Here is a 57,671-nt window from a genome sequence, read left to right on the forward strand (position 1 = left end):
CCCGTCGCCCGCCCCCACCGCACATCCTTTGCCGGGTTGAAGCCGCGCGAGGGCGGGCACCCGCCTAAGCCCGCGTCACGATCGCCGCCAGCCAACGTCCGCCAATGCCGCGTCTGCGCGCAGACTTGCGGGATCGCGATCCTGAATCCCATCGTCCGTCACGGGGGCAGTGTCCGCGTGCTGTCCTTTCGCGCTGAATCAGCATCTATTTGGGTCGCTTAATCGTGGGACCGCGCGATCCACGACCTCGGCCGCATCGAACAATTGGTCGCCGGTCCGGGGCTGGGAACCGCGGTAGTTGACGATCTCGGCGCGCGCTTCTTAGCGTTCGATGCGCTGCGTGTCGAAAAAGGGAGCGGCGCCCGGATACCAGGATCGCCAGCCATGGGGCCGGCCGTAATAATGCCAGGAGGGACGCCAACGGGGATAGTTCCACCACGGATCATAACCGGGATCCGGAACGATCGTTTCGCCGATCTCATATTCGAGGTCATGGCGCGCGATTTCGAACCAACTGCCACCTTACTCAAGGGTCAGTTCGGCGGCCCGGTAAAGGAGATAATCTTCGACCGTCTCGCGCGACGTCAGGGAGTTTCCCGAAAATGTCACCTGCCAGCGATCGGGCACCGTTTGGACGCTCGTATAGCCGCCTTCAGCGCGAGACGCCGAGGCGATCGGCTGAATGGCGTCGCGGTTGCGCAGGCGGAAAGCGCGAAGGCGCCAAACGAGCATGTCAGCATGACGCCGGGCGCGAGGGCGGAAGAACTGCGAACCATTGTTGTTTCCTTCAAGAACGCCTCGGGGCTACGCAACTTGTTCGCGGCGAACTCTGACTTCGTGAACCCGCAAATTCTCTTAGTCCGCTCGTTCCGGGCAGGTCGCGGCAACCTCGGGTCTCAGGGTGCACCGCTGCTCGCGTGTTCGAGCAGCGCGCGGACTTCAGCATCTTCGATCTGGCTGAAATCGCGATAGTGGGCACCGACCGCGAAAAAGGGTTCGGGCACGGCGATACAGACGATCCGGTCGCACATCTTGCGCAGTTCGGATAATATCGCGGCGGGCGCGACGGGCACCGCGAGCGTGACGGAGCGGGCGCCCGCAGACGCAAGCGCCTTGAGTGCCACCCGCACCGTCCCCCCGGTGGCGATCCCGTCATCAACCAGGATGAGGTTGCGGCCCGCGAGCCGCACTGGTTCACCGACATGATAGGCGGAACGCCGGCGTTCGATCTCGGCGAGCTGGCGGCCCACTTCGCGCTCGACATAGGCCCGATCGGCGCCCGAGGCCCGGGCGGCCTGCTCGTCAAGGACCAGTTGCGGCGCCGCACCATCGACGACCGCACCGATACCATATTCCTCATGCCCGGGCGCGCCGATCTTGCGGGCGATCAGTATATCGAGCGGCGCGTGCAGCCGGCGGGCGATTTCGTAAGCCACGGGGACGCCGCCACGCGGGAGCGCGAGGATGACGGGATCGGCGAGCGCCAGTCCCGCGACCGCCGCCGCAAGGCGGCGTCCCGCGTCGCGCCGGTTCGCAAAAGGAAGTTTGGTGTCGATCATTTGGCCGCTCCCGGAATAAAGCGGCCCAGCCAGCCGACAGCGAGCGCGACGACCCCGTCGAGCGTTCCAGCCTCTTCGAACAGATGGCCCGCGCCAGGGACGATCGCCAGTTCGCGCTGGCAGCGCATTGCGGCGAGCGCCACGCGATTGAGATCGATTACGGGCTCGTCGCGGCCCCCGACGATCAGCAGCGTCGGCGCCACGACTTGCGCCAGCGCAGTGGCCCCGGCGAGGTCCGGGCGTCCGCCGCGCGAGACGATCGCGGCGATCCGCGGGTCGTTTGCTGCGGCACGCAACGCGGCACCGGCCCCAGTGCTCGCACCGAAATAGGCGGGTCGCAGCGCGGTCGTGGCGGGATATTCTGCGCACCAGTCGCGCGCCATCCGAAGGCGCCCCGCCAAGAGCGCGATATCGAACACGTTACGCCGGTCACGTTCTTCACCGGCCGTAAGCAGATCCAGCAAAAGCGTTGCGAAACCCGCGTCGCGCATTTTCCCAGCAACATGATTGTTACGCGGGCTGAACCTTCCGCTGCCGCTGCCGTGGGCGAAAATCACGATGCCACGGGCGTCGGGCGGCACGTCGAGGATCGCGTCGAGCCCCAAACTGCCCACTTTCAGCTCGCGCCTGCCCGCGATGAGGGGGGCGGCAGTCACAGGCCGAACGGCCAGGTTTCCGGCGCGCCTTGCGGACGCTCGGCGCCGATCGGCGTGACCGCGGATGTTTCCTCGAACCAGACATAGGCGTCGAACTGATCGGCGAGCACCGCCTCGAAATAATGGCTCGCAAGCTCGCTTTGCGGGCGATAGACGACGCCAATCGCCCGTTCGAGGCGCGGTTGCGATAAGACGGATAGCAAATCCCGTTTCGCTCGTATCCGCCAATCGAGGAGACCCCGGGCGACGCCGGTGCCGCGAAAGGCGGCTTCCCAGCTGTCATCTCGCGCCGGACGCACCTGCATGACCTGCATGGCCGCTCCCCAGTCGGGCGCGGCCGCCACCGTACCTCGATCGGTCCCGAAGCCGATGAGCACGCAGCGATCACCATATGCCTTGCGGACAAGTTCGCCGATGTTGAATTCGCCCCCCCAACCCATCGCCGTGGCGGCGGCGTTGCCGACGTGGCTATTATGTGCCCAGATCACCGCGCGGGCTTCCTTGCGATGCGCCATCAGGGCCTGCAGCGTGTCGAACATGTGACGATCGCGCAGATTCCAGCTTTCCGCGGCGCCGCGGTACATCGCGCGATAATAGAGCTCCGCCGCGCGCACGATCCGCGCGTTCTGCTCGGCACCGAAATAGGCCTCACCATCTCCGCCACTAGTGCCGCCCACCAGAGCCATGCGGCGTTGTAACAGATCGCCAAGCTGCGTCACCACGGCAGTTTCGCACGGCGCGAGGACGCCTTGCGTCACCGCGCGTCCATAAACTTGCGGCTCGTCCTGCCAGGGCGTGAGGCAACCATAGCGTCGCCGCGCTTCGGCCGCGGCTGCGGGAGCATGCGCGTCGAGATAGTCGACGACCGCATCGATCGATTCGCCGAGGCTGTAGATGTCGAGCCCGTGCATCGCGGTCCGCTCGGCTTGGGGAAGTGCTGCATTGTGATGCCGCAACCAGTCAGCGAACATGCGCACGTCTTCATTGCGCCACATCCAAGTCGGAAAACGAACGCGCGTGTCGCCGCTTTTGGGGCGCGGCGCGCCATGGCGGACATAATCGTCGAAGCGGGCAATGTCGGGCCAGTCGCCTTCGACAGCAACCACGTTGAAACCGTGGTGTTCGATCAGCCGCCGCGTGATCTGCGCGCGCGCCGCATAGAATTCGTGCGTACCGTGTGTCGCTTCGCCGAGGAGCACGATGCGGGCATCGCCGAAGCGGTCGAACGTATCGCCAAAGCCGGGCGCGTCGGCGCCGGGCAGGTCTTCCATGTTCATGCGCAACGTCTGGATGCCTGCGCGCGAGTGAGCGGTAATGGCGGAATGGATTGACATGATGGCATCCTATTCCTCGCCCGAAGACGCGGCCATACGTAGTTCGACGGTTGGGACGAGCCGCAATGTGCATCGGCATGCTTTCGTCGAGATAGGTGTGAGGGCGGGGCATGGTGCCGTACAGGCGCCGACGTTGTCAGCCGCGCCGCGAGCAGTCGGGTCGCAATCGGCCAGAAGGCGATAGGACGCTCGAGTGAAGTTGATCGCCCCTTGACCGAGAAAAACGGCCAAAGGCACTGAGCGACACCTACGGGCCATTGCGTATTCAGTCGGGGCAAAGCCCCTGCTAGATCGTGGATGTCGCCGGGGTTTCGGCCAAGGCGGCAAAAGGGCCGGGAGCGATGGAGACATCGCTCCCGGTGCCACATTTTGGCAATGCGCTCCTGTTGCAAACCATTTTTGGGAAGGGCGACGCATGTGCTTTTCGGCCACGGCAAGCTTCGTCGCCTCTGGGGTAATAGGGGCGATCGGGCTGGCAACGCTGAGCCATGTGCGGGAACCGCGGGCGCTGCTTTTTGCCGCGGTGCCAATATTGTTTTCTGTGCATCAGTTCGCAGAAGGCTTGGTCTGGCTCGGCCTGACGGGCCGGATTGGGCAGGTTGCCCTCGATCATGCGACCTTTCTGTTCATGCTTTATGCGCAGGGTGTCCTGCCGTTGCTGATGCCGCTCGCGGTTCTCCTGATGGAGCCGCCGGGGCGCCGCCGCAGTGCGATCGTCGTGTTGACCTGTATCGGCGCACTCGTATGCGCCTGGATGATCTATGGGCTCATTTTCTTTGAGAGCCATTGTTTCATCGAACAGAATTCGATCGCTTATCGCAATGCTCTGACAGGAAATTTCGCGGTATCACTGCTCTATATTCTTGCGGTTTGCGGCACCCTGCTGATTTCCAGTCACCATGTCATCCGGTGGTATGGAATGTTGAACGTGATCGGGCTGACGATTGCGCAGATCGTCAAGGAAGCCGCATTCGCATCGGTTTGGTGCTTCTACGCAGCTGTGCTGAGCATTTTGATCTACCGCCAGTTCCGTTACGGCGCGATCGATGTCACGACTCCCAACGGCAGGTCAGCGCACCGACGGCCGTTTCTTCTGTCCTTTCTGCGAAACCCTGATTCGTAGAGCCCGTTTACTGGCGGCTCTCATCCTCCGTCCGGCGCTCCTTACGGTCAACTGCGCAAAGCCCCGATTGACCCGATCGGTCAGACTGTCACCACTTGGTCGAAGTTTCCGTGATCGGTCTGGAAATTTGTCAGCCTCGGGCCGGAGGGACTGCACCGGCGCCAAGGTGGTGCAGAATTTCCGCAGGGTCATCGCGATAGTTTCGGCTGGCGTTGTCTTTGAATGCGGTCCCGATTTCATCCGGAAGCAGATGCGATCGTCGCGTTCAGGGATGCGGAGCCGCGGGGAGGCGATGGCGACCCACTTCCTCGCGGCACTGCTGGAAGGCCGGCGCCTGTTCGGCGCTTTTCTCCGGATAGCTTAGAGACGAAACATGAAAAAGACAGATAGCCAACGCTTCACTTTGCGAACTTCCAGCCAGTCGTCTTTTTCAGCATGTAGTTTCGCCTGAAGCGAACCTCGTAAGCTTCCTTGACGACGCTAAACCTTAGCAGATCATCTGCAAGAAGGCGTTCGAGACCGCGTCAGGGTCGGCCCGCCATTTTGTAATTTCAGAACGATCCCGTTGTGAGAAAAGGACAGGAGGGCAGTGCAGACAGGGCGCGCGAGCGAGATTTTGGACAATTTTAGCTGCGAGAGTATCGCCCCTCAAAAGCGGGAAGCCCCGGGGTAGGTCAGGAGCATGCCACTCGCTCCCAAGTCGGTTCGATGCTCGGCTGTTTGCGCGTGGCGCCGCGGCGCGCGCGCCCGGCGACGGAGAGACGCTGTTGCGCTTCTACAGCGCCGCGTTGCTGCGCTGCGCCGCGATGCGACGCTCGACGCTATCACTATCGAGGCCCGTGTCGGTAAGCACGACCGATGCCAGCCGGAGGCTGGCTTCGATTGTCTCGGGGACGCTCGAGGCGGCCCCCAGCTCGCGAAGGCGTCGAGAATGTTCGGGATCGCGCGCGCGCGCATGGATGACGGCATTCGGCCAGCGGCGATGGATCTCGCCCACGATGCGGCTTACGGCCGGCGCGTCGTTCATCGTGACCGCCACCACGGCAGCCTTCGCTACCCCGGCCTTTTCAAGCACCTCTGTTCGCGAAGCATCACCAAAGTGGATCGGTTCGCCGCTTCTTCGCTGGATGTCCACCAGCGACGCATCGGTATCGGTCGCGACATAATCGATCCCTTCTGCGCGGAGCGCAGCGGCGAGGGTCTGTCCGACGCGGCCGAAGCCAGCGATGACCACATGCCCCGCTTTTTCGTGAACGTCGTCTTCCTGGCGTTCTGCCAACATTTCGGCATGCCTGTTTCCCAAGGCGTTACCGATGCCTTGCGCCAGCTTGGCCATGCCCGGGGTGAGCAACATGCCGAGACTTGCGACGATCAATATGGTCTGTTCGACGTCGCCGGTAACGACGCCAAGCGCGGCGGCGCTCGCGAGGATCACGAAGGCGAATTCACCGCTTTGGCCGAGCAGCAGACCCGTTTCGACCGCGACTGCGCGCGGTCGTCCGAAGAGGAGAGCCAGGCCCGAAATGATCAGGCTTTTCATCAGCCAAAGCCCTGCGACGATTGCCGCGATGCCGAACGGTGCTGCGGCCACCTGGCGCCAGTCGATCCCCATCCCGACAGACATGAAGAACAGGCCGAGGAGCAATCCCTTGAACGGCGCGATATCGACCTCGATCTGATGACGATATTCGGTTTCGGCGAGGAGCAATCCGGCGAGAAGGGCGCCGAGCGCCATGGACAGCCCAAAGCTCTCGGTCAGCGCTGCCACGCCCACCGCAGCCAGGAGCACCGCCGCGGTGAACATCTCCGAATTTTTTGCCTGCGCGATCTCGCGCAGCACCGGCCGGAGCAGCAGCCGACCGGCGCCATAGATGACGACTATCGCGAGCGCGGCCTTGGCGAGGGCGAGAGCGAGCCCGGTGGCCAGGCTTTGCCCGGCTGGCGCGGCTAGCACCGTGACGATGAAAAGCAGGGGAACGACGGCCAGATCCTGCATCAGCAGGATCGAGAAAGCTGTGCGGCCGACCGGCTCGCGCTGACGGCGCCCATCAATGAGAAGCTGCATGACAATCGCGGTCGAGGAGAGCGCCAGTGCGGCGCCGACGACCAGCGCCATCGGCAGCGGGAGGCCGAGCAGATGCGCCGACAGCGATACCGCGGCCGCTGTCACGACAATCTGGGCCAGCCCAAGTCCGAAGACGAGCCGCCGCGCATTCCACAACCGCTCGAGCGACAGCTCGAGCCCGATCACGAACATCAGGAAGACGACCCCGATCTCGGCGAAAGCCTGAACGCCGCCCAGGTCGAGGATCACGAGCGGGGAGAGCGAAGGCACGCTTTCGGCCAGCAGCCCGAGCCCATAGGGACCGATAACACTCCCTATGAGCAAATAGCCGATGATCGGGTTCACCCGGAGGCGGCTTAGCAGGGGAACCGCTATGCCAGCCGCCGCCAGAAAGATCAGGGCTTCGCGCAGATAAGGGATGGCGGCGTGTTCCATTCAATGGGCTCTATCGTCATTTGGGGTTCGGGGGGACTGAATTCGGATCGCAGCGACCGGTGGAAGGCCGACTGCACCAATCGCTCGGGCCACGCCACTAGGGATAATTACGAAGGGCCAATCGGGCCGTGAACCGTCAGAATATGCACAAAGGAGAAGGCAAGGTGCTCAAAGATATTCTGGCTGTTGTTGAGGAGGCCGATGCTGCGGCTGGCTTTCTGCAGATGATAGGCGATCTCGCAAAGGCGCATGGCGCTCATCTGGAAGTCGCAGCCCTGACGCCGGCACCGATGGTCTCATCGGCGCTCGCCCCGTTCGGTTCGCTCTACGTTCCGGAGTCGGTGCTGCGGGACAGCGATAATCAGAATATCGAGAAAGTTCGCGCGCTTCTGGAAAAGACCGGTTGCCAGCATGATGTGCTCGGCTTTCACGATGACGTCGCCTGGCTCGCCGGAGATCTTCGGCGAAGCGGGCAAGTGGCAGACATCATCATCATCGGTCCCGAAGAAAGTTGGCCAACACGCTGGCTGCGAACGCGCGTGCTCGAAAATCTTGTCGGTTCGGCGGGGACGCCAATCCTCATTCTTCCTGCCGGGAAGACATTTCCGACGATCCGGCGCGCCGTGCTCGGGTGGAAGCCATCCCCCGAGGCCAATCGCGCCGTTCATGATCTGGTCCGCTTTGCGGAACCGGGAGCGTTGATCGACGTGGTCACTGTCGGTATCACCCTTCCCGAATGCGAAAAGGAGCAGGACAGTCAGGCCGAAGTGAAGCGTCATTTGACGCGGCACGGTTTTGCCGCCAAGGGGCGACGGCTTGCGATTGGCGATCAGATCGAGGCTGAGGCATTGACCCGCCATGCTCTGGACATGAACGCGGACATCCTCGTCGTCGGCGGATTTGCCCGTTCGAGAATCAGGGAGATCATTCTTGGCGGCGTCACGCGCGATCTCGTTTGCCGCGCCGACCTGCCGGTGCTGATCGCGGGATAACGCCTCAGTGAATGGCCTTGTCAGCCGCACCTGACCCATCCGTGAGTTGGTAGTAATACTGATATTTCGTCGCAGACAGGCTGTGTTAGCACGCCGGGTATGAAAACGATCGCGACCCTCACCATGAATCCTGCGATTGATGTCGCTTATGAAGCGGATCGCGTTTTTCACACGCGAAAGATCCGCGCGCGACAGGAGCATTATGATCCCGGCGGCGGCGGGATCAATGTGTCGCGGGTGATCGCCAGGTTGGGCGGTACGGCACGCGCCTATTATCTCTCGGGCGGAGCTACGGGCGTCACGCTCGACCGACTGCTCGATATTCACCAGATGGTGCGTTCGCGCATCCTGATCGCCGGCGATACGCGTATCTCGACATCGGTATTCGAGCGGGAAACGGCCAAGGAGTACCGCTTTGTCCCGCGAGGCCCCACGGTTTCGCCGTCCGAGTGGCAGGCCTGTCTCGACCATCTCGAGGACATAAAATGTGACATCCTGGTCGCCAGCGGCTCCCTGCCGGAAGGTGTGCCAGACGACTTCTATTGTCGCGTGCAAGCCATCGCATCACGCCAGAATTTCCAGCTCATCCTCGACAGTTCCGGTCCCGCGCTTCGGGCGGGCGTGGCATCGGGGGGACTGTACCTGATTAAACCCAGTCTGGGCGAGCTGGAGCAGCTCGCCGGGCATCCACTTGAAGACCGCGCCGCAATAGCCTCCGCCGCAGCTGCGATCGTGAGGCAGGGGCAGGCCCGATATGTTGCGGTGACGCTTGGGCGCGACGGCGCGATGCTCGCGCAGGATTCCGGCGTCCTCTACTTGCCTGCGATAGCAGTCGAAACGAACAGCGCCGTCGGCGCGGGCGACGGTTTTCTCGCTGCGATGACCTTTGCCCTCGCTGGCGATCAGGCTGTGCTTGCAGCCTTTCGTTATGGCATCGCGGCGGGCGCTGCGACGATCCTGACCCCCGGGACCGGCCTATGCCACCGCGACGATGTGGAGCGTCTTTATCGGCTTAAGCCCCAGGTCGCCGAACCTGTGCCGACCGATCCTGGCTGAAACCACAGCCCCATTTACCGGCCGCAGACGCAAAATTGATACGGATATTTTGGAGATACAAGATGAAAGCCAGCGACATCATGACATTCGGGGTCGCAACTACGTCGCCGGAAGCGTCGCTGACCGATGCGATACGGACGATGCGGCGCCACCGCATTAGCGGCCTGCCGGTGGTCGATCCCGAGGGCAGGCTGCTGGGAATCATTTCAGAGGGCGATTATTTCCGGAAATCGTCAGGCTATGATCCGGATGTGCTGAGCGGCGGTGCCGCAGTGAACTGCCGGGCGACACTCGACGAACGAAAAGTCGCGGACATTATGTCGCGAACCCCTGTCGCGATTGACATCGACACGCTGGTCGAGGAGGCGTCCGCCCTCATGGTGCGCCAGGGACTGAAACGCCTGCCGATCATCAAGGATGATTGCGTCGTGGGGATGCTCAGCCGCGCCGATATCCTGCACGCGATCGTCGATTGAAGTAGCTGCGTGCGGCAGTAGGCTGGCTTGGTTTCTTCATTACCGCCGGCTGCGGCTGCGCCTCACAATAAGTGGAAGCTCCTGACGCGTCGGACAGCCAGGTCGGGCTGTGCCTCGTCCGCCGAAGATCGCGTTCGTGGTTCATCAGGTTCCTGATGATCCCGATGAGCGTTACGGAGCACCCGGTGCTGTCGGTGTCGTCACAACGGCGGCATCGGATGTTTCCGCTGCAGGCGGAACCCATCGGCACAAGACTTCGTGAACCTTGCCATCGGTTGGGAAGAGCAAACCTTGTTCAGGCCATTCTCCTCCCTCAAATTGAAGCGTGGCGCTCTCGGCCGACAAGCCGCCTGGATTTTCAACCCTGATCCGCATGCTGCCGGTGTCCCGCGTGATGCTCGCTTCGAAATATTTCCATGACGCCGGGACGCACGGCGACAGGTGCAGCCGGCCGTCGATAAGCCGCAAACCAAGTATTTCCTCGACGGCGAGGCGCCAAGTCCAGGCGGCCGCACCCGTGTACCAGCTCCACCCGCCCCGTCCTACATGCGGCTGCACGCCCGCCACATCCGCCGCCAGGACAAAGGGCTCGGTTCGGTAGCGGGCGACGCCCTCGTGGCATCGGGTGCGATTGATGGGGTTGATCCGGTTGAATATTTCCATTGCACCCTCGCTGTCGCCCAGCCGGGCACAGGCGATGCCGAGCCAGGCGGCCGCATGCGTATATTGTCCGCCATTCTCGCGAATGCCTGGCGGATAGGCTTTGATGTAACCCGGTTCGCGCGGGGTCGCATCGAAGGCAGGCGAAAGCAGCCGGACGAGCTTGTCATCTGCAAGGACGAGATGATCCCGAGCGGCGGCCATGGCCCGTGCGGCGCGATCAGGGTCAGCGCGCCCGGATAATATAGCCCAGGACTGTGCAATTGAATCGATCTGGCATTCGGCGTCGCGGGCCGTCCCCAAGGCGACACCGTCGTCATCGAAGGCCCGCAGATACCACTCGCCGTCCCAGGCCGACCTATCGATCGCGGCAGCAAGTGCGGCGGAACAGGGCTCCCATCGCGTGACCAGATCGGTGCGGTCCATATGTCCGCACAGCGTAACAAAATCATCAATTGTCGCGATAAGGAACCACGCGAGCCAGACACTCTCGCCCCGACCCTCGATGCCGACCCGGCTCATTCCGTCGTTCCAGTCGCCACTTCCCATCAACGGCAGACCGTGCGCACCGAGGCGATGGCCATATTGAAGCGCGCGTTCGCAATGCTCGAAAAGAGACCTTGGATCGTTCGAAATCGAGTATTGAGCATAGTGATCGGTTTCGGTGTCGCCTAGATCGGGTCCCTGCAGAAAGGGCAATGTTTCCGAAAGAATGCCGGTATCGCCGGTCGCCTTGACATAGGCTGCCGTGACGTAAGGCAACCAGAGCATGTCGTCCGAACAACGGGTCCGCACGCCGCGATCGCCCGGCGGATGCCACCAGTGCAGGACGTCGCCCTTGTCGAACTGATGCGCCGCCGCCGAAAGAATATGACGCCGCGCCAGCTCGGGGTCGGTGTAGAGCAGCGCGAGCACATCTTGCAGCTGGTCTCGAAATCCAAAAGCCCCGCCCGCCTGATAGAAACCGGCGCGGGCGCGGAGCCGTGCGCTGATTGTCTGGTAGTGCAGCCAGTGATTGACGAGGATATTGAACGCTTCGTCGGGCGTAGACACCTGGACCGCGCTTAGCTGCTTGTCCCATTGCGCCCGGCAAAGTTCGAGTGCTGGCGCGGCGGCATTGGAATTCTGCCATCGCCTGGCGAGCGAGGCGGCATCGGAACGCGTCGCACCTTGGCCGAGGGCAAATATGACCTCGCCAGTTTTTCCCGGCGCGATGTCCAGATGGACCTGGAGCGCGCTGCAGCAATCGGCGCCCCGTGATGTCTGGCGATTTCCCAGATCCCAGTTGAGAAGAGCCTGCGGGCAACGGCGATCGGGCCGCCTTCCCCAAAAGTCCTGCTTGGACGCGGTCAGGCTGTGCGGGTGAACGCTGGAGGTCAGAAAAGCGGTCCGCTCCCCAAAATCTTCGGTCCAGGGATTCTCGGCATAAAAACTATGAGCGTCGGCATCATAGACCGTGCTGCGCAGCGGGGCCGGAAGATCAGACACGGCACCCAGGAGCCATTCCACATAATAGGTGGCCGTAATGCGCCGTGATTGCGATGACCGGTTGTGCAGGCGGACACGGACGATCTTGACGGGATCATCCACCGGCACGAACGCCACAAGCTCCTGCTTGAGCCCCTCGCAGTCGGTTTCCCAGCTCGTATATCCTTTGCCGTGCCGGACCGTGAAGCCATGGTTCGCGCCAGCGGGCTGCGGGGTCGGCGTCCATACGCGCGCGGTTTCTTCGTCGCGCAGGTACAGAATCTCGGCCTGGGTATCGCAAACAGCGTCATTGCTCCACGGCGTCAGCCGATTTTCGCCGCTGTTGCCCGCCCAGGTAAAGCCCAGCCCGGCTTCGGTCACGATCGTGCCAAAATCATCATTGGCGAGGATATTGGCCCAGGGGGCTGGCGTTTTTTGCCTTTGACCGAGGCTCATTTCGTAAGCGCGTCCGCCGTCCACGAACCCCCCCATCCCATTTTCGTACAGGCGGGCCGCAGCCGTCGGGCGCGAAACCGCTGCAGGTGCGGGCTCGGATCCACCAAACGGCTCAAACAGGGGCCGGGCGGACCGGGGTTCCCCAGCGTTAGAAAGTTGCTGCGCGACGGATCCCGCCGCCGCGTCGAGGGTGATGTGGGCAGCGCGCTGCAGCAGCACCGACCGGTCGGACTCCGTCGGACCGATTCCTACCAGATGGAAGCCGCCATTCTGGCCCAGCAGCTCGATCACGCCGGCGTCGCGAAGCGCGTCCAGGAGACGTTCGCGAACCGGTTCCACATAGCCGGGCGCGCCCTCATGGGTCACAACCAGATCGAAGGCGATACCGCGCCGACGCCACAGTTGATGGGCGCAGATCAGGAAACCCAGCAGGTCACCATGCTCACCGTCGCGCAATACGACAAGCGGGTGATCTCCCGATATTCCCATCGCCCATAAGCCGTTCCGCGCGAAGCCCGCAGGAACATCCGCGATCGCAAGCTGCGGTGGAGGCACCGGATGGAGTAGCGCGGACAGCAGCAACTGCGCGCCGACAAGCGAATCGGTCTCAAGGCCGAGGCGATGTATCTCGCGATCCGCTTCGCTCGATGCGTCGCTTATCGCCCAGTCGAGAGCAGAAAGGGCGGCATAGCGTTCGGAAATCTCCAACGCGCTTTCGCGAGACCCTGCCGCGATGCTGAGGAACGCCAGCTCCCGCCTCGCATGCGGCGGAATGGTCAGTCGCGCACGGATCGCCATTACGGGATCGAGCGTCCAGCCGCACCCTCCTTCCAGCTCGTCCAGGTGCGTCGCAGCGGCGTCGCCGCCGCTCCCATGTCGGCCAAAGAACGCAGCCCGATCGGTCTCGAAGCTCGTAGATACAAAACCCTCATCATCGGCGAGCACTCGGTGGAGAAGGACGGGCGGGCGATCGCCTGAATCCCTGGCCCGGCGGCTGAAAAACAGTCCGTCGATCCCCGGGATTATGTCACTGTGCACGAAGAGTCTGCTGAACGCAGGATGCCGCGCTGCTTCGGCTGGCGGTGCCAGCACAACTTCGGCAAAACTGGTGAAATCCAGTGTACGAGGTCGATCGCTCTCGTTGACAATCGAAATCCGGCGAATCTCGATGTCATCCGCGTGCGAAACGGCGACCGTCATGTCGAGGGCGATATCATGATCGCGGCGATGATATTCAACCTGGTGGGCCTGAAAGGTCACACGCGCGTCGGCGCTGTCAGTTCGCGTCGGCTCGCAGCCTACCGACCATGTCGCGCCGCTATCGCGGTCGCGGACGTAGACCCAGATGCCCGGGGCATCGCCCCCGCCGGGCGGCCGCGTGAGAGCATAGCGCTGCCACATCAAGCCTCCGCTTCCCTCCCGCTCAAGCAGACTCGTGAGCCGACCGTTGCCGATGGCATGCCACGCCTTTGCCCCGGCTGGCGAAGCAGGCTGCCATGATGAGAGATGCGGAACGGGCTCCCCCGAGATTGACGGCGTTTCGCGCTGCTCGATCCGCTCAAGTTCGGGCGGAAGCTCCCACGGGATGCGTTCGTTGAGAAGCAGATCGATCGTACCGATATGCGGGTCGCCATGAAACCAGCGAACAAAAACGTCTTCGCAAAGGGCATTGCCCAGCGCAGCCATGCTCATGCCGTGATGATGCGCCATATAGCAGCGCACGACCGCGCACTCCTCGCCGGCGGGCACGCGCGCGGGCGTAAAATCGGCAGCCTCGTAAAAACCGTACCGTCCCACCATCCCCAGCTTGGCAAGCGCCCTTAAATTGCGAACCGCCAACTGCGGCCGGGCTGCAAGTGCAAGTGCGGTTGCATAAGGGGCGACAACAAGGTCGCGCGCGAGTCCGCGGCGGAGACCAAGACCCGGCACTCCAAATGCTCGGTAGCGATATACCTGGTCAGGACCCATCGCGGCGAAAGCCGATTCCGATATACCCCAGGGGATAGCGTTCTTCTCGCCGTAGCTGCGCTGGAGATCGACCGCCGTTCGGTCGCTTTTACCCAGGAGCGTTTCGGGATCGCTGCGCAGAAACAGATTGGGCATGAGATATTCGAACATCGACCCGTTCCACGACACGAGCGAAAGTCCTGATGCTTTGCGGGTCACCGGCCGGCCAAGGAAAAACCAATGTTCGGGTGGAACATCGCCCTTGGCGATCGCGAAGAAACTTGCCAGTCGCGCTTCACTTGCCAGCAAGTCGTAATGGTGCTGATCGTGCCGATCGTTGGTGACGTTATAGCCGATATGAAAGAGGCGGCTGCTCAAATCATATAACATGGAAAAATCCATGCCATGGGCGCGGACATGCGCGCGTTGGCCAAGGCGTTCCAGTCGGTCGCGCAGGTCAAGATGCACCGCTTCGCCATTCGCGAGCGCTCCATCGAACGCCTTTACCCACTCGCGCGCATCAACCGACGCGAGCGCGTCCGAAAACTCCGCGAGCATTGCCCGGGCGCGCAGGTGCGCCGCACCAGGCGCTGCGTCGGCGCCAATGACCAAAGCCAGCTCAGCGGCAATGGCGCTGCACTCCGGCGGCACCTGGCCCAGCAAGGGCAGCCACGGGAGCAAGGATCGCACGTCGCGGCGCATGCTGATGAGATGATGATCGACGCGCTCAAGCCATGTCAGGATGGCCCGGCCACTGGTTTGCGGCGGCGTCTCTTCCGCCGTCATGAAGAGATGCAGTCGGTCGCGAAGCTGCGGGAATAGGGCGTCGCAAATTTCGTCGAGGCAAGCACTGGGCGTCAGGCGACCCTCCTGCACCGCCGCGCCTCGGGCGCGCACCATGGTCACAATCTCGCGCGCGCCATCCGCTTGGCCCGAGGGCGCGCTGGCGAGGGCATCGGCCAGAAGCGCCAACGTATCCTCCAGCCCGGCCCAGAGCTTTGCGAGCGAAATGGGATGATCCATCGCTTCGCGGCACGCCTCGTTCATGACCACGAGGCTCACCGCAAGATTGCCGCTGTCGACGGTCGAAACATAGCGCGGTTCGAGCGGTCGCAAGGTCTGGGTGTCGTACCAGTTCAGCATGTGACCTCGGTATCCGTCCAGCCGGTCCAGCGCGTCCATCATATTGCGCATGCGTATTTCCATGTCGGCCGTACCGATGTGACCAAGCTTCCACGCCGTCAGCGTGGACAGCACCAACATGCCAACGTTGGTGGGAGACGTGCGATGAGCGATCTGCTCGTTGGGTGGCTCCTGATAATTGTCGGGAGGAAGCCAATTGTCTTCCGGTCGAACAAAGGTTTCGAAGAACAGCCATGTGCGCCTGGCCATGGTTCTCAGGAAGCGCTGGTCGTCGGCGCTGAACTCCTCGACGATCGATCGGCGCGCACGGCCAATGCGGAACGCGATTTCCGGGGTAAAGACCCACAGCAAGAGGAGCGGCGCCGCAATGGAAAGCGCGGCCGGTCGGCTCAGTGCTAATGCTGCGCCCGCCGCCAATGCAAAAACGGGCGAGGTCCACAGCTCCCGCCAGGCAGCGCGCCGCGGCGCGATCGCCGCGAAATGCGCTGTGACATGCGCGGCCGACGTCCATTCGAGCAGGCGCCGCCGCGCGACAAGACGCCAGAGCGTGATCGCGATCGCATGCGACGCCGCGGCGGCATCGCTGATGAGGAATGTAATCGACAGCGCCCAGCGGCTGGCCGCGTCACCGGTTCGAGTAAGGAGACCTTGCAGAACGCCGCGGCGGCGGCCGCGGGCGAGCCCTGTGACGAGATCGGTGAAAAGATAGGCGGCTGGCGCGAGAAGAGCCAATAATGTCCACACCCACGGATTGCCCTCAAGCAAAAACCATCCGCCCAGGAGCAGGCCGACCAGGCTTGGCGGGACAAGACTGCGGCGCAGATTGTCGAAGATCTTGAGCCGGTCGAACCAGCTCAGCCGATTGGCTATTCGCCTCCCGCCGCGCGCAGGGACGCGAGGAAACAGCCATGGCAAGAGCTGCCAGTCGCCGCGAACCCAGCGATGCCATCGCCGGCGATAATCAAGATAACCCGACGGGAATCCTTCGTAGACAATGATGTCGCTGACGAGGCCTGCACGGCCATGCAAGCCTTCGAACAGATCGTGGCTGAGCAGGCTGTTTTCAGGAATTCTTCCCTCGACGCTGCGTTCGAACGGCGCGACCTCGTAGATGCCCTTGCCGACGAAAATACCCGATCCGGCGACATCCTGGTACACATCGGACACGGCTCGCGAATAAATGTCGATCGCCGTGTCGCCACCGAAGATCCGCGCGAAGATCGAATGGCTCTCGGCTTCAGGGGCAATTTCAACGCGCGGCTGGAGGATCGTATAGCCGCTGGTCACGCGGCCCGAACGGGGATCGAAATGAGCGCGATTGAGAGGATGGGCTAAAGTCGCAACAAGACGGTTGACCACCCCAGTGGGAAGACGCGTGTCGGCGTCTGCCGTGACCACGAAGCGAAGATCGCGCAACTTCTCGATCTGGCCCTCGGCCAGGCTATAGGGCGAGCGATCGCCATGCAGGACATAGTGATTGAACTGCTCGAGCTTTCCGCGCTTGCGCTCCCACCCCATCCAGCTTCCCTGCGCCTCGTTGTACAGCCTGGGCCGGTGCAGGAGATGAAATGACCCGAGCTCGTCGGTCCCATGGAATTTATTGAGATGCGCGACACCCTCGCGGAGCGCCTCGTCGATCGTGGCATCCGCCGGCATGACCGCTTTGTCGGCGTCGGTATAGTCGCTCAAAAGGACGAACTCGAAGCGCGGATCGGGATTGGAGAGAAAGTGCGCTTCCAGCTTTTTGAGAAGCGGCGCGACATCGCGCACGTCACCGACAAGCACGGGAACGACGATCGCGGTTCGGCAATCGTCAGCCACCCGTTGGCAAAAGTCGAGTTTAGGCAGAATCCGCGGCGGCACGAGGAGGGTCGCGATCCAGTTGACGACGGTGACGCTGAGAATGCTTGCGGGGAGGAGCGACAAGGCAATGCCCAGAATCCATCCTGACATTGTCGCCCCGACATACGACAGGTAAAGTGCGGGCAGGAGGAAGCCGATGAGACCCGAGGTCATGAGCGCGAAGGCATAAAGCCCCGCCTTATGGCGCCCGATCCACCGCTTCACCCGGTCGACGCCGCGGGGCCGCAATTCCAGCGATGCCTCAAAGGCTGCGAGACCCGGGCCGATCAGCCAATATCCGACATGATTGTGCGGCGAGGCTCTTTCGGGGCGACAATGCGCTACCAGCCGTTCGGCGACCTCCTGTTCGAGATGGCCGCTTCTGTCGGACAGTTGCTCGATTGCGTGACGGTAATGGTCGCGCGTCTCGAAATCCATGCGCGGATAAACTGCGGCGGGATCGCAGCGTAATACGGATTCGACCAGGCTTGTCCGGTCAAAAAAATCTTTCCAGGGAATGGCCGAGATAACTGCCAGATTGGCGATGGCGCGCGAAACGCATTCAGTGTCGTCGGTACCACGGTGGGGCGCTGTTTCATCGCCAAGGTCGAAGGGTGAGGGGCTCTCCGGGAACAGACGCGCGAAACTGCTTACCAAAATCTCCAGGCATGCCAGGCGCAGCATCGTCGGCAGCGCCCAGATCTCGGCGATGCTGAGCGGCTGCTCTTCCTGATATGCGCAAACGAAATCGACGGTGGCGGTCAGGGATATCTGCAGATGCGATGCGTGAAGCAGGACGTGTGCCAGGGAATGGATGCGCGGGGCCCCCCGTCCGTCCGCTCTCGCTGCCGCGGGCAGCCGACGATAAAATTCCTCCGGCATGCCCTCTTTGATCTGAAGGACCGCCCGCTGGACCTGATAGTCATTGTCGAGCAGCCACTCGGCTGCAGTATTGCCCATGGGCTCCGCCGAACTCGCTGCCTTTCGTGCCCGGTTCAGCCAGGCGCTCATCGCTCGAAGCTGCGTCCAGGCGGGCAACGGTGCGGCTTCCCGGGTTAATCCTACCACCGCATGTCGGCGCGCGAGATCGTGGGCTGCAGCAATTAATGGGGCCGCCTCTTCCCTCGCGGCAGCCGTCACGATCAAACGACGGCGACTGGAAGACGCACAGCCTCCATCACCTGGTACGCGGGTGGATCCGGGACGTGGCTGGGCCGCACCATTAAAACAGGAACCGGCGAATGCGTCATCAAATAGGCAGCGACGCTACCATATGGCAAATCGGCGTTATGGCGGCCGCCATTACCCCGCGCGGAAAGTATGACGAGGTCGGCGCTTTCGGCGGCAATCATTGCCGTCAGCTGCGTGCGGGCATCGTCGCTTCGCACCAGAAGCGTGCGGACCGCTATGCCGGAGGCGGCAACGCAGCCCTGCATGCGCTCAAGATAGCTTCGGGCGAATAATTCGTTTCTCTTGACGACAGTATCCCGAAGCTCGCGGTCGCTCGCGCCGAGAGGGCTGGGTTCCATGAATTCAGGGGTGGGAACGACATGCGTCAGTATGAGCTCCGCTTTAGCTGACTTCGCCAGTCGCACGGCCAAAGGCAGGACACTTTCAGCCCATTTTGACCCATCGAGCGGAACCAGGATTCTACGGTAGCGCTGATCCGGCATAACCGATGCTGATCCCGGGACGAGGAGGATCGACGCCGGTGCCTGCTCGAGAACGCTGCGGGCGGTGCCGCCAAGCGCCCCTGGTGAAGCGCTGCCGCCATTGGCACCTATAACCAGAAGGTGCGCCGATTGCTCACAGGAATAGCGGCAGATCTCGTCGGCGACCACCCCTTCGGAGAGTTTGAGCTGGGCAGTCCGGCCGGAAGGTGGTCTGGATGACGTCAGCGCTCCAAGCGCGCGTCTTGCCTCGTGTCGGCGAAGATCCCATTCGATTGGGTCAGGCCGAACCTTGGCATCCGGACGAGCGTCCAGCACATGCATGAAGGTGACCGGCAGGTCCAGCGCCGACGCAATCGCATGAGCATGTGCCGCCACGCCTGGTGCATGCGCCGAGTTGTCGATGCACGCCACAACCTGCCTGTCTTCAGCCGTTCGGACTGGACGAAACAAAACCGAATCTGGAATCGACATCTTGGGTCTCCTGGAACATTTCGCAGCCTTGTGGTGCGGTCTCGATCGCACTGCGCGGTCCCGCTGCCGACCGCGAAGGTCAAGCAGCCTAGAGCCCCAGAGGCTGCGATTTGTGCCGGAAATATACTGACTCAGAAGGAGCGCGGCCGATATACGGGATTATACGGGCGCGCCGACGTTGCTGGAACCGCGCCCGCCGTTCGCCGCATCGGTCGTCGTCGACCCCGAGTTGCCGCTCGCATTCGCCTGCGCGGAGCACAGCGGTTGGCGGCCGCCAGCCGAAAACGCCATGCGAGATGGAAAAGACGCGGATACAGAAGGCAAGACGCGCGAGGCTAGGCCCCCGAACGGGCCAGAATCAGACCGGCTCGCGAACGACCAGCGTGTCGACCGGCACGCTACGGAGCAACATCTCGGCGATACTGCCGAATACGGCCTTGGAGAAACCGCTGCGCCCGTGCGTCCCGATCACGACAAGATCGGCCTCCAGTTTGTCGACAAGCTGGTCGGCAACGCCTTGAGTATCGCCATATTCGAGGTGCGATGTTACGCGCCGACGGATCTCGTCCGGGATTACCGGATCATTCAGGAAATCGTCGAACTCGCTCTGCACTTCGGCCCGCACATCATCGACGTTAAGCTCGATGTTCACAAACCCTTCATAGGCGACGTGAAAGGCATGAAAAACATGTAACTTCGCTTCGGGAAACAGCCGGGCTGCCGTCAGCAGCGCGTAGCGCGAGCATGCCGAAAAATCCGTGGCCGCGACCATGTTGCGGTAGTTCGCCCGAGGACGCTGCTTGACGACGAGCACGGGCTGCGCCGCTTTGCGGACCACACGCTCGACCGCTGTGCCGATGAAGGAATCGCCCAGGCTGTTGAAGCGCGCCACGCCGGTAACGATAAGGCTGCAACCATTCACCTCCGCTGCTTCGACGATTTTGGAGGGCGCCGAGCCCTCTGCTGTCCGTATTTCGACCGCGGCAGCGGGATCGGGCAGCACGGACCGCACCGCGGCATCGGTGCGCTCGGGCGTCGCTGCCAGTCGGGAGCCTTCCTCGATCACATGAAAAACGATGAGGCCGACGTCCTGCGCATCGGCGGTCATAATCGCCCGGTCGATGGCGCGATCCGACTGGGGCCGCAGATCGGTTGCGACCAAGATCGGGCCATTGTCGGTTTCAAGACTGTCGATTTTATCCATCATTTATCTTCCTCGATTTGATCGTGGCGAACCGCGTTTGCTTTGTCGCTGCGCTGCGCCGGGAAGACATCGATCTCTGCGTTGCAATTGACCTCTTGGGTCACGCTGCCAGCCGATATTTCTCATGACCGGTCCTACCCGTGCTGCGCGCCAAGATGGCCGCGCCGCACGGGGCGGTCAGAACGCGGAGAAAAATCCGTATCGACGAGGATCAAGGTCAATATTTGAGTCCAGATCTGCGCAGGTTAGCGATCGCGGCCACCACAGCTGGCGGCAGTGGTCCGTATGCTTCACCCTATAACGACCTCCTCGGCGGCATTTTATCAGGGATACTACTGACATCGCGTTGAAGCCGACCGCCCTAAATGCCGAGCAGCTACACAGCAGACAGGGTGGTCGGGCCCGTTTTGCAGAAAGACAAATATATGCGCGTCGCCGTTTTCAGCTCAAAAGCCTATGATCAGGAATTTCTCGCCGCTGCCAATCTGACTGTGAAAAACAGGCACGAGTTGATGTTCCTCGACGCGCGCCTCGGCCCGGAAACGGCCCAGCTCGGCCAAAAATGGGATGCGGTCTGTGTCTTCGTCAACGACGTCCTCGACCGGTCGGTTCTCGAAATCCTCAGCGCCGGCGGCACGCGGCTGGTCGCCCTGCGCTGCGCGGGATTCAACAATGTGGATCTGGCAGCGGCCCGCGATGTCGGTATAGTTGTGGCCCGGGTGCCCGCCTATTCGCCTGAAGCTGTCGCTGAACATACCGCGGCGTTGATCCTGTCCCTCAATCGAAAGATTCACCGGGCCTACGCCCGGGTGCGCGAAGGGAATTTCTCGCTCGACGGATTGATCGGCTTCGACATGAAGGGGCGCACCATCGGCATCGTGGGGACCGGCCGGATCGGGGTTTGCGTCGCGCGCATCATGCGAGGATTCGGTTGCCAGGTGACGGGGGTCGACCCGCGCCATGATCCCATGTTCGTCGAGGCTGGCGGCCGATATGTCGAACTGCCGGAACTCCTCGCCACATCCGACATCATTACATTGCATTGCCCGCTCACGAGCGAGACCCATCACCTCATCGATACAAGGGCGATCGATCTGATGAAAGAAGGGGTGATGATCATCAACACCGGTCGCGGCGCCCTGGTCGAGACAAAAGCGCTCATCAAGGGCCTCAAAAGCGGGAAAGTCGGTCATGTCGGGCTGGACGTTTATGAAGAAGAAAGCGATTTGTTCTTCGAGAACCTGTCCAGCCAGATCATCCAGGACGATATTTTCGCCCGATTGCTGACCTTTCCCAATGTGCTGATCACCGGCCACCAGGCGTTTCTCACCCGGGAGGCGTTGCGCGCGATTGCGGAAACGACGATCGCCAATATTTCGCAGTTCGAGCAATCGGGTTGCCCCGTCCACCCGGTTACGCTCGACAAGCCGGGATAAGGCGTGGCGATCTGGCTCGCACTCGTCCCGATTCTGCTGATGCTGTTTTGCATGGCTGCGCTGGGTTGGTCGGCAGCGCGCGCGGGCATGGTGGGCGCCGCCGCGGTCATCGGCGTCGGCAATTTCCTGTTCGGCTATGAACTCAGCTTTTTGAATCTGATGGGTCCGCTGCTGGAGGCGGCCTTCACCGCGGCAACGATCCTGTGGATCATATACCCGGCCCTCGTCCTTCACGAGTTTCAGCAACGCACCGGCGCGTCCGAGCGCATCGGGGTCTGGCTGACGTCCATTTCTGATCGACCGCAAGTGCGCGTGCTCATCCTTGCCTGGTTTTTTGCCTTGCTGCTGGAAGGCGCGGCGGGCTTTGGTACACCCGTGGCGCTGGTGGCCCCGATGCTCATCGCGCTCGGCTTCTCGCCGCTGCGCTCGTTGATTCTCGCATTGATCGGGCATGCCGCCGGCGTCTCTTTCGGGGCCGTTGGCACACCGATGCTACCCCTGATCGAGGTGTCGCAAGTCATGCCGAAGGATCTGTCGCTTGCCGTCATGCTCCTGCACGCCGCGCTCGGGTGGACGCTCGTGGCCCTGATATTTCACCTGTCGCGGACCGAGCAGCGCCGTGCGAGCTGGGTCATCATACCCATCGCGGCGCTTTTGTTCGCCCTGCCGGCCCTCTCGTTGGCCTGGCTAACCGGGCCCGAGCTCCCCACTATCGGCGGCGCATTGATCGGGGGCCTGGCGTTCGTCACCCTGGCAAAACGGCAATGGCCCGGGGCCGGCACCGAGCACGGCACAACGAAGGGCCTCCTTTTCGCCGCCCTGCCCTATGGGCTGATCCTGGTGCTGCTTTTCCTGACGCGGGCCGTCCCGGTTGCTTCGATGACGCTCCAATCCTTCGCGCTCGACTGGGAATGGGCCGGACAATTCAGCGGCACGGTCAAGCCCTTATATCACCCCGGCACGATGCTGATGATCGCCCTGGTCGGCACGGCGCTAGCGCGCATCGATCAGAGGATGGTGATCATGCCGTCGCTGCGCGCGGCGGCAAGCCGCCTGCCCGAAGTTACAGTGGCGCTCGTCTGCGTGCTGCTGATGGCCAGGGTCATGGCGCACAGCGGAATGATCGACGCTTTGGCTACCGCCGCATCAAGATCATTGGGATCGGCGTGGCCCGCCGCCATTCCTTTTGTCGCCGCCCTGGGATCCTTTGCAACCGGATCGGCCACCGCCTCGAACATCCTGCTTGCGGAATTTCAGCTCGCCGCGGCCAGGGTAGCGGGTCTGGGGCCGCTGCCGGCGCTCGCGGGCCAGAGCTTCGGGGCGGCAATCGGAAACATCATCGCGCCGCACAATATTGTCGCAGGTGCCGCCACCGTCGGGTTGATTGGCCGCGAAGGAGCGGTGCTCAAGATGACGCTGCCGGTGTGCCTCGCTTATGCAGGACTGGGCGCTCTGCTGCTACTGGCATTCACCGCGCTCGCGTGAGGCGATGCGGCCGCGGCGGCCTCGGCACTGGCGATCACCGAACAGGTCTTCACGAAACTGTCCGGATTGAGCGAGATCGAATCGATGCCTTCTCCCACCAGGAATTCGGCGAAATCGGGATAGTTGCTCGGTGCCTGGCCGCAGATACCGATCTTGATCTTCGCCGCGTGCGCTTTGGCGATGGCCTCGGCGATCGCCACCTGCACCGCCTCGTCGCGCTCATCGAACATTTTTGCCAATATTTCGGAATCCCGGTCGACCCCGAGCAACAGCTGCGTGAGGTCATTCGATCCGATGGAAAAACCGTCGAACCGCGCGGCGAATTTTTCGGCCAGCAGCACATTGGAGGGGATTTCGCACATCATATACACTTGCAGCCCATTTTCGCCCCGTCGCAGCCCGTTCTCCGCCATGGCGGCGAGCACGCGATCGGCCTCTGCCGGGGTGCGGCAGAAGGGCACCATCACGATCACATTGGCGAAGCCGAGCTCGTCGCGCACCTTGCGCAGCGCTCTGCATTCGAGTGCGAAACCGTCGCGATAGCGTTCGTCATAATAGCGCGATGCGCCCCGAAAGCCGAGCATGGGGTTTTCTTCCCGCGGCTCAAAGGCATCGCCACCGATCAGATGCGCATATTCGTTGGTCTTGAAGTCACTGAGGCGGACGATCGCCGGATGCGGAAAGAAAGGGGCAGCCAGGCGCGCGATGCCGCGCGCCAGCGTGTCGACAAAATAGTCGGCAGGGCTTGCGTGCCCGCGGACCAGATCTCGGATGAGACGGTTATCTGCGGCGGAAACCCGGTCCGGGTTCAGCAGGGCCATCGGATGGACCTTGATCAGATTGCTGATGATGAATTCCATCCGGGCAAGGCCGACCCCCTTGGCGGGCAGGCGCCACCATTGGAACGAAGCCGCGGGCTCGGCAATATTGAGCATCACCTCGGTACGGGTTTCCGGAATGGATGAAAGGTCGACATCCTCGACGGCGTAATCGAGCAATCCCGGATAGACCGAACCCACTTCGCCACCGGCGCATGACAAGGTGATCTCCTGGCCATCGCGGAGCGTCGAAGTTGCGATGCCGGTCCCGACCACCGCAGGCACGCCAAGCTCGCGGCTGACGATGGCGGCGTGACTGGTACTGCCGCCGCGATCGGTGATGATTCCGGCTGCACGCTTCATGATCGGCACCCAATCGGGATCGGTATTTCCGGTCACCAATATTGCACCGTCCGGAAACGCCGCCATGTCCGATGGACTGTGGATCAGGCAAACCTTGCCGCTGGCAACCGCACTGCCAATAGCCACCCCGGTCATGAGCGGCGCGGCATCCGTTCTGAATAAATAGCGGCGGAAACTCGCCTGCCCGGCACCGGCGTGGATGGTTTCAGGCCGGGCCTGAACGAGGTAGAGGAGGCCATTGCTGCCGTCCTTGGCCCATTCCAGATCCATGGGCCGTCCATAATGTTCTTCCACGGCTACCGCCCACCGGCCGAGCTCAAGAATCTCGTCGTCGCTCAAGACAAATGCCCTGCGCTCCGCGCTGGTCGAGGCAATGACGCGGGTCTGGCTACTGCCTTCCTCGGCATATATCATCCGGATCGCCTTTTCGCCCAGCGACTTCTCGATGATCGGGCAGGCTCCGGGCCGTTCGAGCAATGGCTTGAACACGATGTACCGATCGGGATTCACGGCCCCCTGGACGACGGTTTCGCCGAGGCCCCAGGTCGCACTGATCGTGGCAACGCCGGGAAACCCAGACTCTGTATCGATCGTAAACATCACGCCGGACCCTGCGATGTCGGCGCGAACCATTTGTTGCACCCCAACCGAGAGAGCTACCGAGAAATGATCAAAGCCTTTCGTCTCGCGGTAACTGATCGCACGGTCTGTAAACAGGGATGCGAAGCAGCGCAGACACGCGTCGAGAAGAGCCTTTTCTCCGCGGATGTTGAGATAGGTTTCGTGCTGTCCCGCAAAGCTCGCATCGGGAAGATCTTCCGCAGTCGCGCTGCTGCGTACTGCCACCGAGGGATCGGCCACGCCCGTCCTCTTGCCAAGCTCGCGATAGCCTGCGCGGATTTCGTCTGCCAGATGAGCAGGTAAGGTGCTTGCCAGCATCAGCTCGCGGATCGCGCGTCCGGTCTCCTGAAGCGTCATTTTCCGGGAATGATTACGCGCGATGAGATTGCGGATCACCGGCTCAATTGCGTTCGCCGTTACGAAATCGCGGAACGCGTCAGCGCTGGTTGCAAATCCGCCGGGAACCCTGACACCGGCCTTGCCGAGGCGGCTCGAGAGCTCGCCGAGCGATGCGTTCTTTCCGCCGACGGTCGCAATATCGCCGATACCGAGGTCTTCGAACCATAAAATTGCGGGCTTGGAAGTTGCGCTGGTCATTTCATCTCACCTCGCTCGCCGTCGCAACGGCGGGAGTGCCCAGCCTAGGTCGCGCCGCAGTGCCGGTCTGTCCGTACTACTACGGATGGAGCGTGACCCTGAGCCACGGGTAAGGCCGTCGCTGTCCGGTACCCTCCGCGAGCGAGTGATTTCGGGAACTCGCCAAATCGGGTGCGGAAGTCATCTTTTAACCGTGTCACGACGCGGCGGCGGGGGCACGAAATCCTTTGTGGCGACAAGCAGCAAGGACGGTCGAGATTTCCTTTCATGCCGGGTGAAGTCAGGCCCACCGGAACGCTTTTCGTGCTCCGGTCAGAGGTAGATCGAAGGTTCAGGTTCAATATGATGCATAATGATGGGCTGCGCTATCACGCGCTTTCGAAAGAGGAGAGTTTCCGCGCTCTCCAGTCGTGCATCGAGGGCCTGTCGTCCGCCGAGGCGGCCTGCAGGCTTGCCCAACTTGGGCCAAATCGGTTGCCCGAACCAGCGCGGCGCAGTGCTGTCGTCCGCTTTCTTCTCCATTTCCACAATATCCTCATATATGTGCTGCTCGGGGCGGCGCTGATCACTGCGGCGTTGGGCCACTGGGTCGATACCGGCGTGATCCTGGCGGTGGTGCTGGCCAATGCTGCAATTGGCTTCATTCAAGAGGGGCGCGCAGAAAATGCTATGGCCGCCATTCGCGGCATGCTGGCACCCCATACAGCCGTGATCCGCGATGGCGCGCGGCGGACGATCGATGCCGCCGAACTGGTGCGCGGGGATATCGTGCTGCTCGAAGCCGGGGACCGGGTTCCGGCAGACCTGCGGATTGTCGAGGCCCGCGGGCTGAAAGCGGAAGAGGCCATATTGACCGGCGAGTCGGTTCCCACCGACAAAAGACCGGATGCCGTCGCACCGTCGGCGCTGCTTGGCGACCGGAGTTCGCTGCTGTTCAGCGGCACGCTGGTTTTAGCGGGCACGGCGCGGGGGCTGGTCGTCGCGACAGCGGCGGACACCGAGATCGGTCGGATCAGCGGCCTGCTCTCGCGCGTCGAGACACTCACGACGCCTCTCGTTCGGCAGATGAACCTGTTCGCCCGCTGGCTGACGGTTTTCATTCTCATCGTCAGCGCCGGTCTGCTGGCGTTCGGGGTCTTTGTGCATGATATGCCGTTCGGCGAGATATTCATGATTGTGGTCGGGCTTTCAGTAGCAGCGATTCCTGAAGGCTTGCCGGCAGTTCTGACGATCACGCTCGCCGTAGGCGTTCAGGCAATGGCACGGCGAAACGCCATCGTCCGCCGCTTGCCGGCCATCGAAACACTCGGTTCGGTGTCGGTGATCTGTACCGACAAGACCGGAACGCTCACACGCAACGAAATGATGGTGACCGCGATCGTTGCGCCCAATCGGCGATATTGCGTTGAGGGGCATGGATACGACCCCATCGGCATCGTGAATGACGAGGATGGTGTCACCATCGGCGACGACGAGCCTGTGCTGCTGGAGATCGCGCGCATTGCCGCCCTGTGCAACGACGCCGAACTTCGCCGAACGGATGACGGCTGGTTCGTTGAAGGCGACCCCATGGAGGGGGCACTGCATGCGCTTGCCGGTAAGATATCAGGCAGTCTCAGCGGCGAGTGCGGCAGTTTTTCGCGTACCGATGCAATCCCGTTTGATGCGGCACACCGCTACATGGCGGTGCTCAATCATGATCATGAGGGCAGTGCGTACATCGACGTCAAGGGAGCGCCGGAAGCCATTCTCGACCTTTGCAAGGATCAGCGGGGGCTCCAAGGCCAATCTGCGCCGCTTGACCGGGCCTATTGGCTGGAGAATATCGAGGCCTTGGCGAACCAGGGTCAGCGCGTCATCGCCTTGGCGTCGCGGACGACGAACCAGGGGGTAACGATACTCAACAGCGCCGATCTGACCGGCGCGCTGACCATGGTCGGTCTGGTCGGATTGATCGATCCGCCCCGGCCCGAAGCGATCGACGCGGTGGCCGAGTGTCATGCCGCCGGTATCCGGGTAAAGATGATTACCGGCGATCACGGCGCCACGGCGCGCGCCATTGCTGCACAGATCGGACTGCAAAATAGTGAGCGGGTGCTGACGGGCGCTGATATCGAGCAGATGTCGGACGCAGAACTTGCCGACACGGCGCTCGAAACCGACGTCTTTGCGCGGACATCGCCCTATCATAAACTCCGCTTGGTGATGGCACTGCAGTCGCGCGGACTGACCGTTGCCATGACCGGCGACGGCGTCAACGACGCGCCGGCGCTTAAGCGCGCCGAGGCCGGAACGGCCATGGGGATCAAGGGCAGCGAAGCCGCCAAGGAAGCGTCGGAGCTGGTGCTCGCCGACGATAATTTCGCTTCGATTGCCGCCGCCGTCCGCGAGGGGCGAACGGTTTACGACAATATCAAGAAGGTAATCAGCTGGACGCTGCCCACCAACGCCGGCGAAGCCATGACAATCATCGTCGCATTGCTCGCGGGCATGACGTTGCCCATCACCGCCGTTCAAATCCTCTGGATCAATCTCATCACCGCCACCACGCTGGGTATCGCGCTTGCGTTCGAACCCAGCGAGAAAGGCACGATGCGGCGTCCACCGCGTCGCCGCGACGCGCCGCTACTGAGTGGGGAGCTCGTCTGGCATATCCTGCTGGTGTCAGTATTGTTCGTGGTCGCTGTCTTTGGTGTCTTCGCTTATGCGATCGAAAAGGGCTATTCGACTGCACTTGCACAGACGATGGCGGTCAACACGCTCGTGGTGCTCGAGATTTTCCACCTCTTCTTTATTCGCAACATTCATGGAACATCGCTGACGCTGGCGGCGGTACGCGGCACGCCCGTCGTCTGGTATGCCGTCATCACCGTTACGGCGGCCCAATTTGCCATCACCTATGTCGCACCGCTGCAAGCCATATTCGGAACCGAGGCAGTGCCCTTGGTCGACGGATTGCTGATCGTGGCGACTGGCTCGGTCTTCTTTGCCCTGATTGAAACCGAAAAACAGATGCGGCTCGCGTTCCGCCGTTTTGCAGGCGAGGCCTGACGCATGTGACCCGTTACCGACGGTCCGGCTACGTAGATTTACGGCTTCCGAAAAGGGAACGATCATGGTCAAGCCGGGCGGACTTCGCCGTTAGTGGCAGCGGGCAGCCAGGCCCGGCTGGCAGGTCGCAGCAAACGGATCCGGGCGGGCTACGCTTGGCTTTGAGGCTGACGCTGCGGGAGCGCGAAGTACAAGGTTCGAACGACCATGGAGTAGGCCCGATGTCCGATCACAATCTTCTGCTTTATGCATCGCTGGAAGCCTCCGACCCCGCCTGCGGGCCAGCGGCTTATGCACTCGGAGCCGCGGCGGCCCTGGGTGCCCAGCTCGATGTCTTGGTCCCAAATCTCGACCTGCCCTTCACCGGTCATTGGGAAGACCCCTCTGCCGAGGAGCTTGAACGGGAGTCGGCAGCGCGCCAACGGCAGGCGTCGGAATTGGCGGAGGCCATCGCCGAAGCGGCGCGCGCGCGCGGCGTTCCGGTATTCACGCAAACCGATTGGGCGCACGCTTTCGGCTTTTTGCCATTTTTGACCGACCGGGCGAAGCTCTATGACCTGATGATTACAGGTGTCGACCGAAGCAATTTTCTGAGTGAGCGAGAGATCGCCGAACAAGCCCTGTTTGAATCGGGTCGGCCCGTCGTGGTGGTCCCGAAGCAGTATGAGCTTTCTTTCGATTGCAGCCATGTGACAATTGCCTGGGACCACAGTCGCTCGGCTGCCCGTGCGCTGCACGATGCTCTGCCATTCCTTCGCTTGGCGAAGAAGATCAGGTTCGTGGCTGTCGGGGGTGAAAAGCGTTTCCAGACCAACCCCGATCGTCAGATCATCGAACTCGCCATGCGACAGAAAGGTTTGGACGTGCGCTTCGAGCAGATCGAACTCAGGGAGAAATCGATCGGCCCGGCACTGCAGGACTATGCGTTGGAAGGCGGCGCTGACCTGCTCGTGATGGGTGCCTATGGCCACTCCCGGTTTCGCGAATTTCTGCTGGGCGGCGCGACGCGCGAGATACTCGACAACCCGCGCTTGCCCGTTCTGCTGTCGCATTGACCGAGCGATAGCGCGAAATAGCACACGGCCTTTCGCCTCTTTACTGCCTGCTGCGGTAAAGCGCGATTTTCGCCGCCGTCGGTAACCTGGGGCAGTGGCCGTTTCAGGCTGCCCCCTGCTGAGCAGGGGGCAGACGCGAAAATCCGGCGACAGTTTGCGGTCGCCCGAAGCGGTTTGATCCAAATCAATGCTCGCAGGCGCGGTGCGTGCTTCCCTTGTGCAAGGAAGATTGGGGGAGATGATATGACCACGACCGCCTCTGCAGTTCGGCCCGCCCCCGCAATTGGCGGCGCAAAGGGCAATCATGTCGACGTGCTCATTGTCGGCGCCGGCATATCGGGGATCGGCTCGGCGTTTCACCTCCAGCAACAATGCCCGGGCAAGAGCTATGCGATCCTCGAAATGAAGGACACATTTGGCGGCACCTGGGAGACGCACAAATATCCCGGCGTTCGTTCGGACTCGGATCTCTACACCTTTGGGTACCGCTTCAAGCCCTGGGTCGGCGCGCCGATCGCCAGTGCTTCTGAAATCCTCCGCTATATGGGTGAGGTGATCGAGGAAAACGGCATCGCACCGCATATCCATTATGGCCACCGGATTATCGCGTGCCGCTGGTCAAGTGCCGATAGCCGCTGGACCGTCGAAGCGGTTCGGCGGGCTGACCGCCAGATCGTTACCTTCACCGCCAATTTCCTGTGGATGTGCCAGGGCTATTACGACCATGAAAAGCCGTACATTCCGGACTGGCCGGGTTTGTCGGATTACCAGGGGCAGTTCGTTCACGCGCAATTGTGGGATCCCGCGACCGATTATACGGGCAAACTGATCCTGGTGATCGGGTCGGGCGCGACGGCGGCGACCATTGTTCCCGCCTTCGCAGAAAAAGCCGCACATGTGACGATGCTCCAGCGCTCGCCGACCTATTTCTATTGCTCGGAGAATAAGAACGAGCTCGCCGACCGATTGCGCGAGGTCGGCATCGACGAACCCACGATCCACCGCGTCGTGCGGGCGCAGATCATGCACGATCAGGATCTGATGACACGCCGCTGCCTTGACGAGCCCGATGCCGTGTTTGAGGAGCTGAAGTCGCTGATCCGGGCTTTTTCGGGCGATCCCGATTTTTCGTTCGAACCCCACTTCACCCCGAAATATCGCCCGTGGCAGCAGCGACTTGCCTTCTGCCCCGAGGGCGACATCTTTCGCGCCGCCACGCAGGGCAAGTTGACCGTGGTGACCGATACCATCGATCGCTTCACCGCCCATGGTGTCCGCACCGCGAGCGGCGAGGAGATCGAGGCCGATCTCATTGTCGCGGCCACCGGCTTCAACCTTTCGGTCATGGGTGGGATTCCGTTCGAAGTCGACGGCACGCCGATCGACTGGGCAAAGACCGTCACTTACCGCGGCATGATGATGACCGGTGTCCCGAACCTGGTGTGGGTCATGGGCTACTTCCGCGCCAGCTGGACGCTGCGCGTCGACATGATGGGCGATTTTGTCTGCAATCTGCTGAACCATATGGACGACATCGGTGCGAAAAAGGTTGAAGTTGCATTGCGCGCTGAGGACGAGGACATGGCCATCCTGCCGTGGATCGAGGCCGATAATTTCAACCCGGGCTATTTGATGCGCGGTATCGATGCGATGCCGCGCCGTGGCGACCGGCCCGAATGGCGTCATAATCAGGATTATTGGGCGGAAAAGGACGCCTTTCCTCATATCGATCTGAGGGGCGCCGAGTTTCTCTACGACGATGAGTGTACAGTGATGACCGGACAAGACAACGAAGTGGCCGCCGAGTAGGCGGGCGGGCGGAGCTGGTGGGTTGCGGCCTCGACAGTCGATCCATTCAGAAATTGGATTGAGGGGCTGCTAGCCCATGAGCGGCCTTGGCGGCACCGCAATCCATTCACCCCCAGTGATGAAAGCACTCCATTGGGCCAGCAACATCCGACGCATCTCGAGAAAAGTGGCGCGCTGATTGGCTTTGACCACCTCGTCGTCGATGACATACAAAAGGGCCGATTCGGCGACAGCCTCGGGAATATAGGGCTGCTGCTCGGCGGACCAGGTTCGCAGGCTGGTTCGGAAGCCATGGGGAACCCAGGGAAGTTCGTCCGCGCGCATGACTTGCGACATGGTCATGTCGCTGACCATCTTCCCTTTCCTGTTGGCGAAGATGAAGGCATCGGGCTCGCTTGGATCCGAGTAGGCGGAAGCACGCCTCAATATTTCGAGTGCCGGTGCATCAAGCGTGACGACATGCAATTGCTTTGACTTTCGCATGAGTTCGGCTGGCCGCGCCCATTCGGCTCTCTCGTTATCGATGTGACGCCGCCGTGCCTCGCGAACTGGCGAAGTGCCACAGAATCGCGTCGCGTTGCAACGCTGCTATATCAAAACCATATAACAAAGCCTTGTATTATTATTATTCATACAAGCCCCCTTCGATAGCTTCGACAAATCCGAACTGTCTTGAAGCGCGGTACCCGCACGTCCGCAGAGAATGGGTCCGCAGCGATTGGTCATCGGCAAAGGGGGACTAAATGAACAAGCTTTTGAACACGAGCCGGGCCGCGCTGCTGTTGGGGGCAGTTACGACTTTGATAGTCCCCGGATTTGCAGTCGCGCAGGATACTGCTGGCGCCAGCAGCGGCGGGCTGGAGGAAATCGTCGTGACGGCGCGCAAGCGCGAGGAAAATCTGCAATCGGCCCCGGTGTCGGTCGCTGCGTTGAGCGGTGACGCGCTGGAGAAGGCGGGGATCGACGAATTTTCTGAAATCGCCAGTCGTGTGCCGGGCTTCACCCTCAATCCCGACAATGTGTCCGAGCCCAACATCTTTCTGCGCGGCATCGGCACCGATATCGAAAGCGCGGCGTCGAACGCCGCCATCGGGTTCTTCCTGAACGACGTCTATCTGCCGCGGGCACAAGGCACCGCGATCGAGTTGTTCGACCTCGAGCGCGTGGAAATCGTGCGCGGGCCGCAAGGAACCCTCTATGGCAAGAATGTCGTCGGTGGGGCGATCAACTTTATCACCCGCAAACCGACCGACGAATTTCGCGCCGGCGCCGAAGCGGGCATCGGCAATTATGGCGGCTTTTCGGTCAAAGCGCATGTCGCTGGCGGCCTTGCTGAAGGCTTGTCGGGCAGTTTGGCGGCAACCGCGCGGCACCATGACGGCTATGCCTTCAACAGTTTTACAGGCAATGATGTCGAGGATCTGAATGCCTTTGGCGTGCTGGGACAGCTGCGCTTTCAGCCCAATGACTCGCTGGACATCCTGCTCACGGGCGACCTCACGCGTCGGCGCGCGCGCGGCAAGTGGGTTGATATCCAAATCCCCTCGAACCACAATATCCCGTTCGTGAACCCCGACCGCCGCCGCGGTCCCAACAATATCGATGGTACTCAGGACGCCGATCTGGGAGGCGTGCATCTGAGCGCCAATCTGGACGTGGGTGTCGGCACCGTTACGTCAGTGACCGCCTATCGCGAAGGTAGTTTTGCGGCGCTCAACAACGACGCGGGGAGCTTCATCGACTTCACCCGGATGGTCTATGGCCTCGATGGCCGGATCGATTTTGGCGCAATTGACCGCTCACTGTTCAACGACGACTATTACATCAACGACAAATATGAAAAGTCGAAAAGCTTCTCGCAGGAGCTGCGCTTCCGGTCCGATTTCGAAGGGCCGTTCAACGTCCTCGCGGGGCTGTTTTACCAGCGCGAAAAGGTCGCGCGTACCGAGGTTGCCGACTATGTTTTCGTCAACTTCTTCGCGCAGGGCAAAGAAATCGCCGAAACGCGGATGACGAGCAACACCTGGGCTGCGTTCGTCGAGGGCACGTTCGACATCACCGATACGCTGGGGGTGACCGCGGGCATTCGCTATACCAAGGATCGCAAGAACTTCTCGGTCTATCGCGAGACGATCGGGGATTTCCTGGGGGCTGATTTCGAAGATGAAAATGGCAATTTTACCCGCGCCTTTTCGGCCAGCAACAAACAGAGCTGGGATGCCTGGACGCCCAGCATGAACGTGCACTGGCAACCGACGCAAGACGTCTTCCTTTATGCACTTGTCTCCAAAGGCTATAAGTCTGGCGGCTGGAACGGCGAAAACGCCACCAACCCCGGCGAGGCCCGGCTGGCCTATGATCCCGAATATGCGCTGAACTATGAAATCGGGGCCAAAACGACTTGGCTCGACAATCGGCTGCGGTTCAACATCACCGGTTTCTGGACCGAGTATGAAGATCTCCAGACGCAGCAGTTCGTCATTTTCGATCCCAATTTGCCCGCTGACAATGTCATCGCCAATGCGGGCGAGGCGCGGGTTAAGGGTATCGAACTGGAAACCGCTCTGGTCCCGGTGGAAGGGCTGACCCTGTTCGCCAACTATACCTATATGGACGCCAAGATTACCGGCGATCTGATCAGTACCGAACTGCGTTATGATCCCAGCTGCTTTTGCTCGGTGCCGGTGCCGACCAATCTGAAAGGCAATGTGCTCCGCCGCTCGCCCGAAAATTCGTTCAGCATCGGCGGCGATGTCACGGTGCCGCTCAGCCGCCGGATCAACGGATTTGTGCGCGCTGACTATAATTGGACCGATGATTTCTTTTTCGACAACGAAAACGGTCTGCGTACCGCGCAGGATTCGGTCGGCGTGCTCAACGGCTCGATCGGCCTCGCGACCGACGACGACAAATGGGAGCTGAGGCTGTGGGCCAAGAACCTGACCAACGAGCTTTATGAATCGGGCAAGTCCGACGTGATCGGATCGGTGCTCGTGTCCTACAATCCGCCACGCACCTATGGCGCAACGCTGCGGTGGAAATATTGATCCGGTAGCAAGGGTGCGGCGATGCGCATCGGCTTGATTGGTTTCGGCTTTATCGGGGCCGAACTCTATCGCCGCATCGCCGCGGACCCGGGACCGGGGCAGGTTGTTTTCATTCACAATCGAACGCCGTCCCGCCTTGCTGCGATCCCGCCCGAGCTTGTTTTGGACGATCTGGCTGAAGCGGCGGATTGTACCCCCGATCTGATCGTCGAAGCGGCCGGCCCCGATGTTACCCGCCAGCATGGCGCTGCATTTCTGGCCGTTGCCGACTATTTGCCGCTATCGCTCACCGCGCTTGCCGATGATGCGCTGTACGACCGGCTTCGTGATACAGCGGCGCAGTCGGGGCGGTCGCTGCTGATCGCGCATGGCGCGCTCGTCGGTCTCGATAGCCTGATCGAATGGCGCGAGATGTGGGACGATGTCACCATCACCTTTCGCAAGCCGCCCGCGAGCTTGGGCCAAGGCGCGCCGCACCCCGAGCGCAGGAGCCTGTTGTTCGATGGCAGCGTGCGCGATGCGGCGGTGCGCTACCCCAACAATGTCAACGCGATGGTCGCGTGCGCGCTGGCAACAATCGGCCTCGATCGCTGCCGCGCGCGGCTGATTGCCGACCCGGCGATCCACCACCTTGAACTGGCGGTCGAGGCGCGTGGCCGCGACGGCTCGCAACTGTCGATCCAACGGCGTCAGCCGGCAGTGGGCGTATCGGGCAGCGAAATGGCGGCAGCCGCCTATCGATCGGTGCTGCGTGCGGGCGGTCTGTCCCGACCCGTCGAATTCTTGTGACGCACGGCGCAGACGCTTTGCGCGCGGCCGACCGCGTCCAACCGGCCGAAGGAGACGGTGCGACCATGACGAAAGTCCCGATTCAGGAGACGATCGACGCGCTGGCGTTCGGGCCGTTCCATACACGGGTGCTGGCGCTGGTCGCCGCGATCATCCTGCTCGACGGCTTCGATATCCAGCTCGCGGCTTTTGCCGCGCCCGCTATCCTGGCGGACTGGCAGATCGGCTCGGCGGCGCTAGCGCCGGTGATGGCGGCTTCGCTGCTCGGCATGGCATTCGGGACCAGCATCGGGGGACGAATTGGCGACCGGTTCGGACGAAGGCCCGCGCTGATCGGGGCGGTGCTGTGGTTCGGCGCCACCGCGATGCTGACGGCGCTGTGCACCGATGTAACAAGCTTTTCGGTCCTGCGCTTCATTACCGGGCTAGGGCTGGGCGCCGCGGTGCCCAATGCGACCGCCCTGATCGCCGAATGGATGCCTGCAAAAGCGCGCAACTATGCCGTCACGGTCATCTCGGTCGGGGTTCCGTGCGGCGGGATCATCGGCGCGGGTATCGCATCATGGCTGATCCCCGCCTATGGGTGGCCCGCGGCGTTCCTACTCGGCGGTGCGCTGCCGCTGCTGCTCTGCTTCATCATGCTTCGCGCCCTGCCCGAATCGCCAATCCTGCTGGCGCGCCGCGGGGGAGCAGATGACCAGATTGCGCGGATGATTGCCGCGGCAGGCGGATCGGCAGCGGGGCCGTTCGCGCCGCCTCCGGCCGTGTCGGCTAACGGTCAGGTGTTCGGTCCGTCGTTGCGACGTGCGACTTTTGGCATGGCGATCGCATTTTTTGCGGCGTTGATGGGAGTCTATGCGCTGCTCAGCTGGGTTCCGGTGTTGCTTTCGAACGCCGGATTTCCAATGGAGCGCGCCATTCGCGGCGCGATGATCCTAAATCTTTCCGGCGTTGCCGCTTCTTTCGTGCTGACTTGGCTGATGTTGCGGATCGGCTCGCGCGCGACGCTGCTCGGCACGGCTGCTGCCGGAATGGCGGCGCTCGCTCTATGGGCGACGATGTTGCACACGCCCGGTGTTGCGCCCGGGCTTATCCTGCTCGGCCTGGCGGTGACCGGCGCCACCGTGTTGTCGCTGCAAGTATTGTTGCTCACCCTGTCGGCGCATGTTTTTCCGGTCGAATGCCGCGCGGCGGGGATTGGCTATTCGATTACCTTTGGCCGAATGGGAGCGATCTTGAGTGCGTTCGGGGCGGGCATGCTACTGGCGCGGCCCAATGGGATGCTACTGTTCTTCGCAATGCTCGCGGGTGCGCTGATATTGCTAGCGGCGGGCGCGATGCTGATCGATCGGCACCTGCCCGCGCGTCGCTAGACCGTGCCCCCGCTGCTACGGGCGCGGCGGCCATGGCTTGTCGGGGGTCTTAAACATCGGCTTGCCCAGCAGCGGCGACGACAGGGCATAGAAACCATGGTTGGTGAATGCCCACAGGATGTTCCGGTCATATTCGACATAGACGCCATAGGTCAGATTGCCCTGCGACTGGCCGCCGGTTTCCGCGTCGGTGGGAAAACGGGGTACGAAATATCCGGCGATTACGGGCTTAATGGGGTCTTTGACGTCAAAGATCTGCACCCCGGCGTTGTAGAAGGCGTAAGACACCAGGCCGTCGCGGAAGCGGCCCGGCTGGGTCAGATAGCCCGACCGCTTCGGCCCGAAGCTGCCGCGGCGCTGGCAATAATCGGTGAAAGCCGCATCGGCGGGCGGGGTCGGCCGCGGGAACTTGGCCGCGATTTTCAGCTTCGCGGGGTCGCGTGCGTCAACGACGAAAATGTCCTTATAGGGTTCATAACATTCGTCGTTCATCGGATAGCCGTTGCTGAAGATATAGCCGGTCCGCTCAAATTGGCTAAGGTCGACATTATCGAACTCCGTCCCCGCGAACTTGGGTACCTGGTTCACATGACCGACGATCCGGATGTCGGCGGGATTACTGATATCGAGCGCATAGAGCCCAAGCCCTGCCATTGCGCCGAAAGCGATCTTGCCGCCCTCGTCGGGCGATCTGGTCATGAACGGCGGCATCCGCGATCCGAACCATGAGGTTCGGTTGCCGGCCCGGGGGTTCATCAGATAGGCGGCCTCATGGTCTGGATCGCCGAGGATCTGCCCGGGCGCGGCAAACTGGCTGACAAAGGCGGGATTGGCGGGGTCGCTCATGTCCCACACCTGATAACCGGGCGTATAGATATAGTCGGCAAACTCGGTCAGCATGAAGCGGTCATCGGGCGCGGTCGACAAGAACATATATTTGCCGCCCGTCCAGGCGGGAATGTCGAGCGCTCCCGACCCCTGTTGCTGGCCATAGGGCGCATCGGGATGGCGGTAGTCGGTGGTGCGTTCGGCGATCAGCTGCCACTGATCTGGCAGCGGGCCGTCCATCGCATAGACGCGGAAGCCCTTCAGCCCTTGAGAATGCTTGAGCGCGTCGACACCTTTGGGCTCGCGATATTTTTCATCCATGACGCCATATCGCGGCACCTCGAACGCCTGCACCATCACATATTTGCCCAGCCCCTTATGCCACTGGACGTTCGCGGCGCCGAATCCGTCGCTTTTGCCATAGGGATTGACGATATCGCGCTTGCCATGCGCGGCGATGCGCTGTCCGCGGCGATAGACGAGTTTGGACTGGCGCGGATCGGTGATGTCGAAAATCCCGAGGCCCGACCGGTAATAGACGTACATGTACCGCTTCTGGCCGAAGTCGACGATCGTCTGCCATGTATGGCCGGTTGACGGGATGAAGTTGTAGAAGGCCAGGACATCGACATTCTTACGGTAAGATTTCTGATCCCAATGATCGAGCTGACCGGGGAAGTTGGGCGCGGTTCGGACGAGCGGCGTCGCCCTGGGATGGCGGAACGTCCCCGTCGCGGCATCCATGCCATAATCTTGGCCCGGGATGGGGGCGGGAGGCTTGCGGTCATAGGTAAGGTTCCACCAGGCACGGATGTCGGAATCGGGAATATCGCTTGGCGTCGCGGTCAACGGCGGCTGCGGCATGACGCCGTCCGCGGGTTCGTCCTTGGCAAGCGCAGGTGCGGCCACGCCGGTCATCACGAGCGCCAGAGCGCAGCCGATGCCGGGCAATCCACGTTTGATACGCCGCATAATCACATCCCCTGTCCATATCCCAGGGGACTTGTCGGCCGATACGAGTGACTGATCCAATCGCGAATGCCCAGACCGCTATAACAGGTTGGAAATATCGGCAGCAGTCAACATGGCGAAATCGTGATTGGTTTGCGGACACCCCGACGTTGCGATTTGCCTACTGCGTTCATTCCCGTCAAAGCGTCGAGATCGGCGATCGATATGGCCAAATATGAATATCAAGCAAAGGATAATCTATTATATCGATATATAAACATGCGTAACGTCCAGCCTGCAATTCAAACAGGCCGAAAAAGACGCTTGCCCACCTGAAGCAAGACGCGATCGGCCGCTGGGGAGACGGACAATGAAATCAAGTCGAACGATGCGCTGGGCGCTGCTGGTCACGGGGTCGGTTCTTGCCGTGCCGGGCGCCGCGCTGGCGCAAGCGGTCCCAAGTGACGCTGTCGAGGCATCGGCGAACGACGAGATCGTCGTGACCGCCCGCAAGCGCGAGGAAAGCCTGCAGGATGTGCCGATTTCGGTCCAGGCTTTCAGCGGCGCCGCGCTGGAACAGGCGGGGATCAAGGATTTTTCCGAGATCGCTTACCGTGTTCCGGGCCTGAAACTCAGCGCCGAACGCGCGGTCGACACCGAATTGTTCATCCGCGGCATCGGGTCGGACATTCAGGGCGCGGGCGCCGATGGCGCGGTTGGTATCTTCGTCGACGGCTCCTATCTGTCACGCGGCACCGGATCGCTGCTCGACCTCTATGATCTCGAACGCGTTGAGGTGCTGAAGGGACCGCAGGCGCTGCGCTTCGGTAAAAGCGTCGTCGGCGGGTTAATCAACTATGTCACCAAAAAGCCGGGCGACCAGTTCGAAGGGCGCTTCGAGGCGACCTATGGCAATTATGACAAGCTTGACGTCGCGGCCTCGGTGCGTGGGCCGGTGTCGGACACGCTGGGACTGGGACTGGTCGTCAGTTCGCGCCAGCACGACGGCTACGCTATAAACACGCGCGGGGGCGACGAAGAGGATCAAAATGTCCAGTCGGTCCGCGCCCAGCTGCGCTGGCAGCCAAGCGCGACGGTCGATATCAATCTGTCCGCCGATTATACACGGCACCGCGACGGGGCGCGCTGGGTCGATGTCATCGTCCCCGGCGACAGCAACGAAGTCACGTACAACAGCTTCTTTGCGCCGCCGATCGCTAGCCTGCCCGGATTCGTCCTGCCCGACCGCAACGCCCCGTTCAAAAATCCAAATCCGCGCAAGGGCGCGCATAATTTCACCGGCTACCAGAACTCCGACATGTACGGGGTCAGCGGCTCGATCGTCTGGGAGGCGAGCGACAATCTTAGCATCGCGTCGCAGACCGCCTATCGCGATTCCTCGCTCGCTGCGCGCGAAGACGGGTCGGGGCTGTTTTTCAACTTCCCGATCGATCCCGTCACCAAGGCGCCCGACATCACGTCGGCGATGGTCGCGGGGCTCGACACCTATCTGGCGACCGTCCCCGACAGCTATTTCGACAGCAGCAAGGCCGAGGATGTGAAGCAGTTTTCGCAGGAACTGCGGCTGCGCTGGGATGATGGCGGCCCGCTGCGGCTGGAAGCCGGGGTCTATTATCTGCGCGAAAAGATCCGCCGTGCCGAGGATGTAAACTTCCTGTTCCCTGATTTTCAGGCGATCACCGAATTTGCCTTCGCCATGGCTTTTGGCGGCACCCCGGCATCGCCTTTCCCGGGATCGAACCATACGGTGACGACGTCGAACAACGACAATATCGGTGTGTTTGGCGAAGTCAGCTACAGCCTGACCGACCAGCTCACCTTCGATGCCGGGCTGCGTTATGCCTATGACCGCAAAAGCTATTCGAACAATCGCTCGGGCGACTCGTTCGAAGGCGCGCCGGTGAACTTCACCGTGACCGACAAGCGCAGCTGGGACGCCTGGCTGCCCAGCGCCACCCTCCGCTTCGAACCCAGCAATGATGTGACGCTCTATGCCCGCTATGCCAAAGGCTACAAGCCGGGCGGCTGGACCGGCGAGGATGCGAACACGCCCGCCGAAGCTTTGGTGTCGTTCGAGCCCGAAACTGCCGATAGCTTCGAATTGGGGGCGAAGCTCGCGCTGGCCGACCGCCGCGTCTTCATCAATGCCGCGGGCTATTACACGCTGTACGACAACCTTCAGACCAACCAGTTCCTGTCGCCCGGCCCGGGGCTGCCGCCCGACAATTTCGTCTTCAACGCCGCCAACGGCACGCGGGCCTATGGTCTTGAGCTCGATGTCCAGGCGCGGCTGACCGACAGTTTCAGTGTGTCGGGCAACTATGCCTATTCGCGGTGTAACTTCACCGGCGAGCTGATTATCGACGACGACGGTACCGATCTTGATGGCAACAGCTGTCGCCGCACGCCCAGACATGCGTTCGGGATCTCGGCCAATCTCGACCAGCCGATCAGCGATACGCTCGTCCTGCTCGCGGGCAGCGATTTCCAATATACCGGCGCCAACTTCTTCGACAATCCGAACACCCCCATCCTCAAGTTCGACAGCGAGATCCTGCTCAACGCGCGGATCGGGGTGCGCGATGCCGACAGCAAGTGGGAGCTGACCGCCTGGGCCAAGAACCTGACCAACGAGCTCAATTACACCAGCAAGCTGAATCTGTTCGGCACCATCTATGGCACCTATATCCCGCCGCGGACCTATGGCGTGACGGCCCGGTTCCGCTTTTAGAGCGCACCGGGGCCATGCTATTTCGGGTCGAGCCAACAGGGGAATGCCGATGAAACGCGGAGTCAGGAACATCGGCGGCGGTGCGGCGGTCATCGCGGGGCTGCTCTATGCCGCCGCGCTGACGGCGGCGAGTGGCGAGGGTGGGCATCCCACCGGGCCGGTCACCATCGTCGATCCCCAACTGAAGACATGGCATCAGGCGGCGCCCGAAAACCCGCCGCAGCCGCCGGTGCCCGATGTGGATTATGGCATGGACCCGGCGACCGGCACATTCCGCCACCCCGTCGCAACGCCGCTGACCACCAATGCACCCAATTTTACGGGTCAGCTCGATCATTGGGACCAGAATAGTTACGCCAAGAATGTCGAGGTGATCGGTTTCTACCCCGGTGTGACCTCGCCTTGGCATGCATGGGCCAGCGTCGTCGATTTCGGCGGCAAGCGGTACCTTTACACCCATGACCGCGATTATCTGCGGATCATGGACGTCACCGATCCGCGCAAGGCCAAGGTCATATGGTCACAAGGCGGCGTGTGGGGCAGCAAGGGTTCCAGCGAGGATTGGGATGCGTCGGCGGTCACCGATTATTTCGGCGGCGTCACGATCGCGTGGAACAAGAAGCTCCGGCGCAATGTGCTCGTCGCCTCTTACGAGATCGGCCGCTTTGGCCTGATGGACGACAAGCTGCGCCAGCCCGACAAGGTCGCGGCGCAGCGCAATTACAATTCGCTCAAGGGTTTCAAGGTGTTCGAGATGAACGGCCCGACCCCGGACAAGTGGGATCTGATTGCGACGCGGACGACAGACTATCGGCACCCCAATGCGCCGATCGGCAAGCAGCAGGGATCGGGCGCGCTCGATGCGGCGACCTGGTGGGGCGGCAAATATATGCTGTTGTCGGCGGCGCCCGACGATAGCTATTCACTGACCGAATATCCCGACTATCTCTATTCGCCCGGCTATCAGGTCTGGGACATGGGTGATCCCGCGAACCCTAAATTCGTGTCACAGATCAGCGTTCCGGGGCAGCGGCTGGGCGACAAGGACAGCGAGGCCGCGTACCGCGCCAACCCGCGCGCGGGCAACCGCACGAGCTGGATGGGCTCGCGCAACCCCATCGTGCTGACGAAGCCGATCGAGGCGGGCGGCCGGATCGGTTTTGGCGGCATGGGCGGGCTGGGTTTTTACACCTTCGACCTCACCGACCCGGCCAAACCGAAGACGCTTGGCCACCTCAGCGTCCCGCCGAGCTATGCAGGCACCGAGTTCGACAATGTCGATGTCAGCCAATATGACCGCACCGGCTTTGTCTTCTCGAACGGCTATCCGATGAACGAGAATTGTTACGAGCCGTTCAAGGACATTTTCTCGATCGACGTGCGCGATCCGGCTAACCCGAGGGTCGCGGCGAAATTCCCGCGTCCGGTGCCGCCGCCCGGCGCGGCCTTCACCGATTTCTGCCAGCGGCGCGGCAGCTTCGGGCCGAAGCGGTCAGGCGGGCTGGGGCAGCCCGAGGGTGGTCGACAGGGTCTTGCCATCTACGCCTTCTACAACGCCGGAATCCAGATTTTCGACGTGAACGACCCGGCGAAGCCGAGCATTGCGGGCTATTTCGTCCCGCGCTTCCCGACCAAGGACGAACTGCCCGAATATACGTTCGGCAATTCGACCTTCGCCGTGTTCACCGAATATGACCGCAACATCATCTGGGCCTTTTCGGTCAACGGCGTTTACGCGCTGTCGAGTCCGCTCCTTGGCAAGCCGCAACTCGCCGCCCCGAAAAAAGTCTGGCCCGAACGTCATTAGATCGATCTTGAAGGACTGAAATCATGCATGAATGGAAGATTGTGTTGGCGGGAGCGCTGCTCCTCGCCGGATGCTCGGGCGCGCCCGCAGAACAGGCGGCAGAGAAGGCTGCCGAACCGGAGGGAAACAACATCCTGCACATCAGCTGGGGCGGTATCGCCGAAGCCGATCAGGGCGAAGCCAAGCGGCATTGGTCGACCTATGCGATCAATCTGGTCGATGGCGGACCGGCCTATGGCTGGCAGTCCGAAAAGAGCATCCGCTTTCCGTACACGCTGAATTTTGAACTGGCCGGCAACGGCAAGATCGAGGCGGTCGCAATCGACAGCCGGTTCGAGCCCGTCGTCCGCGAGGATGGGTCGATGTCGCAAACCGCCGAAGGGTCGCCGGTGCGGCGCTTTGCGATGCTCGGCTCGACCACCGGTCCCGAGGGGCCGTTCGAACTGCTGGTCGACGGCGAAGCCAAAGCCGATGCGCATACCGTCGTCAAACTGCCCAAGGAAGCTCGCGCGCGCTGGCTGCGGCTGCGCATCGACAGCAACTGGGCGGGCAGCGGCGCGACGCGCCTGTCCGATGTCGCGATCATCGGCGATGTCGAACAACGCGGCGCCGCGGCGGTGGCTGACGTCAGCGGCGTCTATTCGCACGAATATGGACCGATCATGCTGCGCCAGCGCGGTAACGAGATATTGGGGTGTTACAACAACGGCCTCGGCACGCTGCGCGGCACGATCTTTGGCCGGATCATGCGGCTCGCCTGGTTCTCGAACGAGGAGGGCAGCATCGGTGCGGCAACGCTGGTCGCGGCGAACGACAAGCTCTACGGCTTTTGGTATCGGCCCGAGGACAAGATGGGCAGTCCATGGAACGCCGACAGGAAAAGCGGCATCGATGGTACCGGTCTGGGCAAGTGCCGCGCGGTGCTCTATCCGCCGGTCTGAACTTTAGAGGGCGCATCATGAATCCCGTTTTTCCGGTCGCAATGCCATCCGCCGAAATTGCCGGCAGCGATCAGCGGTTTCCGATCCGGCGCATATTCTGCGTCGGCAAGAATTACGCCGATCATGCGCGCGAAATGGGCGGCGACCCCGACCGCGAGCCGCCCTTCTTTTTTTCCAAGCCCTCCGATGCCGTCATTGCAGGGACCGCCGATATTGTGATGCCGCCGCGCACAACCAACCTGCATCACGAGATCGAGCTGGTCGTGGCGCTGGGCGGCGGCGGCACCAATATCGGCGAGGATGGCGCGCTGGCGGCGGTGTACGGTTATGCGGTCGGTAACGACCTGACCCGCCGCGACCTGCAAGCCGATGCCAAGGCCGGCGGGCGACCATGGGATATGGCCAAGGGTTTCGACCATAGTGCGATCCTGTCGCCGATCCTCCCGGTGGCCGACGTCGGCCATCCCTCGTCCGCGCGCATCTGGCTGTCGGTGAATGACGAGCTGCGCCAGGATGGCGACATCGCCGATATGATCTGGCCGGTGGCGGACATCATCGCCGAACTGTCGACCTATGTCGAACTGAAGGCGGGTGATCTGATCTATACCGGCACCCCGGCGGGCGTCGGCCGGATCGTCGCTGGCGACCGGGTTGCGGGCGGCATCGACGGCATTGGCACGATCGCCAATCGCTTCATCTGATCCAGACTATATAACTTCTGGCATATATCGACGCGGCCATTCGGTATTATTTGTTTATGACAGGGCGGCCTAGGCCGGTTGCAGAGACAGGCTCTGTTTGAAGGATCGCGCATGAAATCGACCAATGTGGCTCGCAATGTCGTTGCGGCGCTCCGCGATATGGGGGTGCGCCATGTCTTTGGCGTGCCGAGCGGCGGCTGGGTCGACTATATGGAGGCGATCCGCACCACCGACGGCATCGACTTCGTGCTTGCCAGCCATGAAGGCGGCGCGGGCTTCATGGCCGATATTTGCGGGCGGCTGACCGGGGTGCCCGGCGTTTGCTTCGGCACTTTTGGACCTGGCGCGACCAATCTGGCTACGGGCGTCGGCGGCGCGACGCTTGACCGGTCGCCGATGATTGCGCTGACCGACGAGATGCCCGCGGCCTGGCGCAGTCGCACGATCCAGATGGGGATCGACCATCAGGCGCTGTTCGCGCCGCTCACCAAGGCGACGATGCGGATCGCGCCCGACACCGCGGTCGATACGCTGGCCGAGGCGGCGCGGATCGCGCTGTCGGGCCGCCCCGGCGCAGTGCATGTCGGGCTGCCACAGGGCATGAGTGCAATCGAGGTGAGCGAGGCGCTAATCGGGCCGATTGCCGCCGATCCGGTACCTGATGCCGCCGCCGCCGATGTCGCCGCGCTGGTCGCAGCTTTCACTGCGGCGCGCAAGCCGGTGCTGGCGATCGGGCTGGGCGCTGTTCATGCGCAGGTGCAAGACCGCATCGTGGCGCTGGCCGAACGGTTCGGCCTGCCGGTGCTTCTAACACCGATGGCCAAGGGCATGGTGGCCGAAACCCATTCCAACTATGCCGGGGTGCTGTTCCACGCGTTGTCCGACATGGTCGGCGTGACCCATGCCGAGGCCGATCTGGTCGTCGCGGTCGGCTATGACCCGATCGAGTTCAACTTTGAAAACTGGATGCGCGACGGGCTGGCGCTCGCCAGCATCGACATCGCAGCCGCCGACATCGATACCGCAGTGCATCCCTTGGTCGCCGACACAGTCGGGGCGATCGCGCCGACACTCGATGCCTTGCTCGCGCTGCCTGTCGACGTCAAGGACTGGGATCTGGCCGCGCTCGCCGCGCGCAAGTCCGCCATGTTAGCAAAGCTTGCCGGGCGCGAGGGGGCCTTTGGGCCGTGCGGCGCGCTCGATGTGCTACGCGACGTGCTGCCCGACGACGGCATCATGACCTGCGACGTTGGGGCGCATACGCATCTGATCGGCCAGCATTGGCGCACCCCGGCGCCGGGAACCCAGATCATGTCGAACGGCTGGTCGGCGATGGGATTTGGTTTGCCGTCGGCAATCGCCGCAAAGCTCTGCCGCCCCGACACACCGGTCTGCTGCGTTCTGGGCGATGGCGGGTTCCTGATGACCGCGGGTGAACTGGCGACCGCGGTGCGCGAAAAGCTGCCGCTCGTCATCGTCATCTTTACCGACAACGACCTCGCGCTCATCCGCATCAAGCAGGAAAAGAAATCGAACCCGATTTATGGCACGCCGGTGCGCGCCGAGGGGACGATTGGCGGGCCGTCGCTTTTCGGCGTTCCGGTAACCGTTGCGCGCGATCCGGCCGAATTTCGCGCGGCGCTCGAGGCGGGATTTGCCGCCGACGGCCCGGTGATCGTCGAGGCGCTGCTCGATAGCCGCGAATATGACGGTCTGGTCCTGCGCAAGGACAAGCCATGATGCATGTCGCGTTCGACGGCGGCCGATCGCTGTTGATCGGCGGCCGCTGGGAAGCGGCGAGCAGCATGATGGCGGTGGTGAGCCCCTGGTCGGGCGAAGCGCTGGGCGAGGTCGCCTGCGCCGATGCGGGCCATGTCGAGCGCGCGGTGGCGAGCGCGGTCACGGGTGCGGAAGCGATGCGGGCGCTGTCGACCGGAGCGCGCGCGCGCATCTTGCACGATGCGGCGCAGGCGTTGGAGCGCGATGTCGAACGCTTCGCCGCCGCGATCACCGCCGAGACCGGCAAACCGATCGGAAGCGCCGCGCGCGAGGTTGCGCGCGCGGTCAACACGCTGCGCCTGTCAGCCGAGGAAGCAACGCGGCTCGCGGGCGAAACGATTGCCTTCGACAGTGTGCCGGGCGGCGAGGCGCGGTCGGGCTATTACACTCATGAGCCCTTGGGCGTGATCGCCGCGATTACGCCGTTCAACGACCCGCTCAACCTGATTTGCCACAAGCTTGGCCCGGCGCTGGGCGCCGGCAATGCCGTGGTGCTGAAACCGGCCGAGCAGGCGCCACTAGTGGCGATCATGCTTGCGCGGCTGTTGCTCGCGGCGGGGCTCCCCGACGGCGCACTGCAGCTGCTGACCGGGCGCGGGCGCGATTTCGGCGATGCGCTGACCGGGCATCCCGATGTCGCGATGGTCAGCTTTACCGGCGGCGCCAGCGTCGGTCAGGCGATTGCGCGCGCGGCGGGGATCAAGCGGCTGGCGATGGAGCTTGGCGGCAATGGTCCGGTTATCGTGATGGATGATGCCGATATTGCCAAGGCGGCCGATGCCTGCGCGGCGGGTGCATTTGGGGCAGCGGGGCAGAATTGCATCGGCGTACAACGCATCTATGTCCACGAAGCCGTGCATGACGCCTTTTGCGATGCTCTGGTGGCGCGCGTTAAAGACTTGCGGGTCGGTGATCCGACCGATCCCACCACTGATATCGGGCCGATGATCTCGGCCGCGCAGGCCGAACGGATTGTGGCCTGGACGGCGGAGGCGGTGGCGCAGGGCGCGACCTTGCTGGCGGGCGGTGAGCGGGCGGGAACGCTGGTACGCCCGACCTTGCTGGCGAATGTCGCCGATGATGCGCGCGTCGCCTGTCACGAAGCCTTTGGGCCGGTCGCCAGCCTGTTTCGTTTCACCGAACTCGACGCGGCCATCGACGCCGCCAATCGCGCCAATTATGCCATCCACGCAGCGATCTTCACCGAATCGATCCGTCACGCGCACCATGCGGCGCGGCGCTTGCGGGTCGCCGGGGTGATGATCAATGATTCGACCGACTACAGGCTCGACGCCATGCCGTTCGGTGGCGCCGGGCGGGGCAATATGGGGCGTGAAGGCGTGCGCTTTGCGATGCGCGAAATGTCCCAGACAAAGGTGATATGTTTCCATGACGCTTGATGCCGCCACGATAGAGATCCCCGCAACACCCGACCGCCGCTGGTGCGAGGCGATGGACCGCGCCGACGCACTGGCGCCGATGCGCGACCAATTCGTCCTGCCCGACGGGATGATCTATCTCGACGGCAATTCGCTGGGCGCGATGCCCAAGGCGGCGAGCGTACGGGCGCAGGCGGTCGTGAGCCACGAATGGGGCACCGACCTGATCAGAAGCTGGAACAGCGCCGGCTGGTTCGACCTGCCGGTGCGGCTGGGCGACAAGCTTGCGCCGCTGATCGGCGCCGCGGCGGGCGAGGTCATCGTCTGCGACTCGACCAGCCAGAACCTGTTCAAGGTCTTGTCGGCGGCGGTGGCGATGCGGCCCGATCGCAGTGTGCTGATCCTCGAAGGCAGCAATTTTCCGACCAATAATTATATCGCCGAAGGCGTCGCCGCGGCGACCGGCGGGCGCGTGTCGGTGCGCCTGTGCGAGAAGGACGAGATTGCGGACGCGATCGACGAGAACACCGTCGCGGTCGCGATCACCCATGTCCATTACAAGAGCGGGCATGTCCATGACATGGCGGCGATCACCGCGCGCGCCCATGCCGCGGGGGCGCTCGCGATCTGGGATCTGTGCCATAGCGCCGGGGCGATGCCGGTCGACCTGAATGGCTGCAATGCCGATTTTGCGGTCGGCTGCACCTATAAATATCTCAACGGCGGCCCCGGCTCGCCCGCCTTCCTGTTCGCGGCCAAGCGGCATCAGGGGCAGGCGTTGCAGCCCGTGACGGGGTGGTGGGGTCATGCCGCGCCCTTTGCCTTCGAACCGGGTTACCGCCCGCAGCCGGGACTGCGCCAGTTTCTGATCGGCACCCAGCCGATCCTGTCGATGGCGCTCGTCGAAACCGGGCTCGATATTCATTTGCAGGCCGACATGGCGGCGATCCGTACCAAGTCGATGGCGCTGACCGATCTGTTCATCCGCTTGGTCGAGCAGCGTTGCGGCGGACACGGCTTTACGCTGGCTTCGCCGCGCGAAGCGGCCGAGCGCGGCAGCCAGGTGTCGTTTGCGCATGCCGAGGGTTACCCGATCATGCGCGCGCTGATCGCGGCTGGGGTGATCGGCGATTTTCGCGCCCCCGACACGGTGCGCTTCGGCTTTACCCCGCTCTACGTTGGCTATGCGGATGTCTGGGATGCCGTCGACCGGCTGGTGACGATCATGGATCAGGACGTCTGGAAACGACCCGAACATCAGGCACGCGACGCCGTCACATGACCGACGGGCAGGGGGAAATGGCGATGGACGAACAGGCCTATATGGACCGTGAGGCGGGGCTTGAGCGCGGGCTGACCAAGGCGCAGATCATCATGATCGGCTTGGGCGGGGCGATCGGCACCGGCCTGTTCATGGGGTCGGGGATCGCGATCGGCTATGCCGGTCCCGGCGTGCTGGTCAGCTATGCGATCGCGGCGTTGATCGCGGTGATCATGGTGTTCAGCCTGTCCGAAATGGCTGTCGTCCACCCGACCGCCGGGTCGTTTGGTACCTATGCCGAAATCTATCTTGGCCCGATGATGGGGTTCATCGTCCGCTATACATACTGGATCCAGCAGGTGCTGCTGATCGGCAGCGAGGCTGTCGCGGTCGGCATCTATATGAGCTGGTGGTACCCCGACACGCCCGTGTGGATGTGGGCGATCGGCAGCGCCGCCGTCGTCGTGTGGGTCAACACCCGTGCGGTGCATAATTTCGGGTCGGTCGAATATTGGCTGACCGTGATCAAGGTGTCGGCGATTGTCGGTTTTATCATGCTCGGTATGTCACGAATCTTTGGCATCGTCGGCGAGCCGATCGGCCTGCACAATGTCACCGGGCTGGCGGGCGGCTTTTTCCCCAACGGCTTCTCGGGAGTCTGGATGGCGGTGCTGATGGCGCTGTTTTCCTTCATGGGGCTGGAGTTTGTTGTCGGCACCGCCAGCGAGGCGAAGGATCCGAAAACTGCGATCCCCGCTGCGCTGCGCACGATGGCGGCGCGATTATTCCTGTTTTACATCCTCGCGCTGTTCATCATCGTGGCCTTCCTGCCATGGACCGAGTCGGGCGCGAAGGTCGTCACGGAAAGTCCGTTCGTGAAAATGTTCGCCAGCGCAGGCATTCCCTATGCGGCAGGGTTGATGAACTTTGTCGTCGCCACCGCGGCACTGTCGGCGATGAATACCAGCATATATATGGGGTCACGGATGCTGTTTTCGCTGGCGCGCGGCGGCTATGCTCCGCGCGCGCTGGGTGAGCTGAATGCACAGAAGGTACCGATGCGCGCGACGCTGTTGACCGGCGTCTGCATTCTCGCTGCAGCCTCCGTATCGATCCTGACCCCGCTGGCGTATAATTACCTGTTCGGGATCACGCTGTTCGGGGGGCTGCTCGTGTGGAGCACGATCCTCGTCAGCCACCTGCGTTTCCGCCGCCAGCACAAAGCCGCTGATCTCCCGGTGCAGATGCCCTTTTTCCCCTATGCGCAGCTTCTGGGACTGGCGCTTCTCGCCGCCATTGCGGTGACGATGGCGCTCGACACCGACTTTTGGCAGACTGCGGTAATCGCCGGGGTACCCTGGCTGATAGTGGTGAGTATGGCCTATTTCGTCTGGCGGCGGGTCGCTGCGGGATCGTCGGCCACATCCTGAGCTTGTCCCAGTTCGGCGCGGATTTCGGCGGCGATCTCGTAAACGATCGCCATGAAATAGCTCGCCGCCGCGGATAGCTCGCCATGGGCATGGGTGGTCGCGCCGATGCGCGAATTCGCGCCCTCCAGAACGACGGGCAGCGCAGTCAGCCCGGCCTGACCCATGCCGACCTGATGCGGCATGGTGGCCAGCATGTCGGTGTTCATCAGCAGCGCATGGTTGGTCAGGATCGAAACCGATTCGATGACGTCGTTCGGCGGCTCCAGTCCCTCGTGGCGAAAGGCGTGGTCGACCTGGCGACGCAGCGACGTCTGCGGCGGCGGCATCACCCACGCCTGATCGGTCAGATCGGCGAGCTTCAGGCCGCTACGCTGGGTCAGCGGATGCCCCTCGCGCACCATGATCGACACGGTGTCGAGATAGAGCACCTCCTGCCGCAGCCCCTCGCGCTCGCGATATTCGGGCAGGCGGCCCAGCACGACGTCGATGTCGCCGGTGCGCAGCCCGGGCATCAGGCGGTCGATCGTGCCTTCATCGACCGTCACCGCGATTCCGGGGCGCCGTTCGCGCAGCCGCGCGAGTGCGCGCGGCAGCAGCGACGTCGATGCGGCGAGCAACGTACCGACATGGACGCGGCCCGACAGCCCTTCCTCCAGCGATTGCAGTTCTTCCCCCGCGTGGCGAAGCTGGGTGAGGATCAGCTTGGCATGCTTGATCATCACCCGGCCAAAATCGGTCGGCGTTACCCCGCGCGACGACCGGTCGAACAGCTGGACTCCCAGCGCGTCTTCCAGTTCCTTGATGCTCTTGGTCGCGGCGGGCTGGGCGATGTTCAGCGCCTGCGAACCTTTCAGTACTGTGCCTTCGTCGGCGATCGCGGTGAGCAGGCGGAGCTGGCGCAGTTTGAGCCGACTCAGCAGAAAATTTTCGTGGAACTTTGGCATCTTGACCCCTTGGCGCCGGTTTTGCGTCGTTATAGCCATTTTATAATAGCGAGGGCAAGTCTCGGGATTATTGTTGATAGCTAAGCCTCGTTACCCAAGGTCATGGCCTGCGCCCGGATCGGTGAGCAGGCGCGACGGCAAACGGGGATGCGGCGACAGTCATGACCATAGAGGCTTCACAAAAAATGGCGGTCATCGACATGCACAGCCACTTCTTTCCCTTGATGGATGGCGCTTACCGCGCATGGGCGGAAACCGAAGGCTTGCCCTGGCTGCACGATGCGGGCGGCGGTCAGGGTTTCATCATGCAGGGTGCGAACGAATTTCGCCCCGTCGAAGACATTCTGTGGGATCCGGCGCGGCGGGTCGATGCGCTCGATGCGCAGGGCATCGACCTGCAGATCATCTGCGCTACGCCGATCATGTTCGGCTATAACCGCCCGGCGGCGAAAGCGCTCGAATGCGCGCAGCGATTCAACGACGCGGCGCTCACCTTCTGCGACCATGCGCCCGACCGGATGAAGGCCTTGGCGCAGGTGCCGCTGCAGGACATCGACCTGTCCTGCGCCGAGGTCAGCCGCGCGATGGAAGCGGGACATCTGGGGGTCCAGATCGGCAACCATATGGGGCTGCGCAACCTCGACGACGCGGGCATTTTGACCTTTCTCACCCATTGCGCCGATGTTGGCGCCGCGGTGCTGATCCATCCCTGGGACATGATGGCGCGCGAGCGGATGCCTAAATATATGCTGCCCTGGCTGGTCGCGATGCCTGCGGAAACGCAGCTTTCGATCCTGTCGCTGATCCTGTCGGGGGCGTTCGAACGGCTGCCCAGAAATCTGCGTATCTGTTTCGGCCATGGCGGCGGCAGCTTTGCCTTCCTGCTCGGCCGCGTCGAAAATGCGTGGACCCACCGCGACATCGTGCGCGTCGATTGTCCCCATCCGCCGTCGAGCTATGTCAATCGCTTCTTCGTCGATTCCGCGGTGTTCGATCCGCGCGCGCTCAGCTTGTTGATCGATGTTATGGGCGAGGATCGGGTGCTGCTCGGTTCGGACCATCCATTCCCGCTCGGCGAGCAGGATATCGGCTCGCTGGTGCAGGGGCATGAGGGATTAAGCGCGGCCCAGAAGGCAAAGATTCTGAGCGGTAATGCGAAAGACTTCCTGGGCTTGTAACGCGAGCCAGCCGATCGAGAACGAGCATTGAAAAGGGCGACCGGAGCAATACTCCGGCCGCCCTTCTTTGCTGCGGGAGCGCGCCGCGGTCAGGGTGCCTTGGAGGCGCCCTGAAAGCTTTCGGTGCCGGCCCAGCCGCGTTCGGACACGTCGACCATGACATTTTCAGGGCCGGTCATCTTGTACTCGGCATTGTCCTTGGCCGGGTTCTTGCCCAGACCCTGCGCCAGGTTGACGTCGTGGCGTGGGGCGTAGCCCGAATTTTCAAAGCGTTCGACGACCGCGGCGATGTCGTCGCACTGGAATCCGATGTGATGCAGCCCGGTATAGCCTTCGGGAAACTCCATGCCCGCGGCGGGACGGTTCTTGAAGCACAGCAGCGCGATGTTGATGTGACCGTCGGTGACATAATAGCCGCGCGCGTTGCGGCTATCGATCTTGCCGGCCAGCGTCCAGCCGAGCACGTCGGTGAAGAAGCCGACCGAATTGTCGGGGTCGGCGGATGCGATCGCCACATGGCGCAGGCGGGTGGTCATAAATGGGCCTTTCTAGGTTCCGATACGGATGGGGCTGACGAGATCATTCAGCGCCGCGACGATGCTTTGCGCGGTGATCCGACCGGTGCCGGGGTTCTCGTCGGTGGGAATATTTTCGATAATCAGTTCGAAACGCGCGCTGTCCGAATCGACGACGATGCGGTGCGTGTTGCGTTCGAGTGCCGGGTCGGCCCAGATTTCAAGCTGCGTCAGCGCGGGACCGATGCCCGCCATGCCCAGCGCCGCCGCGACATTGACGTTGGCGGGAAAGGCGGTCGCGCCTTCGAGCGCGCTGCCCGCAAAGATTTTCAGCGGCTCGGTCAGATCGTTGAGGTCGATCCGGTTGCGCACGACATGCTCGGCCTTGACCAGCGACTTCACCGGCTTGCGCGTTACCATCGTCACCGAATGGATGGTGCCGATGGCCGCGGCACGCACCGCATCGAGCCCAAGCAGCGCGCCGGTCGCGAGGATGATGCGCCCGCCATGCTCGCGGGCGATCTCGACCGCTTCGGGCCATTGCATCAGCGCCGCGCCGCTGACCGTCACCAGCGTCTTGCCGGCACGCAGTGTGGCGGTGGCAATATCGCGGAAGGCGGCCGTTGGGGCGCTGTCGACGATGACGTCGGATAAAGCGACGAGCTCGGCGGTATCGAGGATGGGCACGGGCGAGCGCAGCTGCGCCATCGCCGCGGCGGCGCGTTCGCGGTCACCCGCCGACACCGCGGCGAGGTCCAGCGGCAGCGCGCTTGCTTCGATATGGCGCGCGACGACGCGGCCGATAGTGCCGAACCCGGCAATGCCAATCTTGATCATGGCTCCGGCGTTACGAGGTCTTTGCTATATAGGATAATATCCATTGCCCGCTGCGCTATCTCGGAAAGGATATAGAAAGCGCGATTACAGGTGGTATGCAATTTTGGTTATAAATAGTCCCGGTTTCTATCTTTGACTGCATATCGGCCAACCCGCACAAGCAAGGCTGAACTTGTGGGGGAACCGATGCATTCGCTTTTGAATCCTGATCTGCTGACGCTGGCGGCGATGATGCTGCTGACCGGAGCGGTCGGCGGCGTGATCGCCGGGATGCTCGGCGTTGGTGGCGGGATCGTGATTGTTCCGGTGCTCGACCTGGTGCTTGCGGCGCTCGACGTCGACAGTTCGGTGCGAATGCATGTCGCGGTTGCGACCTCGCTCGCGACGATCGTCCCGACGGCAATCTCCTCATCGCAGGCGCACCATGCCAAGGGTGCGGTCGATCGCGATCAGCTGAAGCGCTGGGGCGCCGCTATCTTTCTGGGCGCGATTGCGGGCGTCCTGCTCGCATCCCGCGTGAGCGGCGACATGCTGTCGGTGGTGTTTGGGATTGTCGCGCTGATTGTCGCCATCAAGATGCTGTTGCCGCTCGAGGGCAAGCATATCGCCAACGCGGTTCCCGGCGGGCCGATCGGCCAGATCATCCCCTTTGGCATCGGCGGCATTTCCAGCATGATGGGGATCGGCGGCGGTACGCTCAGCGTGCCGGTGATGACGCTGTTCAATGTTCCGATCCACCGCGCGGTCGGGACCGCGGCGCTGTTCGGGCTGCTGATCAGCGTCCCCGCGACGGTGGCATTCATCGTCACCGGCTGGACCGTGGAAGACCTGCCGCCGGGCAGCCTTGGCTATGTCAATCTGATCGGCTTCGCGATCATTGCGCCGGTGTCCTATCTCACCGCGCCGTGGGGGGCCCGCATCGCGCACGCGCTGTCGAAGCGCCAGCTGAGCCTGATGTTCGGGCTGTTCCTGACCGCCGTCGCAGTGCGGATGCTCGCGCGGGCGTTCGGGTAAGATGCGATGCCCGACCCCCGCAACACGATCGGCCCGCCCTCTGCGCACCGCATATTGGATCGCCGCACCGCGCTCGCGCAGATCGGGGGCGCCATGGCGCTCGGCTGCGCCGCGGCCACGCTTGCCCATCCCACTGAAAGGAAAGATCATCGCATGACCTGGTTCGCGCTTGCCACCCGCGCCGGAGCCGATGGCCCGCGTCCTGTGATTCAGGTCGGCGACGCCTTCCACGACCTCCACGAAGCCGCTGCCGCGCACGGCTTTTCCGCCGCCGCTGACGATGTGTCGGCGATCATCCGCGATTGGGATGCGCGGCGCGAACCGCTGTTCGCGCTCGCCCGGGTGCTCGAGGGTGTATCGGGCGCGATGGTGGCGCCAAAACTCGCCGCCCCGTTCGAACCGCGCCGCATCTTTGCCGCCGCCTCGAACTTCATCGAACATGCCGAGGAAATGCAGACCAAGCTGGCGGCCAAGGCCGACAGTGAACCCTATATTTTCCTCAAGACGATCGAGAGCGTCGTCGGACCCGACGAACTGGTCGTCGTCCCGCCACAGGTCTCGCGTCCCGACTGGGAAGTCGAACTCGGCGTCGTGCTCGGCCGTTCGGGCAAGAATGTCGCGGTGGGTGACGCGCACGCCATGATCGCGGGCTATACCATCGTCAACGACGTGTCGGCGCGCGACCGCACCCGGCGCAGCGACTTTCCCTTCTCGCACGACTGGTTCCGCGGCAAGAGCTTCGACAGCTTCACCCCGCTCGGTCCTGTTTTCGTGCCGCGCGATTGCCTCGGCGATCCGCATGCCATCCGTCTCGGGTTGAAGGTCAACGACGCCGACATGCAGGACGGCAACACGTCCGAGATGATCTTCAACATTTACGAACAGATCGCCTATCTTTCGACGATCCTCGAACTGCGCGCGGGCGACCTGATCGCGTCGGGTACCCCCGCCGGGGTCGGCATGGGGCGCGGCATCTTTCTGAAGGACGGCGATGTGATGACCGCGTGGGTCGATGGCATCGGTTCGCTGCGCAACGCCGTCTCGGCGCCGCACCTGCCAAAAGGAGCATGACGATGGCTGCATTTTCCCGCCGCGCGCTATTCGTGCCGATCCTGATCGTCGCGGCTATCGCGGCGCTCACGCTTTGGAGCGCCTTTGGCGGCAGCACGCCGAAAACGGTGCAGCAAGCCGACGCGCGCACCGTGCGCTTTAACATGGCCTGGCTGCCGCAGGGCAGCATGGCCGGTATCTTTGTCGCGATGGACAAGGGCTATTTTGCCGAAGCCGGACTCAATGTCGAAGCGGTGCGCGGCTTTGGCGGTATTCGCACCGCCAATGAACTTGATCAGGGCATGTTCGAATTTGCCTATATCGACCCGCTCTCGGTCGCGCTCAACCGATCGAAAGGCGGCGCGGCGAAGATGATCGGCGGCATCAATATGCGGCTGCCCGCGGGCGCCTGTTTCGTCAAGGAACGCCACCAGATCGCGAAACCCGCGGACCTGGCCGGGCTACGCTTCGGCGCCGGGCAAAGTTCGGCGATCCAGGCGCTGCTCCCTGCGTGGCTGAACGGCAATGGCGTCGATCCGGCGCGCGTCGAACAGATCCAGCTTGATCCAGCTATCGTCGTGTCGTCGCTCGTCGAGGGACGCATCGACGCCGCCGAATGCTGGCTGGGCAATTCGATGGCGCTCTTCGACAAGGCGGCGAAGGCCAAGGGCGTCACGATCGGGCGCCTCGCCTACGCCGATTTCGGGCTCGACGTGTACGGCAGCGGTTTTGCGACGCGCGACGCGCTGATCGAAAAAGATCCCGAACTGGTCCGCGCGTTCCTGAAGGGGGCCTATCGCGGCTATGCCGAGGCGGCGCGCGATCCGAAGGGCGCGCTTGCGATCCTTCGCAAGTACCATCCGCTGCTCGACGAAGCGGTGACCGAACGGCAGATCCGCGAAACCGCCACGCTGATGGCAGCCGAAGGGGGATCGCACCGCCTGAACCCCGAAAAAGTCGCGCGGACCGTCACCTATCTTCAGGCGAGCGGCCAGCTGCAGGGTTTCGATGCCACGGCGGCGCTGTTCACCAACGCCTTTGTGCCGATGGGGAAGCCGCGATGAGCGATCCCGCCGCCTATCGCCCGCGACCGACCCGGCTGGGGCATCTGGTTCTGAAAGTACGCGACATCGACCGTTCGCTCGCCTTTTACACCGAGGTGATGGGGCTAGAAGTGTCCGACTGGATCGACCACCAGATGGTGTTCCTGCGCGCGGGCGAAGATCATCATGACCTGGCGCTGTTGCAATTGCCGCCCGGTCACAGTGCGACGCCCGAGGGACATTTCCCGGCGGTCGAGC

39 protein-coding genes (1 of these 39 running past the window's edge) are annotated in these 57,671 nt (G+C 62.5%); 25 read left to right on the forward strand and 14 right to left on the reverse strand.

The features are described 5' to 3' along the window. Positions 1-522: 522 nt before the first annotated feature. The 4 genes from K0M74_RS05050 to K0M74_RS05065 form a co-directional block, all read right to left on the reverse strand. Positions 523-732 (reverse strand): hypothetical protein, encoded by a 210-nt coding sequence (locus K0M74_RS05050; RefSeq protein WP_293968739.1) that lies wholly within the window; start codon positions 730-732, stop codon positions 523-525. 164 nt (positions 733-896) lie between these two features. Further along, the gene (locus K0M74_RS05055) at positions 897-1,559 is read right to left on the reverse strand and encodes a phosphoribosyltransferase (RefSeq protein WP_293968741.1); all 663 of its coding nucleotides are present in this window, start codon (positions 1,557-1,559) and stop codon (positions 897-899) included. Beyond that, a complete protein-coding gene (locus K0M74_RS05060; protein WP_293968743.1) occupies positions 1,556-2,215 on the reverse strand; it encodes a dienelactone hydrolase family protein in 660 nt (219 codons plus the stop codon). The genes K0M74_RS05055 and K0M74_RS05060 overlap by 4 nt, the downstream gene beginning before the upstream one ends. Beyond that, positions 2,212-3,549, reverse strand: a complete 1,338-nt coding sequence (locus tag K0M74_RS05065) for an erythromycin esterase family protein (RefSeq protein WP_293968745.1) — start codon at positions 3,547-3,549, stop codon at positions 2,212-2,214. The genes K0M74_RS05060 and K0M74_RS05065 overlap by 4 nt, the downstream gene beginning before the upstream one ends. Positions 3,550-3,964: 415 nt before the next feature. Between K0M74_RS05065 and K0M74_RS05070 the strand changes: the two genes are divergently transcribed. Then, positions 3,965-4,672, forward strand: coding sequence for a DUF6629 family protein (locus tag K0M74_RS05070; protein WP_366932633.1), 708 nt, complete (start codon positions 3,965-3,967; stop codon positions 4,670-4,672). Positions 4,673-5,447: 775 nt separating this feature from the next. Here K0M74_RS05070 and K0M74_RS05075 read toward each other — a convergent pair. Continuing rightward, positions 5,448-7,172 carry a monovalent cation:proton antiporter-2 (CPA2) family protein gene (locus tag K0M74_RS05075; protein WP_293968749.1) on the reverse strand — a complete coding sequence of 575 codons (1,725 nt, stop codon included), beginning with the start codon at positions 7,170-7,172 and terminating at the stop codon, positions 5,448-5,450. 164 nt (positions 7,173-7,336) lie between these two features. Between K0M74_RS05075 and K0M74_RS05080 the strand changes: the two genes are divergently transcribed. From K0M74_RS05080 to K0M74_RS05090, 3 genes are all read left to right on the forward strand, one after another. Beyond that, positions 7,337-8,164 (forward strand): universal stress protein, encoded by an 828-nt coding sequence (locus K0M74_RS05080; RefSeq protein ID WP_293968751.1) that lies wholly within the window; start codon positions 7,337-7,339, stop codon positions 8,162-8,164. 99 nt (positions 8,165-8,263) lie between these two features. Next, on the forward strand, positions 8,264-9,220 hold the full coding sequence (locus K0M74_RS05085) for a 1-phosphofructokinase family hexose kinase (protein WP_293968753.1): 957 nt from the start codon (positions 8,264-8,266) through the stop codon (positions 9,218-9,220). 62 nt (positions 9,221-9,282) lie between these two features. Further along, positions 9,283-9,696, forward strand: coding sequence for a CBS domain-containing protein (locus tag K0M74_RS05090; protein ID WP_293968755.1), 414 nt, complete (start codon positions 9,283-9,285; stop codon positions 9,694-9,696). A 171-nt stretch (positions 9,697-9,867) separates the two neighbouring features. Here the strand turns inward: K0M74_RS05090 and K0M74_RS05095 are convergent, their stop codons facing one another. From K0M74_RS05095 to K0M74_RS05105, 3 genes are all read right to left on the reverse strand, one after another. Further along, entirely contained in the window at positions 9,868-18,171 is an 8,304-nt protein-coding gene (locus tag K0M74_RS05095) for a glucoamylase family protein (protein ID WP_293968757.1), read from the reverse strand. A gap of 182 nt (positions 18,172-18,353) precedes the next feature. After that, the gene (locus K0M74_RS05100; RefSeq protein WP_293968759.1) at positions 18,354-19,355 is read right to left on the reverse strand and encodes a universal stress protein; all 1,002 of its coding nucleotides are present in this window, start codon (positions 19,353-19,355) and stop codon (positions 18,354-18,356) included. Positions 19,356-19,713: 358 nt separating this feature from the next. Beyond that, positions 19,714-20,562: a universal stress protein gene (locus K0M74_RS05105; protein ID WP_293968761.1), complete on the reverse strand. Its 849-nt coding sequence runs from the start codon at positions 20,560-20,562 to the stop codon at positions 19,714-19,716. 422 nt (positions 20,563-20,984) lie between these two features. Here K0M74_RS05105 and K0M74_RS05110 point away from each other — a divergent pair, with 422 nt between their 5' ends. Beyond that, a complete protein-coding gene (locus tag K0M74_RS05110; protein ID WP_293968885.1) occupies positions 20,985-21,995 on the forward strand; it encodes a 2-hydroxyacid dehydrogenase in 1,011 nt (336 codons plus the stop codon). A 3-nt stretch (positions 21,996-21,998) separates the two neighbouring features. Then, positions 21,999-23,480, forward strand: coding sequence for an L-lactate permease (locus tag K0M74_RS05115; protein WP_293968763.1), 1,482 nt, complete (start codon positions 21,999-22,001; stop codon positions 23,478-23,480). On the opposite strand, the gene ppsA is transcribed toward K0M74_RS05115, so the two are convergent. After that, positions 23,429-25,879, reverse strand: coding sequence for a phosphoenolpyruvate synthase (gene ppsA / locus K0M74_RS05120; RefSeq protein ID WP_293968765.1), 2,451 nt, complete (start codon positions 25,877-25,879; stop codon positions 23,429-23,431). The genes K0M74_RS05115 and ppsA overlap by 52 nt on opposite strands. Before the next feature lie 342 nt (positions 25,880-26,221). Here ppsA and K0M74_RS05125 point away from each other — a divergent pair, with 342 nt between their 5' ends. The 3 genes from K0M74_RS05125 to K0M74_RS05135 all read left to right on the forward strand — a co-directional run bounded on the left by K0M74_RS05125 (position 26,222) and on the right by K0M74_RS05135 (position 31,794). Continuing rightward, on the forward strand, positions 26,222-28,930 hold the full coding sequence (locus tag K0M74_RS05125; protein WP_293968767.1) for a cation-transporting P-type ATPase: 2,709 nt from the start codon (positions 26,222-26,224) through the stop codon (positions 28,928-28,930). A gap of 221 nt (positions 28,931-29,151) precedes the next feature. After that, entirely contained in the window at positions 29,152-29,985 is an 834-nt protein-coding gene (locus K0M74_RS05130) for a universal stress protein (protein WP_293968769.1), read from the forward strand. A gap of 243 nt (positions 29,986-30,228) precedes the next feature. Further along, positions 30,229-31,794, forward strand: a complete 1,566-nt coding sequence (locus tag K0M74_RS05135; RefSeq protein WP_293968771.1) for an NAD(P)/FAD-dependent oxidoreductase — start codon at positions 30,229-30,231, stop codon at positions 31,792-31,794. 69 nt (positions 31,795-31,863) lie between these two features. On the opposite strand, the gene K0M74_RS05140 is transcribed toward K0M74_RS05135, so the two are convergent. Then, entirely contained in the window at positions 31,864-32,277 is a 414-nt protein-coding gene (locus tag K0M74_RS05140) for a hypothetical protein (RefSeq protein ID WP_293968773.1), read from the reverse strand. A gap of 260 nt (positions 32,278-32,537) precedes the next feature. Between K0M74_RS05140 and K0M74_RS05145 the strand changes: the two genes are divergently transcribed. The 3 genes from K0M74_RS05145 to K0M74_RS05155 all read left to right on the forward strand — a co-directional run bounded on the left by K0M74_RS05145 (position 32,538) and on the right by K0M74_RS05155 (position 37,003). Beyond that, complete coding sequence (locus K0M74_RS05145; RefSeq protein ID WP_293968775.1) at positions 32,538-34,841, forward strand: TonB-dependent receptor; 2,304 nt, start codon at positions 32,538-32,540, stop codon at positions 34,839-34,841. Between the two features lie 21 nt (positions 34,842-34,862). Continuing rightward, complete coding sequence (locus tag K0M74_RS05150; RefSeq protein ID WP_293968777.1) at positions 34,863-35,630, forward strand: aspartate dehydrogenase domain-containing protein; 768 nt, start codon at positions 34,863-34,865, stop codon at positions 35,628-35,630. 65 nt (positions 35,631-35,695) lie between these two features. Next, a complete protein-coding gene (locus K0M74_RS05155) occupies positions 35,696-37,003 on the forward strand; it encodes an MFS transporter (protein WP_293968779.1) in 1,308 nt (435 codons plus the stop codon). A 15-nt stretch (positions 37,004-37,018) separates the two neighbouring features. Here K0M74_RS05155 and K0M74_RS05160 read toward each other — a convergent pair whose 3' ends face one another. Then, a complete protein-coding gene (locus tag K0M74_RS05160; RefSeq protein WP_293968781.1) occupies positions 37,019-38,803 on the reverse strand; it encodes a hypothetical protein in 1,785 nt (594 codons plus the stop codon). A gap of 349 nt (positions 38,804-39,152) precedes the next feature. Between K0M74_RS05160 and K0M74_RS05165 the strand changes: the two genes are divergently transcribed. The 8 genes from K0M74_RS05165 (at position 39,153) to K0M74_RS05200 (ending at position 50,832) form a co-directional block, all read left to right on the forward strand. After that, on the forward strand, positions 39,153-41,534 hold the full coding sequence (locus K0M74_RS05165; RefSeq protein WP_293968783.1) for a TonB-dependent receptor: 2,382 nt from the start codon (positions 39,153-39,155) through the stop codon (positions 41,532-41,534). A 49-nt stretch (positions 41,535-41,583) separates the two neighbouring features. Further along, on the forward strand, positions 41,584-43,341 hold the full coding sequence (locus K0M74_RS05170) for a hypothetical protein (protein ID WP_293968785.1): 1,758 nt from the start codon (positions 41,584-41,586) through the stop codon (positions 43,339-43,341). 23 nt (positions 43,342-43,364) lie between these two features. After that, positions 43,365-44,282 (forward strand): hypothetical protein, encoded by a 918-nt coding sequence (locus tag K0M74_RS05175; RefSeq protein WP_293968787.1) that lies wholly within the window; start codon positions 43,365-43,367, stop codon positions 44,280-44,282. 17 nt (positions 44,283-44,299) lie between these two features. After that, complete coding sequence (locus K0M74_RS05180) at positions 44,300-44,983, forward strand: fumarylacetoacetate hydrolase family protein (protein ID WP_293968789.1); 684 nt, start codon at positions 44,300-44,302, stop codon at positions 44,981-44,983. 111 nt (positions 44,984-45,094) lie between these two features. After that, the gene (locus K0M74_RS05185; protein ID WP_293968791.1) at positions 45,095-46,723 is read left to right on the forward strand and encodes a thiamine pyrophosphate-binding protein; all 1,629 of its coding nucleotides are present in this window, start codon (positions 45,095-45,097) and stop codon (positions 46,721-46,723) included. Next, positions 46,720-48,162 carry an aldehyde dehydrogenase family protein gene (locus tag K0M74_RS05190; protein ID WP_293968793.1) on the forward strand — a complete coding sequence of 481 codons (1,443 nt, stop codon included), beginning with the start codon at positions 46,720-46,722 and terminating at the stop codon, positions 48,160-48,162. Before K0M74_RS05185 ends, K0M74_RS05190 begins: the two co-directional genes overlap by 4 nt. Then, complete coding sequence (gene kynU, locus K0M74_RS05195) at positions 48,152-49,423, forward strand: kynureninase (protein ID WP_293968795.1); 1,272 nt, start codon at positions 48,152-48,154, stop codon at positions 49,421-49,423. The genes K0M74_RS05190 and kynU overlap by 11 nt, the downstream gene beginning before the upstream one ends. Continuing rightward, positions 49,420-50,832 carry an amino acid permease gene (locus K0M74_RS05200; protein WP_293968797.1) on the forward strand — a complete coding sequence of 471 codons (1,413 nt, stop codon included), beginning with the start codon at positions 49,420-49,422 and terminating at the stop codon, positions 50,830-50,832. The genes kynU and K0M74_RS05200 overlap by 4 nt, the downstream gene beginning before the upstream one ends. On the opposite strand, the gene K0M74_RS05205 is transcribed toward K0M74_RS05200, so the two are convergent. Beyond that, positions 50,784-51,776 (reverse strand): LysR family transcriptional regulator, encoded by a 993-nt coding sequence (locus K0M74_RS05205; RefSeq protein ID WP_293968799.1) that lies wholly within the window; start codon positions 51,774-51,776, stop codon positions 50,784-50,786. The genes K0M74_RS05200 and K0M74_RS05205 overlap by 49 nt on opposite strands. 185 nt (positions 51,777-51,961) lie before the next feature. On the opposite strand from K0M74_RS05205, the gene K0M74_RS05210 reads away from it, so the two are divergent. Further along, on the forward strand, positions 51,962-52,954 hold the full coding sequence (locus K0M74_RS05210) for an amidohydrolase family protein (RefSeq protein WP_293968802.1): 993 nt from the start codon (positions 51,962-51,964) through the stop codon (positions 52,952-52,954). A gap of 89 nt (positions 52,955-53,043) precedes the next feature. Here the strand turns inward: K0M74_RS05210 and K0M74_RS05215 are convergent, their stop codons facing one another. Beyond that, the gene (locus K0M74_RS05215) at positions 53,044-53,490 is read right to left on the reverse strand and encodes a VOC family protein (RefSeq protein ID WP_293968804.1); all 447 of its coding nucleotides are present in this window, start codon (positions 53,488-53,490) and stop codon (positions 53,044-53,046) included. Positions 53,491-53,502: 12 nt separating this feature from the next. Then, positions 53,503-54,306: an aspartate dehydrogenase gene (locus tag K0M74_RS05220; protein ID WP_293968806.1), complete on the reverse strand. Its 804-nt coding sequence runs from the start codon at positions 54,304-54,306 to the stop codon at positions 53,503-53,505. Positions 54,307-54,492: 186 nt separating this feature from the next. Between K0M74_RS05220 and K0M74_RS05225 the strand changes: the two genes are divergently transcribed. The 4 genes in view from K0M74_RS05225 to K0M74_RS05240 are tightly spaced (at most 6 nt apart) and all read left to right on the forward strand, a layout consistent with a single transcriptional unit that may run on beyond the window. Next, positions 54,493-55,320 carry a sulfite exporter TauE/SafE family protein gene (locus tag K0M74_RS05225; RefSeq protein WP_293968808.1) on the forward strand — a complete coding sequence of 276 codons (828 nt, stop codon included), beginning with the start codon at positions 54,493-54,495 and terminating at the stop codon, positions 55,318-55,320. 6 nt (positions 55,321-55,326) lie between these two features. Further along, on the forward strand, positions 55,327-56,391 hold the full coding sequence (locus K0M74_RS05230; protein WP_293968810.1) for a fumarylacetoacetate hydrolase family protein: 1,065 nt from the start codon (positions 55,327-55,329) through the stop codon (positions 56,389-56,391). Between the two features lie 2 nt (positions 56,392-56,393). Next, a complete protein-coding gene (locus K0M74_RS05235; protein WP_293968812.1) occupies positions 56,394-57,434 on the forward strand; it encodes an ABC transporter substrate-binding protein in 1,041 nt (346 codons plus the stop codon). Next, positions 57,431-57,671 carry the 5' end (the start) of a VOC family protein gene (locus K0M74_RS05240; protein ID WP_293968814.1) on the forward strand. Its footprint extends 317 nt past the window's final position, so 241 of the gene's 558 nt are visible here — the first part of the coding sequence; the start codon lies at positions 57,431-57,433; its stop codon lies beyond the right edge, outside the window. The genes K0M74_RS05235 and K0M74_RS05240 overlap by 4 nt, the downstream gene beginning before the upstream one ends.

It is taken from the genome of Sphingopyxis sp., assembly GCF_019459305.1.
Taxonomy (GTDB): Bacteria; Pseudomonadota; Alphaproteobacteria; order Sphingomonadales; family Sphingomonadaceae; genus Sphingopyxis.

Bases quoted from the DNA above. Each gene is read 5' to 3' on its own strand.
- K0M74_RS05200 (WP_293968797.1), top strand. From the start codon at position 49,420: ATGACCGACGGGCAGGGGGAAATGGCGATGGACGAACAGGCCTATATG.
- K0M74_RS05180 (WP_293968789.1), top strand. From the start codon at position 44,300: ATGAATCCCGTTTTTCCGGTCGCAATGCCATCCGCCGAAATTGCCGGC.
- K0M74_RS05125 (WP_293968767.1), top strand. From the start codon at position 26,222: ATGATGCATAATGATGGGCTGCGCTATCACGCGCTTTCGAAAGAGGAG.
- K0M74_RS05075 (WP_293968749.1), bottom strand. From the start codon at position 7,172: ATGGAACACGCCGCCATCCCTTATCTGCGCGAAGCCCTGATCTTTCTG.
- K0M74_RS05215 (WP_293968804.1), bottom strand. From the start codon at position 53,490: ATGACCACCCGCCTGCGCCATGTGGCGATCGCATCCGCCGACCCCGAC.
- K0M74_RS05190 (WP_293968793.1), top strand. From the start codon at position 46,720: ATGATGCATGTCGCGTTCGACGGCGGCCGATCGCTGTTGATCGGCGGC.
- K0M74_RS05135 (WP_293968771.1), top strand. From the start codon at position 30,229: ATGACCACGACCGCCTCTGCAGTTCGGCCCGCCCCCGCAATTGGCGGC.
- K0M74_RS05165 (WP_293968783.1), top strand. From the start codon at position 39,153: ATGAAATCAAGTCGAACGATGCGCTGGGCGCTGCTGGTCACGGGGTCG.
- K0M74_RS05230 (WP_293968810.1), top strand. From the start codon at position 55,327: ATGCCCGACCCCCGCAACACGATCGGCCCGCCCTCTGCGCACCGCATA.
- K0M74_RS05110 (WP_293968885.1), top strand. From the start codon at position 20,985: ATGCGCGTCGCCGTTTTCAGCTCAAAAGCCTATGATCAGGAATTTCTC.
- K0M74_RS05090 (WP_293968755.1), top strand. From the start codon at position 9,283: ATGAAAGCCAGCGACATCATGACATTCGGGGTCGCAACTACGTCGCCG.
- K0M74_RS05210 (WP_293968802.1), top strand. From the start codon at position 51,962: ATGGCGGTCATCGACATGCACAGCCACTTCTTTCCCTTGATGGATGGC.
- K0M74_RS05140 (WP_293968773.1), bottom strand. From the start codon at position 32,277: ATGCGAAAGTCAAAGCAATTGCATGTCGTCACGCTTGATGCACCGGCA.
- K0M74_RS05155 (WP_293968779.1), top strand. From the start codon at position 35,696: ATGACGAAAGTCCCGATTCAGGAGACGATCGACGCGCTGGCGTTCGGG.
- K0M74_RS05175 (WP_293968787.1), top strand. From the start codon at position 43,365: ATGCATGAATGGAAGATTGTGTTGGCGGGAGCGCTGCTCCTCGCCGGA.
- K0M74_RS05130 (WP_293968769.1), top strand. From the start codon at position 29,152: ATGTCCGATCACAATCTTCTGCTTTATGCATCGCTGGAAGCCTCCGAC.
- K0M74_RS05065 (WP_293968745.1), bottom strand. From the start codon at position 3,549: ATGTCAATCCATTCCGCCATTACCGCTCACTCGCGCGCAGGCATCCAG.
- K0M74_RS05170 (WP_293968785.1), top strand. From the start codon at position 41,584: ATGAAACGCGGAGTCAGGAACATCGGCGGCGGTGCGGCGGTCATCGCG.
- K0M74_RS05095 (WP_293968757.1), bottom strand. From the start codon at position 18,171: ATGGGCAATACTGCAGCCGAGTGGCTGCTCGACAATGACTATCAGGTC.
- K0M74_RS05100 (WP_293968759.1), bottom strand. From the start codon at position 19,355: ATGTCGATTCCAGATTCGGTTTTGTTTCGTCCAGTCCGAACGGCTGAA.
- ppsA (WP_293968765.1), bottom strand. From the start codon at position 25,879: ATGACCAGCGCAACTTCCAAGCCCGCAATTTTATGGTTCGAAGACCTC.
- K0M74_RS05205 (WP_293968799.1), bottom strand. From the start codon at position 51,776: ATGCCAAAGTTCCACGAAAATTTTCTGCTGAGTCGGCTCAAACTGCGC.
- K0M74_RS05085 (WP_293968753.1), top strand. From the start codon at position 8,264: ATGAAAACGATCGCGACCCTCACCATGAATCCTGCGATTGATGTCGCT.
- K0M74_RS05160 (WP_293968781.1), bottom strand. From the start codon at position 38,803: ATGCGGCGTATCAAACGTGGATTGCCCGGCATCGGCTGCGCTCTGGCG.
- K0M74_RS05225 (WP_293968808.1), top strand. From the start codon at position 54,493: ATGCATTCGCTTTTGAATCCTGATCTGCTGACGCTGGCGGCGATGATG.
- K0M74_RS05235 (WP_293968812.1), top strand. From the start codon at position 56,394: ATGGCTGCATTTTCCCGCCGCGCGCTATTCGTGCCGATCCTGATCGTC.
- K0M74_RS05055 (WP_293968741.1), bottom strand. From the start codon at position 1,559: ATGATCGACACCAAACTTCCTTTTGCGAACCGGCGCGACGCGGGACGC.
- K0M74_RS05105 (WP_293968761.1), bottom strand. From the start codon at position 20,562: ATGATGGATAAAATCGACAGTCTTGAAACCGACAATGGCCCGATCTTG.
- K0M74_RS05050 (WP_293968739.1), bottom strand. From the start codon at position 732: ATGCTCGTTTGGCGCCTTCGCGCTTTCCGCCTGCGCAACCGCGACGCC.
- kynU (WP_293968795.1), top strand. From the start codon at position 48,152: ATGACGCTTGATGCCGCCACGATAGAGATCCCCGCAACACCCGACCGC.
- K0M74_RS05185 (WP_293968791.1), top strand. From the start codon at position 45,095: ATGAAATCGACCAATGTGGCTCGCAATGTCGTTGCGGCGCTCCGCGAT.
- K0M74_RS05220 (WP_293968806.1), bottom strand. From the start codon at position 54,306: ATGATCAAGATTGGCATTGCCGGGTTCGGCACTATCGGCCGCGTCGTC.
- K0M74_RS05145 (WP_293968775.1), top strand. From the start codon at position 32,538: ATGAACAAGCTTTTGAACACGAGCCGGGCCGCGCTGCTGTTGGGGGCA.
- K0M74_RS05070 (WP_366932633.1), top strand. From the start codon at position 3,965: ATGTGCTTTTCGGCCACGGCAAGCTTCGTCGCCTCTGGGGTAATAGGG.
- K0M74_RS05150 (WP_293968777.1), top strand. From the start codon at position 34,863: ATGCGCATCGGCTTGATTGGTTTCGGCTTTATCGGGGCCGAACTCTAT.